Below are 54,553 nucleotides of genomic sequence, written 5' to 3' on the forward strand. Positions count from 1 at the left end.
TACATTCCGAACCCGGAAGCTAAGCCTTACAGCGCCGATGGTACTGCAGGGGGGACCCTGTGGGAGAGTAGGACGCCGCCGAACAATTCTTATAGCAAACCCCCGTACCGTAAATCGGTACGGGGGTTTTCTGCGTTTCGGCTACTGTGGCCGACATGAGCTACCAGGTTCGTTCCATACGTGCCGACGAATGGCCGGCGGCCAGGAGGCTTCGGCTCACGTCGTTGCAGGATCCCGTGGCGCATCTTGCCTTTCTGGAGACCTACGAGCAGGCCGAGGCCAGGCCGGACGCCTTCTGGCAGGAGCGGGCCGCCGGTGCGGCCGAGGGCGCGACCGGGGCCCAGCAGATCATCGCCGAGGGGCCGGACGGCGAATGGGTCGGCATGCTGACCGTGCTGATCGAGGAGGCCGGTTCGACGGACTGGGCCGGTTTCCCGGTGGAGCGGAAGCAGGGGCATGTCGTCGGCGTCTTCGTGGAGGCCGCCTGCCGGGGCATCGGGCTCACCGAAGTCCTCTTCTCCGCCGGCCTGGACTGGGCCTGGGCGCAGGGCGCGGAGCGTGTGCGGCTCATCGTGCACGAGGAGAACACCCGCGCACAGGCCTTCTACCGGAAGACCGGATTCGTGCCCAGCGGGGTGATCGTGCCGCTGAGCGCGGCCCCCGCCGAGAAGGAGCTGGAGTTCGTCATCGAACCCGGCACCGACTGACGGGTCGGACCGTCAGACCGGCAGCTCGTCGTGCGGCCAGCGGGAGCGGGCCTGTTCCCGGGAGCGGAGCAGGGCCAGGGTGCGCAGGCCGCGGTCGGCTCCGGTCGTGAGCAGGTCCGGGAGTTGGGGGAGCGGGGCCACGGCGGCGATGTCGTCCAGGACCAGGGTCAGTGGTGGGTCGAGGCGACCGGAGGATGACCGTTCGGCCATGCGCCGGCCGCGCTCGACCACGCTTGCGACGAGGGCCGTCAGCAGGGGCATCGCGCCGGGGTTGGTCCGGGGGTCCTCGATGGACTCGCCGACCACATAGAGGCTTCCCCCTTCGGCGATGAAGGAATCCAGCGCCAGGGCGTCGGGTCGATTGGGTGTGCAGGCCTCGCGGATGTTCACCGTGGACAGTGCCGCCAGCGCCCTGCCGATCAACTCCTGGGCCATGTCTCGGCGTTCGGGATGGGCCGTGAGGGCCGCCTCCAGCTCGCCCGCCGAGCCGGGCGCGGCCTTCACATGCGTACGCAGGGTACGTACGGCTTCCTGGATCTGGGTGCCCTGCGACCAGCGGTGGACGTGGCGGATGGTGCCCTTGTCGAGGGCCGCGGCGTGCAGATAGCTGCGCAGGAGGGTTTCGGCCGTGTCGCTGACGGCCTGGTCCAGCCGGGAGGTCGGGCGGACCGGCGTGAGCAACGCCGTCGCTCTCTCCGCGGCCGTCGACCTGGTCTCGCAGCCCGCCGTGGGCGACCAGTGAAGCCTGGCCGGGGTGTCGCAGCGGTGGGTGGGGTCGTAGAGGAGGGTGGGTCCCAGCTTGGCCCGTGCGTCCTTGGTGTCCTGCCAGAGTGAGGGGTTCGAGGTGACGACCAGGGTGGGGCCGTCCGCGTCCCGTACCGCCTGGGCGGCCGTCTGGTGGCGGCCTTCGCGGGGGGCCACGAGGATGCGTTCCCAACTGCCCGCCGGGTCCTGGCCGAACAGGGCTGCGGGGGTCGACAGGACCTCCGCAGCGGGCTCCTTGTGCGGGGACGCGGGTGCCGGCGGAGGCTGTTCCTCGGTGAGTTGGGGAAGCGGGCTCGCCTCCACCGGTCTGCGGGTGTCCGGCCGGTGTTCCGCTCTCGGCTGCGGGACGTCGTACGGCGGCCGTTTCCCGGGGGGTTGCGCCCGCTCGGCTCTGCGTCTCGCGCGGACCGCCCGCCAGCGGGCGAAGGTGCCCAGGACGAACACCGTGAGGACCACCAGGATCATCACCTGGCCGATGAGCAGGCCCCAGAAGAGGCCGTAGCCGGAGAGGGCGGCCGCCGGGGTTTCGGGCCAGGCGCCGGCGACGTCGTGGGGGCTGGTGGCGAGATGGCGCATGGCCAGGGGCGTACGGGTGAAGGTGACCGTGCCGGGCCAGGTGCCGTGGGTGAACCAGGCGGCGAGGCCGGTGGCCGTCCAGACCAGCACGGTCATGCCGACGAGGAACGCGAGTATGCCGATCAGCAGGCCGTCGGGGATGCCGCCCTGGGCGTCCCGGCGCTGGGTCTCCGGTCTCACGCCGCCGCTCCCTACGCCACCGTCGACTCGGAGTCGCCGAGGTGCTGTTCCATGAAGGCCGCCGCCCGCTCCTCCGCCTCCAGCTCGGCCGCGTGCAGGGCGTCGTCCAGGTCCCGGGAGGACTCGGTCATCGCCCGGTCGGTGAAGACCAGCGGGCGTTCCGTCTCCGTGACCAGGTGTTTGACGACCTGGACGTTGCCGTTGACGTCCCAGACGGCGATACCGGGGGTGAGGGTCGGGATGATCTCCACCGCCCAGCGCGGCAGGCCCAGGACCCGGCCCGTGGCTCTCGCCTCGTCGGCCTTCTGGGCGTAGATCGTCCGGGTCGACGCCATCTTCAGGATCGCCGCGGCCTCCTTGGCCGCCGCGCCGTCCACGACGTCGGAGAGGTGGTGGACGACCGCGACGAAGGACAGGCCGAGCCGTCGGCCGAACTTCAGCAGCCGCTGGAACAGCTGGGCCACGAACGGGCTGTTGATGATGTGCCAGGCCTCTTCCACCAGGAAGATGCGCTTCTTGCGGTCGGGGCGGATCCAGGTGTGCTCCAGCCACACGCCGACGATCGCCATCAGGATGGGCATGGCGATGGAGTTGCGGTCGATGTGGGAGAGGTCGAACACGATCAGCGGCGCGTCCAGGTCGATGCCGACCGTGGTCGGGCCGTCGAACATGCCGCGCAGGTCGCCGTCGACCAGCCGGTCCAGCACCAGGGCCACGTCCAGGCCCCACGCCCGGACATCGTCTATGTCGACGTTCATCGCCTCGGCCGACTCCGGCTCGGGGTGCCGTAGCTGCTCGACGATGTCGGTCAGGACGGGCTGGCGCTCCACGATCGACTCGTTGACGTAGGCGTGCGCGACCTTGAGGGCGAAGCCGGAGCGTTCGTCCAGGCCGTGGCCCATCGCCACTTCGATGATGGTCCTGAGCAGGGCGAGCTGGCCGGTCGTGGTGATCGCCGGGTCCAGGGGGTTGAGCCGGATGCCGTGGTCGAGCGCCGCCGTCGGGTCCAGCCGGATGGGAGTTATCCCCAGCTCCTGCGCGATGAGGTTCCACTCGCCGACACCGTCCTCGCCCTGGGCGTCCAGGACGACGACCTGCCGGTCGCGGAAGCGCAGCTGGCGCAGGACGTACGTCTTCTCCAGCGCGGACTTGCCGTTGCCGGACTCGCCGAGGACCAGCCAGTGCGGGGCCGGGAGCTGCTGGCCGTACAGCTGGAAGGGGTCGTAGATGTAGCCCTTGCCGGAGTAGACCTCCCGCCCGATGATCACGCCCGAGTCGCCCAGGCCGGGCGCGGCCGTCGGCAGGTAGACCGCCTGGGCCTGCCCGGTCGAGGTCCGCACGGGCTGCCGGGTCGACTCGACCTTCCCGAACAGGAAGGAGGTGAAGGCGTCGGTGAGGACGGACAGCGGATCCCGCATCAGGTCCTACCTCCGGATGCCGGTGGCGAAAGGAAGAGTGTTCACGAAGGCGCGGTGGTGCTCGCGGTCGCACCACTCCAGCTTCAGGTACGACTTTCCGGCCGACGCCCTTATCGTGCGCTTGTCGCGCGCCAGGGCCTCGGGACTGCGCGAGGAGACGGTGATGTAGCCGACCAGGTTCACTCCGGCGGCGCCGCTGGCGAGGTCCTCGCCGCGCTGGTCGAGGCGGGAGTGGGCGGCCACGTCGCGCGGGTCGACGGTGCGGTTCATCTTGGCGGCGCGGGACGCCTCGGCCTCGTCGTTGGTCTTCTCGGTGAGCATGCGCTCGATGGCGATCTCGGTGGGCTCGAGGTCCATCGTGACGGCGACCGTGCGGATCACGTCCGGGGTGTGGACGAGCAGCGGGGCGAGGAAGTTGACGCCGACGGGCGTCATCGGCCACTCCTTGACCCAGGCCGTGGCGTGGCACCAGGGGGCGCGGGTGCTGGACTCGCGAGTCTTGGCCTGGAGGTACGTCGGCTCCACCGCGTCCAGCTCGGCCGGCCAGGCGTTGCGCTTGGTCATCGCCTGGATGTGGTCGATCGGGTGGTCCGGGTCGTACATGGAGTGGATCAGCGAGGCGAGCCGGCCCTGGCCGAGCGGCTGGCGTACCCGGATGTCCGCCTCCTGGAGGCGGGAGCAGATGTCGGTGAGCTCCCGGGCCATGACGACCGCGAGGCCCGCGTCCCGGTCCACCTTGCCGCCGCCGTGCGGGCGGGCGGCGCGGGCCATGGCGTTGGCCTCGGCAGCCAGCTCGCGCGTGAAGTGCATGCAGGCGACGAGATAGGCGCGGTGCTGCTCGCTGCTGGTGGACACCATCGACTGGAGCTGGTCGTACGACTGCTGCAGCCAGGGCAGGGCCCTGTCGTCGCCGCGTACGGCGACGTCCTTGGCGTGCGCGTCGGGGTCGGCCGGGAGGGTGCGGGCGAGCATCTGGAGGCGGGTGACGAAGCCGTCGCCGTTGGCCACGTGCTTGAGCAGCGTGCCGAAGCGGTCGACCAGGGCCTCCTGGTCCTCGCTGTCGCGCAGGCCGACGCCGGGGCCCTCGATCTCGATGGCCGCGGTCACCGTACGCCGGTCGGCGTGCAGCAGGACGGCGATCTCGTCGGGGCCGAACGGGGCGGCCAGCCAGGTGATCCGGCCGATGCCGGGCGGCGGCCCGATCTCGATCTCGCGCCCGTCCAGCCGGGTGCCGGCCTCCATCACGGACGAGCGGTAGACGGTGCCCTTGCGCAGGGTGCGCTTGTAGCTGCGGTTGATCTCGAACCACCGGTAGAACGTGCGCTGTTTGTACGGCACGTAGACCGCGGCCAGGGCGAGCAGCGGGAAGCCCATGAGCAGCACGATCCGCAGGGACAGCACCGGGACGAGAAGTCCGCACATCATGCCGAGGAACGCGCCGCCGATGATGAGCGCGATCTCGCCGGACTCCCGGTTCCGGCCGACGATCGCGTTCGGCCGGGCGCGGCCGATCAGATATGTACGGCGGGGCGTGACCGGATGGGACAGATGGGACTCGGTCGTCAACGCCCTTCACCTCCCGTGCGGTTGGTACTGCTGTTGCGGGTGTTGCTGGCATGGGGCGTGTTCACCGGGCTGCCCGAGCGGGGTGCGGGTGCGGCGGAGGGGACAGATCCGCCGCCACCGTTCGAGGTGCGCGAGCTGTGCGCGGCGACACCGCCGGCGGCCGTGTTGGCCGGGCGGGGCGTGTGGGAGGACCCGCCCTGGCCGCCGTTGCTGTCGGCGCGGGTGCTGTGGGTCTTGATGCCCTGGGCGACGAGGGTCGCCGGCGAGCTGATGACGGCCGCGGCCTTGCCCTCGGCGCCCTGCATGATGCGGTTGTTGCGGGAGCTCGCGATCTCGTCGCCGAAGCCGGGGACGAAACGGTAGATCATCGCGGACGCGAAGATGGCGAGCAGGATGATCGCGAGGCCGGAGACGACCGCGGAGAAGGCGTCGGGGCCGTCCTCGGCGGACAGGGCTCCGGCGAGGCCGAGGACGATGACGATCACCGGCTTGACCAGGATGACCGCGATCATGATGCCCGCCCAGCGGCGGACGTGGCCCCACAGGTTCTTGTCGACGAGGCCGGCGTAGACGACGGTGCCTAGCAGGGCGCCGACGTAGAGCAGGGCGGCCCTGATGACGAGCTCCAGCCAGAGCACGCCCGCGGCGAGGATGCTGACCAGCGAGACCACGATCAGCATGATCGGGCCGCCGCCGATGTCCTCGCCCTTCTTCAGGGCGCCGGAGAAGTTGCCGAAGAACACGTTCGTCTGGTCGCCGGTGGTGTTGGCGAGGACCTCGCTGACGCCGTCCGTGGCGGAGACGACGGTGTAGAGGATCAGCGGGGTGAACGCGGAGGCGAGCACGGTGAGCCAGAGGAACCCGATCGCCTCCGAGATCGCCGTGGTGAGCGGCACGCCCCGGACGGCCCTCTTCGCCACGGCCAGCAGCCACAGCAGCAGGGTGAGGATCGTCGACGCCGCGAACACGACGGCGTACTGCTGGAGGAACTTCGCGTTCGTGAAGTCCACGGTCGCCGTGTCGTTCACGGCCCCGCTGAGCTTGTCGATCGTCCAGGACGCGGCGTCGGCACAGCCACGGGCGAGGGACGAGAGGGGGTCGAGGGTGGAGGTGGGGTCAACGGAGGGGGAGTTGTCGCTGCCGCCCTTGTTGTTCTCGCAGTACTTCTTGGCCTCGCCGACGATGAGATCGCAGGGGTCGTTGCTCGTCGAGGGGGCGGGCGTGGGGGTGGGTGCGGCGAAAGCCCGACCGGACAGCAGGACGGCCGAGGTCTGGACGGCCGCAACCACTCCGACGAGCTTGAGCGCACGATGCGGGCTACCGGGCATACGTGAACCCTCCGTACTCCTCGATGGTCTTGCTGATCTCGTCGGAGGTGGCGGCTCTGTCGTCGCCGGGGACCGGCGCCGGGCCGTCCGTCTGGGCGTCCGAGGCGATCTTCCAGTCGTCGCCTGACCATTGCAGGTCGAAAGTCCAGGTCTTCCACGTGGAGGTGACGGGATCCGTCGAGCTCTCCCCGGACATTCCGATGAGTCCCATGTACCAGACCGCGATCTTGGCGGTGCCGCCGCGGAATGCCTTCACCGAAGTGCCCACCGGGACGACACGTGAGACGAACGTCCGGCCTTTGGGGGAGTTGCCGTCCGCGTCGAGCCCGAGCTTGCTCAGAAAGTCGGCCGAATACGCCTCGTCCATGGGGCCCTTCAGCCTGGCGGACGCCTCGGAGGTGTAGAGGCGGTCGACGAGGGCGTGACGCTGGTCCTTGTTGAACATGCCCGTGGATCCGAGGGCCACCGAGAAGTTGGCCGCGGCCGACTGCGCTCCCTGCTCGTTCTGCGCGAACCCCGAAGGGATCCCCCCGCTGCCCGACCCCACCGGCTTCGTCCCCGTCGCCGCCGTCTCCGACGCCTCCGGGCCCTTCCCGCCCCCGCTCCCCCCGTCGGATGACGAATCGTCTCCTCCCCTGTTCGCGAAGGCGATCGCGGCGATGAGGAGGACGACGACGGCGACGACGGTGACGAGGCTGCGGGAGGAGGTGGCGCGGCGGCGGGGGCCGCCGGAGTAGGAGGTGTCCTCGGGCAGGCGGGTGCGCGTGCCCGGGTAGCCGCCGGTGTCGTGTTCGTCTCCCAGGCTCATGCGGCGTACGCCCCCTCGACGTCGTGCGGGTGCACCTCGTACCGGAACACGTAGGAGTACGACGGTAGCCGCGCTGGTTCCCGCGTGGGCGTGGTGTGGTGACTCGACATCAGGGAGAGCAACCTCAGTCGGTGGGCACGACGGACGGGTGGGTGGGGAGTGCGGGCCGGGTGTGCCCGGGGACGAGGTGCTAGACCGCCATGCCGTAGACGATCGTGAACAGCGTGCCGAGCGAACCGATGATGAAGACGCCCGTGAGGCCGGCGATGATCAGGCCCTTGCCCTGTTCCGCGCTGAACGTGTCGCGCAGGGCGGTGGCGCCGATACGTTGCTTCGCCGCGCCCCAGATGGCGATGCCGAGGCAGAGCAGGATGGCCACCGCCATCACCACCTCGATCATGATCTTCGCCTCGTTGCCCAGGCTGCCGAAGGGGCCCCAGTCCGGAGCGATCCCGCCGATGATGGTGTTGATGTCTCCCTTGTCGGCCGCAAAGAGCATGTAAGTCACCGCCCCTGGTGGGTAGTTCCGCTATCCCCTGCGGTGCGCAGAGGTCAGGCCCATTCTCGCCGACAAATGCGCTGTCGTATGTCGACTTGGCGTCATTGGTTGGCGGTTTTCGTGCGAAAGCTTGGTCACTCTGTGTATCACGGCAGGTCACGCCGGGCAATGAGGCCTGAGCGGAACCTGTCGGCGGTTCCGTCGTTGTCCCCTTTTACCGTTGTCGCCGGCCGATCGCCGTGTCCTGTGTGGCGCACCGCTCGTGACGGTCCGTCGGAGTGAAGGCTATCCCCGGCGGGGGGCGAGGCCGTGCAGCAGGTGGTGGACGAGCTCGTCGAGGGAGCCGAGGGCGTCCTCGGCCGGCAGGTGCCCGGTCGTGGTGAAGGCGGCCACGCCGTGCAGGGCGGCGCCCGCCAGGAGGGTGATGTGCTCGGGGTCGCCCGCGACGATCTCGCCGCGCTCCTGGGCGTCGGCGAACACCTGGAACAGCGGTGTCATCGCGCTCGCCACGGCCGCCGCCAGCTGCTCGGAGATGTCCGGGTCGTGCTTGCGGGCGTACATCAGCTCCAGCAGGGCCGCGTTGTCGACGGCGAACCGCAGGTAGGCGCGGGCCAGGGCGACGAGGCGGGTCTCCAGCGGCAGGGCCGGGTCGTCGGCGCGGTCGATGGCGGCCGCCATGCGCTCGAAGCCGGTGAGGGCGAGGGCGTCGAGCAGGGCCTGCTTGTCCTTGAAGTGGCGGCCCGGGGCGGCGTGGCTGACGCCGGTGGCGCGGGCGAGCTCGCGCAGCGAGAGCGCGCCGGCTCCCTTCTCCCGCAGGGTGTCCTCGGCGCTCGCGAGCAGGGCGGCGCGGAGGTCTCCGTGGTGGTAGGGCCGGCTCTCGGACATGGTCAGCATCGTAGCTCTATGTAGTCAGTGGCAGCATCGGTGCCGTCCGATCCGGTGTTGTCATTGACAGCATTGTTGTCGCTGCCTACATTTGCGCCATGTCCTCATCGCGTACGCCGGCGTCCCGGCCGGCCAAGTGGAACGCCTCCCAGCTCCCGGACCTGTCCGGCCGTACGGCCGTCGTCACGGGCGCGAACAGCGGCATCGGCCGCACCGCCGCACAGGCGCTGGCGCGCGCGGGCGCGCATGTCGTGCTCGCCGTGCGCGACCCCGAGCGCGGTCGAAAGGCGGCCGCGGAGATCGGCGGCAGCACCGAGGTCCGCCGCCTCGACCTCGCCGCGCTGGACTCCGTGCGCGCCTTCGCCGAGGACTGGCGGGACCGCCCGCTGGATCTGCTGATCAACAACGCGGGCGTGATGATGCTGCCGGAGCAGCGGACCGCGGACGGCTTCGAGATGCAGTTCGGCACGAACCATCTCGGCCACTTCGCGCTGACGAACCTGCTGCTGCCGTACGTCACCGACCGCGTGGTGACCGTCGCCTCCCTCGCCCACCGGTGGGGCGGCGCCCGCATCCGCTTCGAGGATCTCAACTGGGCCTCCGGCTACAACCCGCAGGCCGCCTACGCGCAGTCCAAGCTGGCCAACCTGCTGTTCACGCTGGAGCTCCAGCGGCGGCTGGCCGAGGCCGGCTCCCCGGTCCGCGCGCTCGCCGCGCACCCCGGCTGGTCCGCCACCAACCTCCAGAGCCACGCGGGCAACCCCGTGGCCCGGGTCGTCATGCAGCTCGGCAACGTGCTGCTCGCGCAGTCCGACACCGTCGGCGCCCTGCCCACGCTCTACGCCGCCACGCGGGACCTGCCCGGCGCCGGCTATGTCGGCCCCGACGGCTCCGGCGAGTGGCGGGGCGCGCCCACCCTGGTCAGCCGCTCCCGCGCGGCGAGCGACCCGGACGCGGCCCGTCGGCTGTGGTCGGCCTCCGAGGAACTGACGGGCGTCCGCTTCCCGATGGGCGTCGGCGCCTCCTGACCGCCGGACCCCGGACCCGCCGGGGACCGGCGCCGCACGCGCGCGTGACGTATCCCTCCTGGCCCCCTCCCCAATAGGCCGAAATAATGGCCGACTCGGTGGCCACGCCGCCGAAGTCGTCATGAACAGGCCCGAGATGGGGGAGGGTTGAGCCGTGCGCAAAGTGTGGGTGATCGGCGGCGTCGCGCTCGGCATGGGCCTGAGCTTCGTGATGCTGCTCGTGATCGGGGTGTACATCGTCGCCGGGAACGTGCTGAACGGCGTCGGGGGCGGCGGCCGTGCCCTGGCCAAGGGGTCGGTGCCGGCCGCGTACCAGGGGCTGGTGCAGCGCTGGGGCAACCTCTGCCCCGCCATCAGCCCCTCGCTGCTCGCCGCCCAGCTCTACCAGGAGAGCGGCTTCGACCCCGACGCCCGCAGCCCCGCCGCCGCGCAGGGCATCGCCCAGTTCATCCCCGGCACCTGGGCCACCCACGGCCTCGACGGCGACGGCGACGGCGACCGGGACGTCTGGGACCCCCAGGACGCGATCCCCTCGGCGGCCTCGTACGACTGCTCGCTCGCCAAGTACGTCAAGGACGTGCCCGGCGACGCCACCCGCAACATGCTCGCCGCGTACAACGCGGGGGCCTACGCGGTCATCAAGTACGGCGGCGTGCCGCCGTACGAGGAGACGCAGAACTATGTGAAGAGCATCACCACGCTCCAGGCGAGTTTCGCCGCCCCCGCCAGCCGGGTCGATCCCTCCGAGCAGGCCGCCGGGGCCATCCACTACGCGCAGAAGAAACTCGGCACCCTCTATCTGTGGGGCGGGAACGGAACGGCCGAGCAGGGCGGCCGGTTCGACTGCTCCGGGCTGACGAAGGCGGCCTACGAGAGCGTCGGGATCACGCTGCCGCGCGTGGCGAACGACCAGTACAACGCGGGGCCGCATCCGCGCCGGGACGAACTGCTGCCCGGTGACCTGGTGTTCTTCTCGGACGATCTCTCGAACTCGCGGGCCATCCGGCATGTGGGCATCTATGTCGGCGGCGGGTACATGATCGACGCGCCGCGCCCCGGCGCCGTGATCCGGTTCGACCCGGTCGACACCCCTGACTACTTCGGAGCAACCCGGGTCACCGAGGATGGCGCAAAAGCGCTGCCCACAGGCGTCTGAAGCGGACTGAACGGAGTGTGAACCCTCCGCCTGAGCTGCGGCGATGGGTCTCTCTTCGATAACGTCTGAGTGATCATTCAGTGGAGTGTGGAACGAACCTGAAGGGGCCGTGCGTTCCTGTTCACGGATCCGTTTGACGGAAACGCTCGACAGGTCCGTACACACCACGGGGGTGGCAGAGCTCGGCACGCGCGTGTGCGCGAGCGGAAGGACGACGAAGGGGCCGCGGCACCATGGCTGGACTCGCGCAATCCGGGTCGAACCCCGACGTCGAGCTGCTCTACGACATCAACGGCCTGGCCAAGGACGCCCCGCACTGGTTCGACCGGGTCGTCGAGTACGTCGGCGAGTACGGACTGCTGCTCGCCATGGTGCTGCTCGTGCTGTGGTGCTGGTGGACCGTGCGGCGGCGCGCCACCGCCGACGAGGCCCCCGTCTCCGTGGCCGCGCTGGTCTGGGCGCCGCTCGCGGCCGGCATCGCGGTTCTGGTGAACGTGCCGATAAGAGGCTTCGTGGAGCGGCCCCGGCCGTTCCTCGACCACCAGGGGCTGGAAGTCCTGGTGTCCGGCAAGACCGACTACTCCTTCGTCAGCGACCACGCCACCATCACCATGGCCATGGCCGTCGGTCTGTTCGTGGCCAACCGCCGCTTCGGCCTCGTCGGGATAGGGCTCGCTCTCCTGGAGGGCTTCTGCCGTGTCTACATGGGCGTGCACTACCCGACCGACGTCATCGGCGGCTTCGCGCTCGGCACGGCCGTGGCCCTGCTGCTCTCCCCGCTCGCCATGGCGCTGCTCACCCCGCTGACCCGCGCGATCGGGAACTCGCCGCGCGCGGGTCGGCTGATCCGGCGGCGTACGTCCCCTTCCGTCGGCGGTGACCCGGTGGTCCCCGGTGCCCGCGCCGAGTCCACCGCCGGCACGGAGAGGGACCTCGCGGCCTGAGGTCTGCCGCGAACGCCTACAGCGCCTGGGGGAAGGTGAACATCCGCTCCGGGTCGTACTGCTTCTTCAGCCGCGTGAGTTTCGGAGCCGCGTCGCCGTAGTAGGCCCTGCGCCAGTTCGTCAGGGTCGGGTCGGTGTAGTTCTGGTAGGCGGCGCCGGACGCGTAGGGGCGCATCGCGTCATGGGCGGCGGTGAGCCAGGACTGGGCCGTGGTGCCGGAGGTGCCCGCGCGCCAGGCGCCGATGTACTGGGCCAGCATCCGCGAGCGGCGGTGCACGAACGCGGTCGCCGTGGGGGAGACCCGGTTGACCGCCCCGCCCAGGGCGGTCAGTGCGATGCTGCCGGAGCCGCCGCGCACGGCCGCGATCTGAGCCATCAGGGTGCGGATGCCGTTCGAGGACAGGGAGCGGTCGAAGAAGTCGGAGCGTGCCGCGTACGTCTCGCGGCCGAGCGCGCCCTGCGGGGAGCGGCCCGGCGTGCTGCCCGGCAGATGGCACTGGGCGTCGGTGGCGAAGGACGAGCAGCCCGCGTACACCTCCATGGCCTCCTCGTAGGAGCGCCGGCGCAGCGAGACGTTCGTCGCCGAGGCGCCGATGCGGTCGGCCAGGCGGTCCACCGCGTTCTGGAGCTCGCGGTAGGTGCCGAGGGAGAACGCGGCGACGGAGACGGTCGGGGTGCCCCCGGCCGCGTTCGCCAGATGCAGCGAGGACCAGATCTCGTCGGGCTGGCCCGGCCCCCACTCCTGCCAGGCCCGTATCACCGCGGCCGCCTTCGACCAAGGCCAGGTCATATAGGCGGACACGGCCTGCGGGGCGGCGTGGGTGCGGAAGCGCAGCTCGGTGACGACGCCGAAGTTGCCGTTGCCCGCGCCGCGCAGCGCCCAGAAGAGGTCCTTGTTCTGCCGCGCGTTCGCGACGAGCTGCCGGCCGTCGGCGGTGATCAGGGTGGCCTGGGTGAGGCTGTCGCAGGTCAGGCCGTAGGCGCGGGACACCACGCCGTGGCCGCCGCCGAGGACGAGGCCGGAGACGCCGACCGTGGGGCAGGAGCCCGCCGGGATGGTCACGCCCTTCGCGGCCAGCGCCCGGTAGACGTCGATCAGCTTGGCGCCCGCGCCGATCACGGCCTCGCCGCCGCTCGAGCGGACCCGGTTCAGCTTGGAGACGTCGATGATCAGCCGGCCGTTGCCCGAGGACCAGCCCGCGTAGGAGTGCCCGCCGTTGCGGATGGCCACCTTCACGGAGTGGGCCTTCGCGTAGGCCAGGACCGTGCGGATGTCGGCCGCGTGGGCGACGTAGGCCACCGCCGAAGGTTTGAGGGAGTCGAAGCGGGTGTTGTAGAGCTGCCGGGCCGCCGCCCAGGCCCGGTCGCCCGGTCGGACCAGCGGGCCGTCGAGGTCGAGGGCGAGCGCGCCGAGGCCCGCCGCGGCCGTCATCGTCGTCGTGGTGGTGGACGATGAAGGCGACGAGGACGCAGGGGAAAACCTGGGGGACGCGGACGTGCGCCCGGAGGGTTTGGCCCCGGTGCACCCGGCGGTGGCGGCCGTGGCGAGTGCGGCGGCGACGCCGCCGATCAACGTCCGTCGCTCCATGTCCGTCTCCCCTTAACGCCGCTTCTGTGGAACGAGACGGCTTCGCGGGCCACCGGGTTCCCCCGCTGACTGAGGTTCAGGCACAGCCCCTCCCCCTGGTCTTGGAGCGTGGTGTAGCGTCGGCATCCAGTGTCCGTTTTGCCCTGATCCGGGAATCTGGCGACCCCGGGATGCCGGATCGCGCCGGGACCTCTGCGTGCTCTCCCCGTAAGCATTCCGTGACCTAACCGCACCGACCACAGGGGTTCACCCCCCGTTAACTTCCGGCCATAGGCGGCTTCACCTCTTCTGCCTAATTTCGGCCCTACCCGGTGACGAGCGCGCCTCGATCGCACTCCCGCCGGCCAGACCTCGCACGCCGCCGAATCAGGACGGCGGCTCCTGGAAGGAAATTCCGAAAGTGAAGCTTCAGCGCATGAACCGGCGGGCCCTCACCCTCGGTGCTCTCGCCGTCTCCAGCGCCCTGGCCCTCACGGCGTGCGGTTCCGACGACACGGGTGAGAAGACCAACGAGTCCGGCGCCGCCACCAGCGCTGCCGCCGCCGGTGACGTCAAGTGCGACGACGCCAAGGGCCAGCTCCTGGCCGACGGCTCGTCCGCGCAGAAGAACGCCATCGACGCGTGGGTCAAGGCCTTCACGCAGGCCTGCCCCGGTGTCCAGATCAACTACAAGGGCGGCGGCTCCGGCGCCGGTGTCACCGCGTTCACCCAGGGCCAGGTCGCCTTCGCCGGCTCCGACTCCGCGCTGAAGCCGGAAGAGGTCACGGCCTCCAAGGAGATCTGCCAGGGCGGCCAGGGCATCGACCTGCCGATGGTCGGCGGTCCGATCGCCGTCGGTTACAACGTCCCGGGTGTCGACAACCTCGTCCTGGACGCGCCGACCCTCGCGAAGATCTTCGACAGCAAGATCACCAACTGGAACGACAAGGCCATCGCGGCGCTCAACCCCGACGCGAAGCTGCCCGACCTGAAGATCCAGGCGTTCCACCGCTCCGAGGACTCCGGCACCACGGACAACCTCACCAAGTACTTCATCGCCGCCACCCCGGAGAACTGGAAGTACGAGGGCGGCAAGGCCTGGCAGGCCAAGGGCGGCCAGGCGGCCTCCGGCTCCGCGGGCGTCGCCCAGCAGGTGAAGCAGAACTCCGGCGCCATCGGCTACATGGAGCTCTCCTACGCCAAGGACATGTCCACCGTCGCCATCGACACGGGTGCCGCCGAGCCGGTCGCCCCGTCCTCGGACAGCGCCACCAAGGCCATCGCGGACGCCGAGGTCGTCGGCACGGGCCAGGACCTCGCCCTGAAGATCAACTACAACACCAAGGCCGACGGCGCCTACCCGATCACCCTGGTCACGTACGAGATCGTCTGCGACAAGGGCAACAAGGCCGACACCCTGCCCGCCACCAAGGCCTTCCTCCGCTACATCGCCAGCGAGGACGGCCAGGGCGTCCTGTCCGGCATCGACTACGCGCCGATCCCGGCCGACATCATCGCCAAGGTCCGTACGACCATCGACGGCCTGAGCTGATCCCCCGGTGCGGTCCGGTCCCCGTCCGGGGCCCGGACCGCACCGTCCGGTGCACCGCCGCCAGGGGCCGCACGACGAGTACGGCTCCACCGAGCCGCCCTCGTGAGGACGGCTCCGCAGACCGGAGAACCTGATGGACATAACCACCAAGAGCACTCAAGCGCCGCCCCCTGCCCCGCAGCCGGGCGCCAGGCAGCAGAAGCGCAACGCACGTGGCGCCACCCGTCCCGGAGACCGGATCTTCCTCGGGCTCTCCCGCGGGTCCGGCATCCTGCTGCTTGCGATCATGGCCGCGATCGCGATCTTCCTGACGTATCGCGCCTCGCTCGCCCTCAGCGACAACGAGGGCGACTTCCTGACCACGTTCGAGTGGAACACCAACCTCAACCCGCCGGTCTTCGGTATCGCCGTACTGGCGTTCGGCACGGTGGTGTCCTCGATCATCGCCATGGTCATCGCGGTCCCGATCGCGGTCGCCATCGCCCTCTTCCTCACGCACTACGCCCCGCGCAAGCTGAGCGGTCCCATCGCCTACGTGATCGACCTGCTCGCCGCCGTGCCGTCGATCGTGTACGGCCTGTGGGGTGCGCTGATCCTCGTCCCGCACATGGACGGCCTCTACGGCTGGCTGGACGACTACTTCGGCTGGACCGGCATCTTCGAGTGGCAGGGCGGCGCTCCCCGCTCCATGCTCACCGTCGGCATCCTGCTCGCGATCATGATCCTTCCGATCATCACCAACGTGAGCCGCGAGGTCTTCAAGCAGGTCCCGCAGATCCACGAAGAGGCCGCCCTGGCCCTCGGCGCCACGCGCTGGGAGGTCATCCGGATGGCCGTCCTGCCCTTCGGCCGCTCCGGCGTGATCTCCGCCTCGATGCTCGGCCTCGGCCGTGCCCTCGGCGAGACCATGGCCGTCGCGACCGTGCTCTCCCCGAGCTTCACCATCGAGGCCAGCCTGCTCAACCCGGGCGGCGGCACCTTCGCCCAGAACATCGCCAGCAAGTTCAACGAGGCGACGCCCTTCGGCCGTGACGCGCTCATCGCCTCCGGTCTGGTGCTGTTCGTCATCACCCTGCTGGTCAACGGCGCGGCCCGCGCGATCATCGCCCGCCGCAAGGAGTACTCGGGGGCCAACGCATGAGCCACGCAGCCGTCGCACCCAAGCGCACCAGCACCCTGCGCGGTGCCAGCCTGCCGAAGTGGACCCCCTGGGCGATCATCGGCGGTTCCGTCGCCCTCGGCGTGGGCATCGGCCTCGCCGCCGGCCTGGAGAGCCGTATCCAGTGGGGCCTGATCGCCGCGCTGTTCTACATCCTCGGTACGTTCGGCATCGCCGCGCGGGTCGAGGGCAAGCGCCAGGCGAAGGACCGTGTCGCCACCTCGCTGGTGTGGGTCTCCTTCGTCGTCGCCATCGTGCCCCTCGCGTCGCTGATCTGGGCGACCATCGAGCGCGGCACCAAGGTGCTCGACGTCTACTTCCTGACGCACTCGATGGGCATCGTCGCGGACAGCGAGCCCGGTGGCGGTATCTACCACGCCATCATCGGCAGCCTGGAGCAGGTCGCCCTCGCCACCGCCATCGGCGCCCCGATCGGTGTCCTCACCGCGATCTACCTCGTCGAGTACGGCCGGGGCGCGCTTGCCCGTGCCGTCACCTTCTTCGTCGACGTCATGACGGGCATCCCGTCGATCGTCGCCGGTCTGTTCATCCTCAGCCTCATGCTGATGTGGGACATGCAGCCCTTCGGCTTCGCCGGCTCGCTCGCCCTGGCCATCCTGATGATGCCGGTGGTGGTGCGCTCCACCGAGGAGATGCTGAAGCTCGTCCCGAACGAGCTGCGGGAAGCGTCCCTCGCGCTGGGAGTGCCCAAGTGGCGGACCATCCTGAAGGTCGTCCTGCCGACCGCGATCGGCGGCATCACGACCGGCATCATGCTGTCCGTCGCGCGTATCGCCGGTGAGACCGCCCCGGTGCTGCTGCTGGTGTTCGGTAACCCGTTCATCAACAACAACCCGTTCGAGGGCGCACAGGCCTCGCTGCCTCTGTACATCTACCAGCAGTACCAGCAGAGCCAGTCCGAGGCGGCGTACGACCGTGCCTGGGCGGCGTCCCTGACGCTGATCGCGTTCGTGATGATCCTGAATCTCGTGGCCCGCGGCATTGCCCGCTGGAAGGCCCCGAAGACCGGTCGCTAAGGCGACAATCTCCGGCTCCGCCGGGCGGGGCCCCCTCAGCGACCGAGCCTGAATTTCTGGAAGTGAAGTAGACATGGCCAAGCGAATCGACGTAAGCGGACTGACCGCCTACTACGGCTCCCACAAGGCGATCGAGGACATCTCGATGACCGTCGAGCCCCGCTCGGTGACGGCCTTCATCGGCCCGTCCGGGTGCGGCAAGTCGACGTTCCTGCGCACGTTGAACCGGATGCACGAGGTCACCTCCGGTGGCCGCGTCGAGGGCAAGGTGCTGCTCGACGACGAGGACCTCTACGGGACGGGTATCGACCCGGTGTCCGTGCGGCGTGAGGTCGGCATGGTGTTCCAGCGGCCGAACCCGTTCCCGACGATGTCGATCTACGACAACGTGGCGGCGGGGCTGCGGCTGAACGGCAGCTACAAGAAGAGCGAGCTGAGCGACATCGTCGAGAAGTCGCTCAAGGGCGCGAACCTCTGGAACGAGGTCAAGGACCGGCTCCAGAAGCCGGGGTCGGGGCTGTCCGGTGGTCAGCAGCAGCGGCTGTGCATCGCTCGGGCGATCGCGGTGGAGCCGAACGTTCTGCTGATGGACGAGCCGTGCTCGGCGCTCGACCCGATCTCGACGCTGGCGATCGAGGACCTGATCGGTGAGCTGAAGGAGCGCTTCACGATCGTCATCGTGACGCACAACATGCAGCAGGCGGCGCGGGTGTCGGACCGTACGGCGTTCTTCAACCTCGCGGCGGTCGGGCAGCCCGGGCGGCTGATCGAGATCGACGACACGGAGCGGATCTTCTCCAACCCGTCGGTTCAGGCGACCGAGGACTACATCTCCGGGCGGTTCGGCTGACAGACCCCTCGCGGTGCTGCATGGCGGTGCCACCGTGAGGTAGAAGAGGGCCCGCCCCCCGGCTCCCGGGGGGCGGGCCCGTTTCTTGTTGCTGTGGTCGTGCCTGTGACGGTTGGCGTCGCGCCTGCGGTTTGTGGGGTGTGCGGGGCCGGGTCGGGGGGGTCCGTCCTCGGTCCGCCGATCCGGTTTCCTACGGGGGTTCTGGTGTTTGACGGCGGTCGCTGCGGGCGGACACCCCCCGCCCCGTCCCCTCCCCGCCGTATGCGCCTGACGCCCCGGGCCGTGGCCGCTCCCCGCAGCCCGCGTCTGCCGCCGCAGGCTGCGCGCCGCCCTGGCCGCGGGCATGCGTGCCGCTAGGGGCGGCACGGGTGGGCTGGGGGTCCCCCCTCTGGGGGAGGCAACTCGTAGCGCCGAGTTGCGCACCGCCCCTGCCTCAGCCCCCACCGGGGGTACCTCCTGGCGCAGCTGCGTGCGGCCCCCTGCCGGGGGTATGGGGGCGCCCCCGGCGGTGGTTGGTGGGCCGGGGGCGTAGGGGAGAAACGTTCCCTCTGTGGGGGGTGGGGCGGGGTCAGAGGAAGGCCAGGTTGACCACGCCGAAGGCGGCCGCGGCGACCAGGGCCGCTGCCGGCATGGTGATGAACCAGCCGAGGACGATGTTCTTGGCGACACCCCAGCGCACCGCGTTCACCCGCTTCGTCGCCCCGACACCCATGATCGCCGAGGTGATGACATGGGTCGTGGAGATGGGCGCCTTGAAGAGGAAGGCCGTGGTGAACATGATCGACGCGCCGGTCGTCTCCGCGGCGAACCCCTGCGGGGGGTCGAGCTCGATGATCTTGCGGCCGAGCGTACGCATGATGCGCCAGCCACCGGCGTACGTGCCCAGGGAGAGCATGACGGCGCAGACGATCTTGACCCAGACCGGGATCGGGTCGCCGTAGTCCTCGACGTCGGCGATGACGAGGGCCATCACCACGATGCCCATGGTCTTCTGCGCGTCCTGGAGGCCGTGGCCGAGGGCCATACCGGCCGCGGAGACGGTCTGGGCGATACGGAAGCCGCGCTTGGTCTTGTGGGGGTTGGCCCGGCGGAAGATCCACATGATGGCCGTCATCACCAGGTAACCGGCCAGCAGGCCGACCAGCGGGGAGACGAACATCGGGATGATGACCTTCTCGAAGACGCCGCTCCAGTAGACGGTCGTGCCGCCCGCCAGGGCCGCGCCGACCATGCCGCCGAACAGCGCGTGCGAGGAGGACGAGGGAAGACCGAAGTACCAGGTGATGAGGTTCCAGGTGATCGCGCCGGTGAGGGCGGCGAAGAGGATGCCCATGCCCTTGGAGCCCTCGGGCGTCTGGATCAGGCCCTCGGAGACCGTCTTGGCCACGCCGGAGCCGAGGAAGGCACCCGCGAGGTTCATCACGGCGGCCATGGCGAGCGCCGCGCGGGGGGTCAGGGCCCGGGTCGAGACGGACGTCGCGATCGCGTTCGCCGAGTCGTGGAAGCCGTTGGTGTACGTGAAGAAGAGCGCGACCCCGATGGTCACGACCAGAGCGAAGGTGTCCATGGACGTGTCTCAGGACTCCTTGACCGCGATGGTCTCCACCGTGTTCGCCACGTGTTCGAATGCGTCCGCCGCCTCTTCGAGGACGTCCACGATCTGCTTGAGCTTGAGCACCTCGATGGCGTCGTACTTGCCGTTGAAGAGGTGGGCCAGCAGCTTGCGGTGGATCTGGTCGGCCTGGTTCTCCAGCCGGTTGACCTCGATCCAGTACTCGGTGAGGTTGTTCATCGTGCGCAGGTTGGGCATCGCCTCGGCCGTCAGCTCGGCCGCGCGGGCCAGGACCTCGATCTGCTGCTCGACGCCCTTGGGCAGTTCCTCGACGTTGTAGAGGACGACCAGGTCGACGGCCTCCTCCATGAAGTCCATGATGTCGTCGAGGGACGAAGCGAGGGCGTAGATGTCCTCGCGGTCGAAGGGCGTGATGAACGAGGAGTTCAGCTGATGGAAGATCGCGTGTGTGGCGTCGTCACCGGCGTGTTCCGCTGCCCGCATACGCTCCGCGATCTCAGCCCGGGCGGAGGTGTCCGCCCCGAGCAGTTCCATCAGGAGTTTCGAGCCCGTGACGATGTTGTCCGCGGACGCGGCGAACATGTCGTAGAAGCTCGTCTCCCTGGGGGTCAGACGAAAGCGCACGTGTGGTCCTCGGGGTGCTTCGGTTTCGGTCAGGCTGATGCTAGGCGCATCATTCGGCCACGGCTAACGGGCCGTCCCCCAGTGTCGCCCATCAGGCAGAGTTATCGGCAGGTGGGCGGGGCAAGCCTTGTTCGGGGTGGTGTCGGCCACAGGGCGTCATACCCACGAAATTCGGTATCATATACCCGCCGGGGGTATATACCTGAGGAGCTCGTCTTGATTGGGAGGCCGTGATGACGACCACCGAGGCCGGAGCAGAGGCGGCCGCCGAGGCCGTGGCCGACGACCACGACCACGGAGTGCACGGCTACCACAAGCAGAAGGACGAGCACCTCAAGCGGCTGCGCCGGATCGAGGGCCAGATCCGCGGCCTGCAGCGCATGGTCGACGAGGACGTCTACTGCATCGACATACTCACGCAGGTGTCCGCCTCCACCAAGGCGCTCCAGTCCTTCGCCCTCCAGCTGCTCGACGAGCACCTGCGGCACTGCGTCGCCGACGCGGCCCTCAAGGGCGGCGACGAGATCGACGCGAAGGTGGAGGAGGCCACCAAGGCCATCGCGCGGATGCTGCGCACCTGACGCGCCGGGCCGTGAGTCCGCGGGGGCGGGCGGCTGTTCTCAGCCGCCCGTGCCCTCTCTCAGTTCGGCCACCCGCAGCACCTCGTCGATGCTCTCCAGGCTGAGCCGGTCCTCGTCGGCCGCCGACGCGGCGATGATCAGCTCGCCGCACAGTTCGATCTCGGCGAGGGCCACGTGGTCCTGCACCGCCGTACCGCCGACCGGAGCCACACGCATCACCTCTCCTCCGCCGTCACCGACTCTCTAGAGTAGGGAGCCGTCCACGGCCCGCGCATGGCACGGACGGGCTAGTTCTCATACCGGTCCGGCGGCTCTCTACTCCTCCGCGATCCGTCCCGCGTAGATGTCCTCGTCGGCCGGCAGGCGTACGTCGGCCGGGGTTCCGAAGTCGTACAGCAGGGTCGTCGAGGCGACCGCGACGGTGTTCTCCCGGTGGCCGTTGACGAAGCTGAAACGGTGTCTGACCTTGCGGATCCGGCCCTCCTCGTCGAGGAACACGTCGAAGGGGACGACCGCCGTGGCGAACCCCTTCGCCGCCGCGGCGAGGGCCTCCCGGCCGCCCTCGGACGCCGATCGCGCCGCCACCTCCAGATCCGCCGTGCCCGTGTAGTGCCGGACCTCGGTGCCCGCGAGATCCGTGACGCCGACGAACCTCGCCGTACGCGTCCCGCGCAGCACCTCCGCCGCGGCGAAGGGGTCGGTCGCCCCGCCGGTGACCAGATTGCCGTCGGACAGGGTCGCGGTCTCCACGCGCACCCATTTGTCGGCCGGGACGCCCGCGCCCCGGTTCTTCATGAACAGTGCCCCGGGCGCCAGCAGCTCGGTGATGGGGCGGTGCTCGACGCGGCCCGCCGGGTCCTGCGGCAGCAGCACCTTCAGCCGGCCCAGCCGGCGGGTGTAGTCGTACACGCCCTCACCGCGGATCGTGACCCGGGTGCCGCCGGTCGCCATCTCCATCGACGTACGCGCCCGGGAGCTCTTGGCGTCCACCAGGGCGTCGGCTGCCTCGTGCAGCGTGTGCACCGGGTCCTCGGCGGCCTCGCCGCTGTCTCCGCAGCCGGAGGTGGACAGGCAGACGCAGGCCATCAGACCCGCCGCCACGACCGTTCCGCCCGCCCTGCCGTGCTGCCTCTCCGCCATCGTCTGCCGACCCCCAGCCGTAGGTCCGTCACGGGCCCCTGTCGTGACGGTTAACGACGGGTAGGGGGTGCCGTCACGCGGTCGGCGGGGTGAGCCGGGGAAGGCCATAACCCACTGTTCATCCGGTCTGGGTACCGTTGTCCGTGTGACGCAGCAGGAGCGCTTCGCGCCCACTCAGGACCACGCCGAGCACCGCACGACCACCGTCGAACAGGGGCCGTTCTGCGTGGCCCGTTGCACCTGCGGCTGGCGCGGCCCCGCCCGCCGCGCCCGCAGCCTGGCCCGCACGGACGCGGAGGGCCACGCGGCCGCTCTGTGAGTCAGCGGCCGGCGCCCTCGCTCGAGCCGATGATCCGCAGGGCGTTGGCGACCATCCGCTTCTTGCGGGCGGTCTCCGCCGCGATGTCGTCCTGGCGTCGGGCCATCGCCGCCCTCTCGTACCGCGCCTCCGCGGCCGACCAGACGCGGATCAGACCGGTCTCGTGCTTGCAGGCCATGTCCGCCCGCGCGACCTTCTTCTCCCGGGCGTCGGGGGCGGGTGCCCGGGCCGTGGGCAGATCGGTGCCCGCGTCGAGCGGGGAGTCGTACGCGTGCCCCTCGCGGGCCATGCACGCCGACCACTCGCGGACCACCGCGCGCACCGCGGGGTCCCGTTCGGCCGCGCGGAAGGCGGAGAGGTAGATGTCCATGGCGACCGGGTTGCGCTCGCTGCCGCCGTCGCCGACGACGGTGGATCGGGCCTCCTCGTAGCAGCCGCCCTCCAGGACGGGCCGGTCGCGGAACTCGCCGATCACCTCGGCCTCGCGCAGCGGCTGCGCGCCCTCGCCGCGCCGGACGTCGTCCTCGGTGACCTGGTCCGAACCGACGCCGTACAGCAGCAGGTTGTGGATCCTCCGGTCCTCGGCCGTCCTCGGCCGGTCGGTGGTGACGAGGTCGGTGCCCTTGCGGGAGTTGGCCGGCACGCGCGGGTCCACGTCCGGGGCCATGTGGTAGCCGTAGCGGCGCGCCTGCTCGTCGCTCATCACGCCGTACGACCGGTCCGGGACGGTGGCGTGCAGGCTGCGGGTGAACTCCACGCGGTAGTCGAAGCCGTAGCGGCGCATGCAGGCGGCGCGGGTGATCAGTTCCGCGCGGCCGACCGCGGCCAGCTCCGAGGGCAGCAGCCGGGCCCGGTCCACGGGGCGGCCGAGCAGCGGCTCGGCCAGCTCGACCCGGGTGACGGGGGCGGTGTGGCGGGCCGCCCGCGTGTGCGGGGTCTCGTCGCCGGGGCCGCTACAGGCGGTCAGCAGGGTCAGCACGGCCGCGGCCGCGGGGACGACTGCTCGCCCCCGCGGCCGCAGGCTCACGGGCATTCCCAGTGGTTGGAGGCGTTGTCGTTGTAGACGTTGACGAAGCGCGACACCGAGGAGCGGGCCGGGATGTAGTCGGCCGGGCCCGACCAGCCGCTGTTGTAGTAGACGCTCGCGGTGCAGTCGGTGTCGAGGTTGGTCGCGGAGGCCGCGTTGTTCTTCACGGCCTGGCCCTGACCGGCGCCGCTGGAGGTGAAGACATAGCCGGCGTGGTCGCGGGTCGGGACGTTGAAGTCGGCGTGCGAACCGGCCAGCCCCGAGTTGTAGTACAGACACAGCTCGCCGAACAGGTTCGAGCTGACACTGGTGGTGCAGCGGCCGTCGTTCTGCGCGACAGCGGGGGCGACACCGATCGCGGTGGCGATTCCGGCGGCGGCCAGGACTACGGCAGCGCTCTTCTTGAAGTGCACATTTCTGGCAACTCCTGTGTGAGTCAGTCGACTTGGATGGTCGTGCCAGTGGTGCACACACATATCAACATGCTCGGCGGTCACTTGAGCCACAGGAGCGTGGTCGTTCCCCAGGCGTTCACCCTTCCGCTACCGGCGTTCGAAGGAGCGGAGCAGCTGCTCCACGAGGTCGCCGTCGCGTGGCTGGGTCAGGCGGGCGCGGGCCGTTGCCGGGGGGAGCCAGAGGATGCGGTCCACCTCGAGGTTCGGCACGAAGCCGCCGCCGGTGGCCTCGGCCGCCCAGTAACGCACCTGCTTGGGGCGTCCGTTGGCGAAGTAGTGGAGGGTGGAGAGCTCGGCGCCCGGACGGGCGGTGTAGCCCGTCTCCTCCACGACCTCGCGCAGAGCTCCCGTGAGTGCGTCCTCGTCGCGCTTCAGCTTGCCCTTGGGATGGGACCAGTCGTCGTACTTGGGCCGGTGCACCAGGCAGATCTCCAGCTCCCCGCCGAACGGGGAGAGGCGCCAGAGCACACAGCCGGCCGCCTGGATCGGAGTGGCGCTCGTCGTCTGGGGTGTCACCCGTGATTCACCGCCCTCGTCAGCGCTCAGGACGTGCTCACCGTCTGCTTCTGCCAGGACTGCTGGAACGCGAAACGCGCCGCCTCCACCTCATGGCGCTGGTCGGCGTGCAGCACTCCGAGGGCGTACGCCGTCGCCGGGGCGATGCGCGGGGTGCGCGCCGCGTGGGCCGCGGCGGCGGCCGCCTCCGAGGCGTCCCGGTGCCGGTTCAGCGCCTGCCCGGCCGTGAGCAGCCGTACGTCCACCGGGGCGTCCCGGCCGTGTCCGTGCAGCACCTCCAGGGCGTACCGGTGCAGGCGCAGCAGCAGGCGGACCTGGTGCCAGGGGCCGTCCTGCGGATGCGGGGCCGGGTCCGGGGACAGGCCGTGGATCAGCGCCTCGGCGTTGTAGGGGCTGCCCGCGGTGACCAGCGGCAGCCCGGCGATCGCGTCGGAGAGCCGCTCCTCGGCGGCCGCCGCGTGCGTGCGCAGATCGGCGTCCCGGGCCGCCGGGGTCAGCGGCACCTCGCTGGCCAGTACGGCGACCTTGTCGGCGACCGCGTGGAAACGGCTGCTGCCGAGCGCCTGGAGCGCGGTGGAGTGCGCCCGGGTGCGGGCCAGCGTCAGCTGGCGGTCGAGCAGCGCGCCCGCCTTCGCCGCGCCCACGGTCAGGTTGCCGCGCTCCGGCGGCGGCGGCGCCCCGCCCGGGGTGCCCGCCGTCTGGGCGGGCAGCGTCGCCGAGCCGGACAGCCGGTGCAGCGCGGTCAGCAGCCGCTCCAGCCGGGCCGCGCAGGCGTGCTCGGCCGCCAGAGTGCCCGACAGCCAGGCGAGTTCGGGCCGCATGCCCTCCGACCAGTCGGCGTCCAGCAGCGGACGGTACGTGTGCAGGCTGGCGCTGATGCGGCGGGCGGAGCGGCGCAGCGAGCGCGCCGCTCCGACGGACTCCTGCGGGCCGCTGTCCCCCACGCTCGGCCGGGCCCGCGCGGGGGCGCCCCCGCCGACGCCGGTCTCCCGGTGCTGGCGCAGGGCGCGCAGGAACTCCGTGGCCTGGGACCGGAGATGGTCCGCGAGGGCCTCTCCGGTCACCGGCCGGGCCAGGGGGTCCGTCGGTTCAAGGTGTTGCTGTGCCACGCCGGCGCCTCCGGGCGTCTATGAGCATCTCCTGGACGTTCCTCAGCGGCTGGCCCTCGGCGTCCGTCGCGTGCCGGGTCCACTCGCCGTCCGAGCCCAGGTGCCAGGAGACGGTGGTGTCGGACATGCCGGTCTCCAGCAGCCGGTTGAGCGCGGCGCGGTGGGCCGGGTCGACGACCCTGACCAGGGCCTCGATACGGCGGTCGAGGTTGCGGTGCATCATGTCGGCGCTGCCGATCCACACCTCGGGCTCGCCGCCGTTGCCGAAGGCGAAGACCCGCGAGTGCTCCAGGAAACGGCCGAGCACCGAACGGACGCGGATGTTCTCCGACAGTCCGGCGACCCCGGGGCGCAGCGCGCAGATGCCACGCACCCACACGTCGACCGGCACCCCCGCCTGGGACGCCCGGTACAGCGCGTCGACGGTGGCCTCGTCGACCATCGAGTTGACCTTGATGCGGACGTACGCGGGACGTCCGGCACGGTGGTGCTGGACCTCCTTGTTGATCCGCGAGATCAGGCCGTCGCGCAGCGACTTGGGCGCGACGAGCAGCCTGCGGTAGGTCTCGCGGCGGGAGTAGCCCGAGAGCCGGTTGAACAGGTCCGACAGGTCCGCGCCGACCTGCGGGTCCGCCGTCAGCAGGCCCAGGTCCTCGTAGAGGCGGGCAGTCTTGGGGTGGTAGTTGCCGGTGCCGACGTGGCAGTAGCGGCGCAGGGTGTCGCCCTCCTGGCGGACCACCAGCGACAGCTTGCAGTGCGTCTTCAGGCCGACCAGGCCGTAGACCACGTGGCAGCCGGCCTCCTCCAGCTTGCGCGCCCACTTGATGTTGGCGTGCTCGTCGAAGCGGGCCTTGATCTCGACCAGGACCAGGACCTGCTTGCCTGCCTCGGCGGCGTCGATGAGCGCGTTGACTATCGGGGAGTCGCCGGAGGTGCGGTACAGCGTCTGCTTGATCGCGAGGACGTCGGGGTCCTCGGCCGCCTGCTCCAGGAAGGCCTGCACCGACGTGGAGAACGAGTCGTAGGGGTGGTGCAGCAGCACGTCCCGGCTGCGCAGCGCGGCGAAGATGTCCGGCGGGGAGGCCGACTCCACCTCGGCGAGGTCGCGGTGGGTGCCGGCGACGAACTTGGGGTACTTCAGCTCCGGCCGGTCCAGGCCGTGGATGCGGAACAGGCCGGTCAGGTCGAGCGGGCCGGGCAGCGGGTAGACCTCGGCCTCGCTGATCTTCAGCTCGCGCACCAGCAGGTCCAGGACCTCGCGGTCGATGGACTCCTCGACCTCCAGGCGCACCGGCGGCCCGAAGCGGCGCCGCATGAGCTCCTTCTCCAGGGCCTGGAGGAGGTTCTCGGCGTCGTCCTCCTCGACCTCCAGGTCCTCGTTGCGGGTGATGCGGAAGGCGTGGTGCTCCAGCACCTCCATGCCGGGGAACAGCTCTTCCAGATGCGCCCCGATGACGTCCTCGATGGGGACGTAGCGGCCGGGGCTGGACTCCAGGAAGCGGGAGAGCAGCGGCGGCACCTTCACACGGGCGAAGTGCTTGTGGCCGCTGACCGGGTTGCGCACCACGACGGCCAGGTTCAGCGACAGGCCCGAGATGTACGGGAAGGGGTGCGCCGGGTCGACGGCCAGCGGGGTGAGCACGGGGAAGATCTGGTGCCGGAACAGGGTGAACAGACGGGCCTGCTCCTTCTCCGTCAGCTCGCTCCAGCGGACCAGGTGGATGCCCTCCTCCGCCAGTCCGGGGGCGACGTCCTCGTGGAAGCAGGCGGCGTGCCGTGCCATGAGCTCGCGCGAGCGCGCCCAGATCATCTCCAGCACCTGGCCGGGCTGCAGGCCGGAGGCGGAGCGGGTGGCGACGCCGGTGGCGATACGGCGCTTCAGACCGGCCACCCGGACCATGAAGAACTCGTCGAGGTTGCTGGCGAAGATCGCGAGGAAGTTCGCACGCTCCAGCAGGGGCGTGTTCGGGTCCTCGGCGAGCTCCAGAACCCGCTCGTTGAACGCGAGCCAGCTGCGCTCCCGGTCCAGGAACCGGCCCTGCGGCAGCTGGACCCCGTCGTCCTGCGACTCCTCGTACGCGTCGAGATCCGCGTCGAGGTCGGGTTCCAGATCGGAGACCGTGGCCGCCACGGTGTGCGGGCGGTGCGCGGCTATGGAGCCCACGGGGGGCTGTGCGTGCTGGACCTCTGCCTGGGCGTTCTGCTGACTCATGGACCCATTCTTCCGCGCCATGAGCGATACGGGCGCGTCGGACGACGCGGGCGGGAGCGCGGCGGCGGCCCTGAACGGGTGCGGCGAGTGCTCGGGCTCGGCGGCTGGGTTCATTGGCCGAGCGTCGCAAGAGCGTCTGAACCAATGGTTACGGCGACATGGCGTACGGGATAGCGGGGAACGGATCGCGGGCGTCTGCGTACCGCCGCCCGGCGTACAGGACGCCGGGTGGAGGTACGTGCGGCCCCTCTTCGCCCCCGCGAAGCGCGTACGCCGTCCGGGCGAGGACCCGTTTGACCGGTTTCCGCCCGCCGGGTGCCGCGGGCGGCTGCCGTGGGTCCGGGGACGCCGGACGGGCGACGCCGGACGGGCGGGGTTACGGCGACGGGCCCTCGCGTGTGGTCCGGCCGAGGTCAGCTCGTGCGGCGGCGTATCAGCCAGAAGGCGGCCGCGGCCGTCGCGGCGGTCAGGGCCAGGACGATGCCGGTCTCCACGAGCTGGAGCGGCCAGAAGTGCGAGGACGGGTGGTGGTCGGCGTACTGGCCCACGATGTCGTGCCGGGCGATGCAGCCGGGCTCCTCGACGCAGGACCCGTGCACCCGCGAGCCGTCGGCTCCGAAGGCGCCCTCGTCGACCCTCATGCCGTCGTAGGAGGGGTACTCGTCGACCGGCGTCGTGATCGTCACCGACGGCCACAGATAAGGGCGGAGCGTGCCCAGGGCGAGCGTCAGGCCGAACTGGGCGAGGACCGCGCCGCCGACGGCCGGCACCGCGCGTCCGGCGACCAGTCCGGCGAGGGCGCCGACGGCCAGGCCGAGGAGCGGGTAGACGGTGGCGAGAGGGCCGTTGGCCTGGAAGGTGACCGGGTCGTGCCAGGCGTACCAGCCGAGGTCGGACAGCAGCGGCGCGTCCGACTCCCAGACGGCGCGGTGCAGCAGGGTGAGCAGCAGGGTGCCCGGGATCAGCAGGGCGGCGGGCACGGTCAGCCTGGTCACCAGCCAGCGGATGGGGGAGACGGACTGCACCCAGGCCAGCCGCGCGGTGCCGCTCTCCAGCTCGCGGCCGATCAGCACGCCGCCCGTCCAGCCCGCGACGACGGCCGGCAGGACGCCGAGCAGGGCCGCCGACAGGGACACGGCCAGTTCGTAGCGCACGTACTCGGGGCCGCCGGCGTAGTCGCAGCCCAGGTCCCAGCGGGTGCCGCAGGCCATCCCGGTGTACTGGCGCCAGGCGGCGTCGCCGCCCGGGCCGTACGCCCACAGCAGCGCGGCGGCGGCCAGGGCGAACAGCAGGATCCAGAAGCGCAGGGCCACGCGGTGCAGCCGGAGCACGGCCCACACCATGCCGCGCGGGCCGCGGCGCCGGGGCCCGGCCTCGGCGGGTGAGGGCGCCTGGGTGGGTGAGGGCGCCTGGGTGGTTGCGGTGGTGGTCATGCGGCGGCCTCCCGCGTCTCGTCGAGCAGCAGGGCGGGCGCCTCGGGGGCCCGCAGATGGGCGAGGACCAGCTCCTCCAGGGACGGCTCGGCGGTCTCCCAGCCGGTGTCGAGGGGCCCGCTCGGCCGCACCAGCGCGGTGAGCAGGCGGCCGCCGGTGCGGGACTCGACGACGGTGTGCGGGGCGAGGTCGCCGATGCGGCCCGTGACCACACGATGTGCGGCGAGCAGGTCCTCCAATGGTCCGGCCAGCCGGACGCGGCCGCCGCCGAGCAGCAGCAGGTGGTCGCAGGAGCCTTCCAGCTCTGCGACGACGTGCGAGGACATCACGACGGTGGTGCCGTGGTCGGCGACATCGGCCATCAGTGTGCCCATCAGCTGGTGCCGGGCGAGCGGGTCGAGGTCGGCCATCGGCTCGTCGAGCAGCAGCAGCTCGGGCCGCTTGCCGAGGGCCAGGGCCAGTGCCACGCGGGTGCGCTGGCCGCCGGACAGGGTGCGGATCCTGGCGCCGGGGTCGAGGTCGCCCTGGCCGACGACCGCCTCGGCGACGGCCCCGTCCCAGCGGCGCGGGTTGAGCTCGCGGCCCAGACGCAGGGTCTCGGCCACGGTGAGCTGCGGGTGCAGGGGCTTGTCCTGGGCGACGTACGCCAGGCGCTCGCGCGTGGCGGCAGGGGTGCCGTCGAGGACGGTGAGCGTGCCCTGGGTCGGGCCGAGCAGCCCGGCCGCCAGGGCGAGCAGGGTGGACTTGCCTGCGCCGTTCGGGCCGACGAGGGCGCAGATGCGGCCCGCCGGGAGGCGGAAGGCGCAGTCCTGGAGCGCGGGCCGGGCGCGGCGTCCGAACCGCCTGCCCAGCCCGGCCGCCTCGATGGCGGTGCCGGTCATCGCCTGCCCCCTCGCCCCGCGCGCGGTGCCCGAAGCGCCGGCGGTCCCCCGATGGCGTTCATTCCTTCTCCCCCTCGAAGCGCTGCTCCAGTACGGATGTGAAGAGTGCGGCCACGTCGTCGCGCTCCAGCCCGGCCGCGCGGGCCCGCCGTGCCCAGTCCTCCAGCTCGGTGCGCAGCGGGGAGTCGGCGGGGGCGGCGCCCAGGGAGCGCCGCACGAAGGTGCCGAGCCCGCGCCGGGCCTCGACCAGTCCCTCGCGTTCCAGTTCGCGGTAGGCCTTGAGCACGGTGTTCGGGTTGATGGCGGTGGCTTCCACGACCTCGCGGGCCGTGGGGAGCTTGTCGCCGGGTTCCAGCAGGCCGAGGCGCAGGGCCTGTTTGGTCTGCTGGACGATCTGGACGTAGGTGGCGACGCCGCTGCGCCGGTCGATGCGGTACTCGATCACTGTCCGGTCCCTGGTCGTCCGGCCACGTCTCGAATCACCCTTTCACTACTTGATTAGTGAAAGGGTGATGGAAGAGAGGGGGCGGTGTCAAGGTCACCGCCCCCTGGGGGTGAAGCGGGCCTCAGGCGTTGACGCCCCGACGCGAGCGCCACCGGCCTGCGTACAGGCGTCTCGGGCCTGCGCCCAGCCGTCTCGGGTCTCCGCGCAGGCGTCTCCTGCCTGCGCCCAGGCGCATTACGCCTGCGCCCGGCTTCTCACGCCTGCGCCAAGGCGCCGCACACCTCCGCCCCGTCGCCTCACGTCTCCGTCCGGTACATCAGATCCGCCTCGTGGGTCGCGAACCCCAGCCCCTCGTACACCGCCACGGCAGCCTTGTTGTCGGCGTCGACGTAGAGCATCGCGGTCGGCAGGGTCTGGGCCGCCAGGTGGTTCAGGCCGATCGTGGTGAGGGACCTGCCCAGGCCGCCGCCCTGCGCGTCGGGCGAGACACCGACGACGTACACCTCGCCGATCTGCTCCTCGGCGTGCACCTTGGTCCAGTGGAAGCCGATCAGCTCCCCGCCGCGGACCGCGAGGAAGAACCCGGCCGGGTCGAACCACGGCTCGGCCTTGCGGTCGTCCAGGTCGCGCTGGGTCAGTGAGCCCTGCTCGGGGTGGTGCGCGAAGGCGGCCGCGTTCACCGCGAGCCAGGCGGCGTCGTCCTCGCCCGGCACGAACGTACGGACCGTCACGCCCTCGGGCAGCACCGGCTCCGGCAGCTCCAGGCCGGTCAACGGTCGGCGCATCTGCCGCAGTTCGCGGAACAGGGTCAGCCCCAGCACCTGCGCGAGATGGCGGGCGGCCGGGTGGCCCCCGTGCGCCCACACCCGCAGCCGCTTGCCGGACGCGGCGAGCAGTGCGGAGCCGAGCGCGCGGCCGTGCCCGTGCCCGCGGTGCGCGGGGTGGACGACCAGCTCGGCGGCCGGCGCCTCCACCGGGTCGGTGTCCTCCAGCTGGGCGTAGCCGACGAGTTCGGCGCCCGCGGTGAGCAGCAGATGGGCCACGCCGTCACGCTCGCCGCCGCGGAGCTGGAGCCTGCCCTGTTCGGAGACCGCCTGCTGGCCGTCGTTGCGGGCGGCCTCCGCGAGCAGTGCGAGGACGGCGTCGATCTGCTCCGCGTCGAGCGCGGCGAAGGTCTCGATGGAGCGGGAGCGGCCGGGCCGTGCGAAGTCGTCGCTGGTCATGCCTACGAGGGTAAAGGCCCGCACTCGTGAAACGTCGGCAAAGGGAAACCCAGATGTAACCATGAACCCCCTGTCGCGCTACGCGCGTTGACTCTAGGCTGCGCCCGGACCGAGACATACCTTCACATGCACCACAGGGGGGCGCATGCCTGCCACACCTCAGCCGCACCACCGCAGACGCCGTACGCACCGGCTCCTCGCCGCGGCCGCCGCAGTCGCGACCGTCGGCGCCCTCGCCGCCGCGCTGCCCGGTACCGCGAACGCCGACGAGGCCCAGCGGACCGGCAAGCACCCGGGCCGTTACCAGGACGTGCAGCTGCTGTCCTTCAACGACCTGCACGGCAACCTGGAGCCGCCGGCCGGCTCCTCCGGCCGGGTCACCGAGGTCCAGCCGGACGGCACCGTGAAGACCATCAACGACGTCGGCGGCGTCGAGTACCTCGCCACGCACCTGCGCAAGGCGCGCGAGGGCCACCAGTACTCCGTGACCGCGGCCGGCGGTGACATGGTCGGCGCCTCCCCGCTGCTCTCCGGCCTGTTCCACGACGAGCCCACCATCGAGGCGCTGAACAAGCTCGACCTCGACGTCACCTCGGTCGGCAACCACGAGTTCGACGAGGGTCCGGCCGAGCTCAAGCGCCTGCAGTACGGCGGCTGCCACGCCACCGACGGCTGCTACGGGGACGAGGAGTTCCAGGGGGCCGACTTCCCCTACCTCGCCGCGAACGTCCTGAACGAGAAGACCGGCCGCCCGATCCTCAAGCCGTACTCCGTCTGGCGGAAGAACGGCGTGCGGATCGGCTTCATCGGCGTGACCCTGGAGGGCACCCCGGGTGTCGTCACCGCCGAGGGCGTGAAGGGCCTCAAGTTCAAGGACGAGGTCGAGACGATCAACAAGTACGCCAACATCCTGCAGAAGCAGGGTGTGAAGTCGATCGTCGCGCTGATCCACGAGGGCGGCGCGCCGGCCTCCGGCTCGTACAACTACAACTGTGACTCCCCGGGCGCCGGCGACGGCATCTCCGGCCCGATCGTCGACATCGCGAAGAACATCTCGCCGAAGGTCGACGCGCTGGTCACCGGCCACACCCACGCAGCCTACGTGTGCACGGTCAACGACCCGGCGGGCAACCCGCGCATGGTCACCTCGGCCGCGTCCTTCGGCCGCCTCTACACCGACACCACCCTGACCTACGACCGCTGGACGGGTGACATCGCCCGTACGTCGGTGAAGTCGGCGAACCACGTGGTCACCCGGGACGTCGCCAAGGCGGCCGACCTGACCACGCTGATCGACAAGTGGAACGTGCTCGCCGCGCCCATCGGCAACCGTGCCATCGGCTACATCTCCGCCGACATCAGCAACAGCGGCACCGAGTCCCCGCTCGGCGACCTCATCGCCGACGCCCAGCTCGCCTACGGCAAGGAGCTGGACCCGGAGACCGACCTGGCCCTGATGAACCCCGGCGGCATCCGCGCGCCCCTGACCTACGCGGCCAAGGGCTCCGAGGGCGACGGCGTCGTCACCTACGCCGAGGGCTTCACCGTCCAGCCGTTCGCCAACCTGGTCAACCTCCAGGACCTCACCGGCGCCCAGCTGATCCAGGTCCTCAAGGAGCAGGTCAGCGGCACCAACGCGGCCTCCCCGAAGATCCTCCAGATCTCCTCGGGCCTCACCTACACCCTGGACCTGACGAAGACCGGCGCCGACCGCGTCGTCACCGACTCCGTCAAGCTCAACGGTGCCCCGGTCGACCTGACCGCCACCTACCGCGTCGCCACCAACAACTTCCTCTCCGGCGGCGGCGACGGCTTCCCGACCATCGCGCTCGGCACCAACGACCTCCTCGGCGCCGACGACCTCACGGCCCTGGAGAAGTACCTCCTGGCCAACTCCACCCCCACCACGCCGCTGGCCCCGCCGGCAGCGAACCGGATCACGATCGTGAAGTGACCCGACGGTCGCGGTGACGCAGGCGGGGGACGGGCCACGGCTCGTCCCCCGCTTCGTTTCCGGCTCCCGGCCGGCGCCCCCGGCCCGGCACCCGTCCGAACGAAACCGCGCACACCCCCGTCCCGTTCATGTGAAGCGAACTGTGCTGGGTGCGTGGAGTCTGCTGGCGTTGGCGCTCGCCGGGTGTGTGGTGGGGGGTGAGGAGGTCTCGGGTGAGGGGTCCTGCGTGTACCTCGTGACGTTCGAGGGCCGTCGGTACGTGGGCAGTGCGCCGGGGGACTTCGAGGTGGGGGAGCGGCTCGGCGGCGCCGTCCGGGCGGGCTGTGACGACACGGGAGGTGATCCCGACGATCCCGGCACGCCGGACGAGCGGGTGACCGCCTATGCGATCGAGGGGGTGGACCCGGACCTGGCCATCGTGCTGGACCCCGTCGCGCCGGACGTGGTGCTGGTGGCGTCGGAGTCCGGCGCGACCCTGCCCGAGGAGCTGCGGGGCGTGGTGGGGCGGGACTGACCCCGGTCGGCGGCCAGGGCGGCCCTGACGAACCTGCGTGGCGTCGCGCCGCAAGGGGCTAGACAGCCTCCGACGGAGGCGGCGTCGGCGCCCCCGGGAGCCGTACCGTCGCCACCGTGCCGCCGCCCGGGGCCGGGGACAGGGTCACCTCGCCGCCGGAGCGGTGGACCGTGCGGGCGACGATGGACAGGCCCAGGCCCGAGCCGGGCAGGGAGCGGGCCGAGGGAGAGCGCCAGAAGCGGTCGAAGACATGGGGGAGTTCGTCCGCGGGGATGCCGGGGCCGTGGTCCCGGACCGTCAGGACGCCCTGGTGCAGGGCCACCTCGACCGTGCCCGCCTCGGGGCTGAACTTCACCGCGTTGTCGAGGATGTTGACCAGGGCCCGCTCCAGCGCCGAGGGCTCCGCGCGGACGTACCAGGGCGCCAGGTCGGCCGTGATCGTCAGCTCCGGCCCGCGCAGCCGGGCCCGGCGCAGCGCGGTCTCGACGGTGTCCTCCAGGGACACGACCTGGACCCGCTCGCCCCGCTGGCCCTCCGCCCGGGACAGCTCCTGAAGATCGCCGATCAGCGCGGCCAGCTCCGTCATCTGCGCCTTGACCGAGGCCAGCAGCGCCTTGCGGTCCGTCTCCGGCAGCGGGCGGCCGGTCTCCTCGCTGCGGGTGAGCAGCTCGATGTTGGTGCGCAGGGAGGTGAGCGGGGTGCGCAGTTCGTGGCCGGCGTCGGCGATCAGCTGCTGCTGGAGGTCCCGCGAACTGGCCAGGGCCGTGGTCATCGAGTTGAAGGAGCGGCTGAGGCGGGCGATCTCGTCCTCGTCGTCGTCCTCGACGGGGATGCGGACCGTCAGGTCCTCGGTGCGGGCCACGTGTTCCACGACCTCGGCCAGCCGGTCCACCGGCCGCAGGCCCGACCGCGCGACGGCCAGGCCCGCCGCCCCCGCCCCGACCACGCCGATGCCGGAGACGGCCAGCAGGATCCAGGCCAGGGAGCTCAGCGGCTCGGTGACCTCCGAGAGCGGCTTGGCCACCGACACGGCGACACCGCGCTGCACCGCGCGGGTCTCACGGTCGAAGACCGGCCGGGTGAGGACGCGTACGGCGGTGCCGTCGGTGGTGCGGCCCGAGTGCAGCGCCGCCTCCTTCTCACCGTCGGCCACCGCCAGGTCGACGGACTGGACCTTGACCTCCGGCGCGTCGGGGATGGCGCAGGTGGAGCCGTCGGAGTAGAGAATCGTGACGGTGGGGGAGCCCGGCGGCAGGCCGAGCTGCCGGGGCTCGGGCTGCCGGCAGTTGGCCAGCATGGTGCTGAGCAGCAGGCCGGAGACCTCCTCGCTGCGCAGCTCGTCGTCGAGCTGGTTGTACAGCTGTCCCTTCACCAGGAACCAGCACGTCACCGACACCGCCGCCACCGCGAACGCCACCGCCGCCGCCACCAGCAGCGCCAGCCGGGAGCGCAGGGGCAGGGAGCGCAGCCGCCGTACCGCCTTGTTCACTCCGCGCCGCCCTGCCGCAGCACGTACCCCACCCCGCGCACGGTGTGGACCAGGCGCGGTTCGCCGCCCGCCTCCGTCTTGCGGCGCAGATACATGACGTAGACGTCGAGGGAGTTCGACGAGGGCTCGAAGTCGAAGCCCCAGACCGCCTTCAGGATCTGCTCACGGGTCAGTACCTGGCGCGGGTGCGCCATGAACATCTCCAGCAGCGTGAACTCCGTGCGGGTCAGCTCCACGGTGCGCCCGCGCCGGGTGACCTCCCGGGTCGCCAGGTCCATGCGCAGGTCGGCGAAGGTCAGCGCCTCGTCCTGCGGGGCGTCCGCGCCCGCCACCGCCGCCGCGTACGAGCTGCGGCGCAGCAGCGCGCGGATCCGGGCGAACAGTTCGTCCAGCTCGAAGGGCTTGACGAGGTAGTCGTCCGCGCCGGCGTCCAGGCCGGTGACCCGGTCGCCGACGGTGTCGCGGGCGGTGAGCATCAGGATCGGGGTGGTGTCGCCCGCGCCCCGGATGCGGCGGGCGGCGGTCAGGCCGTCCATGCGGGGCATCTGGATGTCGAGGACGACCAGGTCCGGACGGTACGCGGTGGCCTTCTCCAGCGCGTCGATGCCGTCGACGGCGACCTGGGTGTCGTACCCCTCGAAGGCGAGGCTGCGCTGGAGGGCTTCGCGCACCGCCGGCTCGTCGTCGACGATGAGGATGCGCTGGGGGTCACGGTCGCCTTCGACGGGGCTCATGGGTGTCGGGTTCCTCTGGTTCCTCGGACGGGGACGGGGAGTGCTGCCCGCGGGGGCGTCTCGCGGCGGGCCCGGCGACTCGTGGCGGGTGCTTCGGCGGAGCCGCCCGTGGGGACCGCTCTCGATTCTCAGCCTCGCACCGGGGACCGTTCTCGATTCTCAGCCTCGCACGTTCCGTGCCGTACGGAGGCGGCCCGGCGCCGCGACCGGCCGCCGGGGTCAGTCGGTGGAGCCCGACCGCAGCGTGTCGAGGTCGGCCTTGACGGTGTTGACGGGGATCGCGAAGCCGAGGCCGACGCTCCCCGCGTCGGACGAGCCCGAACCCGAGCCCGAACCGGACGAGTACATCGCCGAGTTGATCCCGATGATGTTGCCGTTCATGTCGATCAGCGCGCCGCCGGAGTTGCCCGGGTTGAGGGACGCGTCCGTCTGGAGCGCCTTGTACGTCGTCGTGGACGAGCCGGTGTCGCCGTTGAACTCGCGGCCGCCGAACTCGAAGGGCCAGCCGCCGCCCTGCTGCTGCGGCTGCTCGCCCTCCCCGGTGGAGACGGTGACGTCGCGGTCGAGGGCGGAGACGATTCCGCTGGTCACCGTGCCGGTCAGGCCCTCCGGCGAGCCGATCGCGACGACCTGGTCGCCGACCTGGACGCCGTCGGAGTCGCCGAGGGTGGCCGCCTTGAGGCCGGAGGCGCCGGTCAGCTTGATCAGCGCGAGGTCCTTGCCGCTGTCGGTGCCGACCAGCTCGGCGGTGTACTCCTTGCCGTCGCTGGTCCTGGCCTTGATCTCGGAGGCGCCGGCGACGACATGGTTGTTGGTGACGATCTCGCCGTCATCGGTGATGATCACGCCGGAGCCGGTGGAGGCCCCGCCGTTCCCCGTCGCACTGATCTCCACGATGCTCGGGCTGACCGCCCTGGCGACCCCGGAGACCGTGCCCTTCTGGCTGGAGGGGACCACGTTGGTGCTGGTCGCGCTGGAGGAGACCGCTTCGGAGCCGCCGGTCAGCTCCTGGATGCCGTAGGCCGTGCCGCCGCCGATGGCGGCCGCGACGATCGCGACCGCGGCCAGCAGCGCGAGCGGGCCGCGGTTGCGCCTGCGCGGCCTCGGCTCGGGGACGACGGCGGCCGTCTCCGGCGCGTACGGCGGCGGGGGCGGCCACTCGGGGTTGACCGGGGCCGCGGGGTGCACGGCGGTGACCGGCTCGGCCGGGTGCGCCGGGCCCGCGAAGCCACCTGAAGGAGCGGCGGGAGGCGCGGCGGGGTACTGCCCGCCGTCGGTGCCGCCCGGATGCGGGTGCCCGCCACCCGCGTAGGGGTGCGCGCCGCCCTGGTACGTGGTCTCGTACTCGCCGTCTCGGCGGTTGCTCTCGGTCATGGTCATGAGCTTGGCGCCCGTCCATGAGAGCTCCCTGAGTGCTGCCTGAGAAGCCCGGCAGAACCTCGTATGCCCGATATAAAGACCCGGCCCGCGGGGGCGGGACTACTTGCAGCCGCAGGACCGCCGCGGCGTCAGCCGTGAGGGGAACACCTTCAGCCGCTCGCGGCGGGAGCCCGCGACGCGCAGTCCGTCGTCGAGCACGAGGTCGACCGCCGCACGGGCCATCGCCGAGCGGTCCGAGGCGACCGTGGTGAGCGGCGGGTCGGCCAGCGCCGCTTCCTTGATGTCGTCGAAGCCGGCCACGGCCAGCTCACCGGGAACGTCGATCCGCAGTTCGCGCGCCGCGCGCAGCAGGCCTATCGCCTGGTCGTCGGTGGAGCAGAAGAACGCGGGCGGACGGTCCGGCCCGGACAGCACGTCCAGGGCGATCCGGTAGGCGTCGTAGCGGTTGTACGGCGCCTCGAACAGCCGGCCCTCGGTGGACAGGCCCGCCTCGTCCATCGCGCGCTTCCAGCCCTCGACGTGGTCGGAGACCGGGTCGCCGACGGCCGGGGTGTCGGCGGTGCCGCCCATACAGGCGACGTACTCGTAGCCGTGCTCCAGCAGATGGCGGACGGCGAGCTCGGCGCCGCCGAGGTCGTCCGTGACGACGGCGACGTCGTCGATGGACTCGGGCCGCTCGTGCAGCAGCACCACCCGGGCGTCCCAGGCCTCGATCTCGGCGGCGGCCAGGTCGTTCAGCGCGTGGGAGACGAGGATGAGGCCCGATACCCGCATGCCGAGGAAGGCGCGCAGATAGTGGACCTCGCGCTCGGCCACATAGTCGGTGTTGCCGACCAGGACCATCTTTCCGCGCTCGGAGGCGGCCTGCTCGACCGCGTGCGCCATCTCCCCGAAGAAGGGCTGACGGGCGTCCGGGATGATCAGGCCTATGAGGTCGGTGCGCCGCGAGGCCATCGCCTGGGCCACCCGGTCGGGCCGGTAGCCCAGCTCCTTGATGGCGGCGAGGACACGCTCGCGCGTGGCCGGGGCGACCGGCCGGGGTCCGTTGTTGATGACGTAGCTGACGACCGCGGTGGAGGTCCCCGCCAGTCGTGCCACGTCATCCCGAGTCACCTTGGCCACGCGCGGAGTCTACGCGGATGGAACGCCTCTGGGCAGGGCGTGAAGGAGCCCGGCAGAGGTCCTGGAGTGCGGTCGTGATGCCCCGCCCGTGCGTCCCTCACGCGTCGGCCGTGACCTCGGAGGCCTCGAGGACGGCCTCGTTGTCCGCATCTTCCGCCTTTGCCCGCCCCGCCTTGGCCTTCGCCTCGTCGGAGTGACGGTCGCCCTTTTCGGGAGTAACGAATCGATAACCGACGTTCCGGACGGTCCCGATCAGCGACTCGTGCTCGGGGCCGAGCTTGGCTCGAAGCCGCCGTACGTGCACGTCCACGGTCCGGGTGCCGCCGAAGTAGTCGTAGCCCCAGACCTCCTGGAGCAGCTGGGCGCGGGTGAAGACGCGGCCCGGGTGCTGCGCGAGGTACTTCAGGAGCTCGAACTCCTTGAAGGTCAGGTCCAGGACCCGGCCCTTGAGCTTGGCGGAGTACGTCGCCTCGTCGACCGAGAGGTCGCCGTTGCGGATCTCCATCGGGGAGTCGTCGTTGACGATCTGCTGCCGGCCCATCGCCAGCCGCAGCCGGGCCTCGACCTCGGCGGGCCCTGCCGTGTCCAGCAGGACGTCGTCGATGCCCCAGTCGGCGGTGACGGCGGCCAGGCCGCCCTCCGTGACGACGAGGACGAGCGGGCAGCCGGGGCCCGTGGAGCGCAGCAGCTGGCAGAGGCTGCGGACCTGGGGCAGGTCGCGGCGGCCGTCGACGAGGATCACATCGGCGCCGGGGGTGTCGACGAGCGCGGGCCCCTCGGCCGGGGCGACCCGCACGTTGTGCAGAAGCAGGCCGAGCGCGGGCAGCACCTCCGTCGACGGCTGGAGGGCGTTGGTCAGGAGCAGCAGAGAACTCATACGTCTGGTTCCTCCTCGGTCCCTGCGAGGACGTGTGCGGTACAGAACTGCTCTGCGATCCCGGGGGCCCCGTACACCGGCGGTCACCTGAGGTTTCCCGCTTCGTATACAACGCTTCCGAAAGCACAAAAGGACCCGGGGGCTACGCTGCCCGAGTCCTCTGCCCAGCAGAATAGCCGACATGAGCGACGGTCCGGCAGGTCATGTGGCACGATCCACCGTTCGTCCGCATTCCGAGACGAGTGGAAGCACACCATTGCGGACGTATCTGCGCACGGTAGACGGAATCGCCCTCGATTCCGTATACGATCGAGGGTCCGCTGTATACGACCCCGCCGTGTCACCTGTCGTCGACCTCGCGTTCGTCGTCGCGCACGGTTTCACGGGCGATGTGGACAAGCCCCATGTCCGGCGGGTGGCCGCCGCGCTACGGCCGTACGGGGCCGTTCTCACCTTCTCCTTCCGCGGGCACGGCCGTTCGGGTGGCCGTTCCACGGTCGGCGACCGGGAGGTCCTCGATCTGGCCGCCGCGGTCGACTGCGCCCGCGGCCACGGGCACACCCGGGTGGTCACCGTCGGCTTCTCCATGGGCGGCTCCGTCGTCCTGCGGCACGCGGCCCTGCGGCCCGGCACGACCGACGCCGTGGTGTCCGTCAGCGCGCCCGCCCGCTGGTACTACCGGGGCACCGCCCCGATGCGGCGCGTGCACTGGCTGATCACCCGGCCCGAGGGCCGTCTGGTGGGCCGCTACGGCTTCCGGACCCGCATTCATCATGAGGAGTGGGATCCCGTCCCGCTGTCGCCCGTCGAGGCGGTGCCGCGGATCGCGCCGACCCCGCTGCTGATCGTCCACGGCGACCGCGACGGCTACTTCCCCCTCGACCACCCCCGGATGCTGGCCGAGGCCGCCGGGGAACACGGTGAGCTGTGGCTGGAGCCCGGCATGGGGCACGCCGAGAACGCCGCCGACGACTCCCTGCTGGCCAGGATCGGGGACTGGGGGCTGTCCCGGGCGGGCTAGCCTGGGCCTGTTCACTGCCGAACCGACTTGAGGGACGAGATGGCAAAGGTCACGGTCCGCTACTGGGCCGCCGCCAAGTCCGCGGCCGGGGTCGCCGAGGAGCCGTTCGAGGCCGCGACGCTCGCCGAGGCGCTCGAAGCGGTGCGCTCGCTCCACCCGGGCGAGCTCACCCGGGTCCTGCTGCGCTGTTCGTTCATCGTCGACGGTGATCCCGTCGGGACCCGCGCGCATGAGACGGTTCAGCTGGCCGAGGGCGGCACGGTCGAGGTGCTCCCGCCGTTCGCAGGAGGGTGACCGGAGCATGACCAACCAGCCGTACCAGGGGCCGTACGACGGCTCCCACGACCCCTATGCGCAGCAGTCAGGGCAGCAGTGGCCCGGACAGCAGCAGCCGTATCCGCAGGGTTCAGAAGAGGCGCAGTACACCCAGCAGTGGCAGGGGCAGACCTGGGAGACCCAGATGCAGGCCCCGGTCGCCCCCGTGCCGAGCACCACCGAGACCGCTTATCTGCCGCCGCAGCAGGAGCCGTGGGCCGGACCGGCCGCCGCGGCCGCCGGCCACCCCGGGCAGGGCGTCCCCGCCCACGACCCGACGGGCCGCGCCGCCGCGTCCGGCTACGGGCAGGCCGCCCCGGCGGGCGCGGAACCCGGCTATGCCGCCCCGGCGGGTGCCGAGCCCGGCCGCCATGCCGCTCCCTACTCCCCCCACTCCTCCTACGGCCAGGACGCCGGGACCGGGGCGGGGCCCGCGCAGGGCACGGCCGGGGCACCGGCAGCCTCGGGCCCGTCCGCCCCCGCGGCCGCAGCCGCACCCGCCGCCGGTGGCGCGCCCGTCGGCCCGGCCGCACCCGGCGACCCCGCCTACGGTCCGGCCACCCTGGCCGGCAACTCCCGGATCACCGACGCCCAGCGGGCCCGGCTGGAGGGCCGCTCGCCGATCATCGAGCCCGGGATGCAGCCGGCCGCGCTCACCGCGCTGCTCGGACTGCTGCTCTCGGGCGCCGCCGCCGTCGGCTCGTACGCCCTGCTGGTGCCGCTCGTCGCGCTCCAGGGCCTGACCGCCGCCGGCTGGTTCCGGCTGAACGGCATGTGGCCCGCCCGCCAGGGCATCGCGCTCGCCTTCGCCGGAGCCCTCGCCGCGGACGCGGCGCTGCTCGTGGTCGGGCGGGACGACGCGCCCGCTGCGATCCTCGGCACGCTCGGGGTGTGGGTGCTGCTCACGCTGGTGCTCCAGCTGCGCTCGCACGCCGAGCCCGACGAGCGGATGTACGGCCTGATGGCCACCGTCGTCTCGGCGGCGCTGGCGATCCTCGCGGCCGGTCACCTCGCGGCGGAGCCGGACGCGACGACGATCGGCGCGGCCGCGGTCGCGGTGGCCGTGCTCGCGAGGGCGCTGCCACTGCCGACGCCCGCCTCCGTGGTGGTGTCGCTGCTCGCGGCGGCCGGTGCGGGCATCGCGGTCGGCGGCGTGACCGGGGTGGGCGCGCAGGGCGCCCTCGTCGGCGCGGCCGCGGCCGTGTGCGCGCTGATCGGACACCGGGTCGCGAGCTACGACTACCCCTCGCGGTTCGTGCACTTCACGGCGGGCGTCGCCCTGCCGCTCGCGGCCGCCGCACCCGTGCTCTGGGTGCTGGGCCGGGGGCTCTAGAGCCCTTCCGGCGGATCTCCGCGGCGTCGCCGCAAGGGCCCCGGCCCAGGTCGGGGCGGCGAGTCCGGCGGGAGCCGCGCCTGTCACAGGTGATCGACAATCTCGCGGCTCCCACCTCCGGCGGGGTTACCGTGGCTGGCGACCGGATCGAACGCAGAGGTGGGGGAACATGCGAGCGCTGCGCATAGTGCTGATCGTCGCCGTGGTGCTGGGCGGGCTCTTCGTCGTCGCCGACCGCCTCGCCGTGCACTTCGCCGAGGGCGAGGCCGCCGACCAGCTGCGCGCCAGCGAGGGCCTCGCGCAGACGCCGGACGTGTCCATCAAGGGCTTCCCGTTCCTGACCCAGATGGCCGGCGGCGAGCTGGACGACGTCGAGGTCGGCATAGAGGACTACGAGGCGCTCACCGGCAAGGGCTCGGAGAAGATCCGGATCGCCGACCTCCAGGCGAACATGAAGGGCGTCCGTTTCTCCGGCGACTACAGCTCCGCCACCGCGGCCTCCGCCACCGGCACCGCGATCATCTCCTACGACGAGCTGCTCAAGACCGCGACGGGCAAGACCACCCAGGTCGGCCCCGGGGTCACCGCACGGGTCGTCGGTCTCTCCGACGGCGGCAACGGCAAGATCAAGTCCTCCGTCGAGGTGTCGGTCCTGGGCAACAAGCTGCCCCAGCCCGTCACCGTGCTGAGCACGGTCATGGTCGACGGCGACACCGTCAAGGTGAAGGCCGACGCGCTGCCCGAGTTCGGCGGGGTCAGCATCGCCGAGGACCGGGTCCGTGAGATCACCGACTTCGACCAGGCCATCGCCCAGCTGCCGGGCGGGATCGAGCTGGACAAGGTGGAGGCGGCGGAGGACGGCGTACGGATCATCGTCCAGGGTTCGAACGTCAGCCTCGCCGGGTAGGTAGCCGGGCGCCGGACAGGGGTCCGGTGCGTCGGACGGCTGTCCGAACGGCGTTCCGAAAGGCGAGACGGCCTCGTCCGCACCTCAGCCGCCGATGGCGCATTCCGGACCGGGAACCCTTGCGGGGACTGACTCGACAGTCATCCCATCCCGACATTCGGACGATCGCGTCTCAACATGCGACACGCCGGTGACATGTCCCGCTGTCCGTCCCTACGATCGAGCCATGAAGCGACAGGCGGATCTCACGAAGCGGCGGGCAGTAGACCTGTGCCGCGTCGCCGCCATGCTCTGTCGCACCTTCTGAGCGACACCGGCACCGCCGCCGGCCGCATTCTCCAGCCGCCCTGCCCCAGGGCACTTGTGCGCGCTGCCGCATGCCCGGCCGCGCACCCACTCTTCACGCACACCCCCGCCGCAACTGCCCCGGAGGAGAACGAGCATGAGCCGCAACGACGTCCTGGTCGACGCCGACTGGCTTCAGGAGAACCTGGACAACCCGACGATCGCCATCGTCGAGGTCGACGAGGACACCTCCGCCTACGAGAAGAACCACATCAAGAACGCCATCCGGATCGACTGGACCAAGGACCTCCAGGACCCGGTCCGCCGTGACTTCGTCGACCAGGAGGGCTTCGAGAAGCTCCTGTCGGAGAAGGGCATCGCCAACGACCACACCGTGGTCCTCTACGGCGGCAACAACAACTGGTTCGCCTCGTACGCCTACTGGTACTTCAAGCTCTACGGCCACGACAACGTCAAGCTCCTCGACGGCGGCCGCAAGAAGTGGGAGCTGGACGCCCGCGAGCTGGTCGACGGCACCGAGGTGCCCGCCCGCCCGGCGACCGAGTACCAGGCCAAGGCGCAGAACACCTCCATCCGCGCGTTCCGCGACGACGTCGTGGCCGCGATCGGCAGCCAGAACCTGGTCGACGTGCGTTCGCCCGACGAGTTCTCCGGCAAGCTGCTCGCCCCCGCGCACCTGCCGCAGGAGCAGTCGCAGCGTCCGGGCCACGTCCCGAGCGCCCGCAACATCCCGTGGTCGAAGAACGCCAACGACGACGGCACCTTCAAGTCGGACGACGACCTCAAGGCCCTCTACGAGGAGGAGCAGGTCGACCTGGCGAAGGACACCATCGCCTACTGCCGCATCGGCGAGCGCTCCGCGCTGACCTGGTTCGTGCTGCACGAGCTGCTCGGTGTGGAGAACGTCAAGAACTACGACGGTTCCTGGACCGAGTACGGCTCCCTCGTCGGCGTGCCGATCGAGCTCGGCGCCAACAAGTAAGACCACCGACCTTTACCCCTCAAGGAGTTCAACATGTGCGGAGCGAAGGCCGGCGGCCCCGACGCCTCGACGATCAAGCCCGGTGAGACCACCATCCAGGGCCAGGTGACCCGCGGCGGCGAGCCGGTGCAGGGCTATGTGCGCCTGCTCGACTCGACCGGCGAGTTCACCGCGGAGGTCCCCACCTCCGCCACGGGCCAGTTCCGCTTCTACGCGGCCGAGGGCACCTGGACCGTCCGCGCGCTGATCCCCGGCGCCACCGCGGACCGTACGGTCGTCGCCCAGCAGGGCGGCCTCGCCGAGGTCGCGATCGCCGTCTGACGGCACGGAACACCGTAGGGCCGCGGTTCCCGGGTTGGACGCCTGAGCCGCGGCCCTTCGGCATGCCCGGGAACCCGGCCGTTTCCGGCCCTCTCACGCCGGCGTGCCGGATCTACCCTGCAGTTGTGTACGCACGGCGACGGCACGTGGCCCCGTTCTGACGCGTCCCTCGCACCGCTTCGCGGGCTTCGGGGCCGCTGTGTCGGCCTCCGGCCGCCTGCTCCGGGCCGGGGTCGGGGTGTGGCGCTGATGCTCGGCTGATGATCTCCGGTGTCGGGGGCCGCGGATCTACCCTGGACCTATGTACGCACGGCGACGGCACGTGTACTTCGCCATGATGGGGGTCTGCCTGGGACTCTTCGTCCTGGCCTGGGCCGTCGTGCGGCTGTGGTCCGTGCCGGTGGCCGTGGGGATGTGCGTGGTGGCCATGGTGATCCCGCCCGTCGCCGCGATGGTGGCGAACCGGCGGGGGCCCGAGGACCGCTGGTGGGACGATCCGTCCGGGGACCCGCAGTCCGACGAGTGGTGGGACGAACTGGACGGCAGGAAGCGGCCGCGATAGGAAGACGGGTATGGCTACTGCCCGGCTGTCCACGGTGGTGCTGGACGCGCACGACGCTCATGAACTGGCCGGTTTCTACCGGCGGCTGCTCGGCTACGAGGTGCGCGCCGAGGAACCCGACTGGGTGCTCATCGGCCCCCCGCCCGGCACCGAGGGCCTCGCGCTCGCCTTCGAGACCGAACGGGAGTACGTACGCCCCGTCTGGCCCGCCCGTGCCCCTGGTGACCAGCAGATGATGCTGCACCTGGACGTCGAGGTGGACGACCTGGCGGCCGAGACCGCGCGGGCGCTGGCGGCGGGGGCCACGCTCGCGGAGTACCAGCCGCAGGACGACGTACGCGTCCTGTTCGACCCGTCGGGGCACCCGTTCTGCCTGTGGGTGCAGCCTCCCGCCCCGGATCAGTAGACGAGCGCCTGGGTGTCGTCGGCCAGCGACTCCTGGACGAACACCTGCGCCCCCGCGATCCGGACGCCCTCGATGACGTCCTTCTCCGTGATGTCCCGGCGTGCCGCGCACTGCGTGCACAGTGTGAGGCGGCCGCCCGCCAGGATCGACTCGATCAGATCCGGCAGCGGCGCCGCGTGCGGCAGTTCGAACTCCGCGGCCCGGCCCGGCAGCGCGAACCACGCCGACTCCCCGGTCAGCCACAGCGAGACGTCCACGCCGCTCGCCACGGCCACCGCCGCGACCGTGAACGCCTGCGAGCACCGCTCGGGCGCGTCCGCGCCCGCCGTCACCTTGATCACGAGCTTCTTCGCCATGCGGGCAGCGTAATGCGTCCGACTACTCCAGCAGCCGCAGGCCCGACGCCACCAGCAGGCACGCGACGCTCGCCGCCGTGAGCAGGCCGCTCCACAGGACGTCGTCGCGCCGGGGCCTGTGCCGTCCACGCCTTCGGCGTGGCCGTGGGGGAGGGCCCGCCTCGGAGGGCGGCGGGAGCGCTGGGAGCTGCGCGGGCGGCAGCGCGTACCGGGGGACCGGCTCCGGGATGATGTGCCGCCGGGGCCTGGCCCTGCCGTCCTGGCCGCTCACCGGTGGTCCCGGCGCTGGTGCTGGCGCAGCAGGACGTTCGCGTCCGTCTCCGCGCTGTGGTCGTGCGCCGCCCTCGCGGCGTGCCGCAGCCCCGCCAGTTCCTCGCAGGCCGGGCAGTCGGGCTCGGGGCGGGGTGGCGTGGCGACATCGTCCGGGTTCGGCGGGGCGGTCGTCGACCTGTTGGCCGCCCGTACGCCCGCGCTGAGCCGCTCCCTGTCCGTTGCGGGCCGCAGGGACGCCGGGTCGGCCTCCCATTCGCGGCCGCCGCCGACGGGACGCAGCAGGGCGTGCGGGCCCTGGCGGTCCCGGTACTCGCCGACCTTGTCGGTGGCGGGGTCGTAGAGGAGCGTTCCGGGTTCCATGGGACTCCTTTTTGTGGAACTTCCTTACGGAATGCGACAGTTGAACTACTCTGAGTGCATTCCTGGGTGTTACGAGGATGGCCCAGGGCGGGAGCTGATGTGGCGTTGAACGGCGTTGGTTCCACACCCGGCGCTCCAAATTCCACAAATTCCACGGCAGGGCAGGAGGGTTCGATGCCGCAGCGGCGCGCGATCACTGGCCGGAGCTATGAGCCGAGGGTGCGGTTCGCGGAGGAACTGCGCCTGCTGAGGGCGGCGAAGGGCGAGAGTCTGCGGGACCTCGGGGACCGGTTGGGCTGGGACTCGTCGACCCTCGGCAAGATGGAGAACGGGCACAGCCTGGGCAGCCCGGAGATCGTGGAGGCGCTGGACCAGCACTACGCGACGCCGGGAATGCTGCTGGCGCTGTGGGAGCTGGCGGTGGGGGACCCTACGCAGTTCAAGGAGCAGTATCGGCGGTACATGGCCTTGGAGGCGGAGGAGGCGCTGAGCCTCTGGCACTACGGTGTCAGCGTCCTGCCCGGCCTGCTCCAGACCGACGGGTACGCCCGTGAGGTGCTGTCGCTGGGCGGGGCCAAGGGTGAGGGGCTGGATCAGCAGGTCGAGGCTCGCACCAGGCGACGCAAGTTGCTGGAGGGGGCGGACGCGCCGCAGTTCCGTGCCCTCATGGCAGAAGCGGTGCTCCGCACGCCCCTCAGGGACGCGGGTGAGTGGCGGGGGCAGTTGGAGCATCTGCTTGAGGTGTCGCAGCGGCAGAACGTCACGATTCAGGTGTTGCCCTTGAGCGCTGGTTTGCATGGGCTGGTGAGCACCGACGTGATGTTTCTGCGGTTGTTGGGCGGGCGCACGGTGGCATACGCGGAGAACGCATTCCGGGGTGAACTAGTCGAGGAAAACGCGTCTGTTGAGCGACTCCACCGTGCCTACGATGTGATGCGCGACGTCGCGCTGAACCCGGCCGAGTCGCGCGAGTTCATCCTGCGGATGTTGGAGGGAATGCCGTGCGAGCCATCGACCTGAGCGGCGTGACGTGGCGCAAGAGCAGCTACAGCAACTCGGACGGCGGCAACTGCGTCGAAGTCTCCGACGACCTCCTCCGCACCGCCGCCTGGCGCAAGAGCAGCTACAGCAACCCTGACGGCGGCCAGTGCGTAGAAGTCTCCGACAGCCTCCCCCCGCTCGTCCCCGTCCGGGACAGCAAGGACACCGCCCGCACCCCCCTCGTGTTCGCCGTCGAGGCGTGGTCGGCCTTCGTGGGCGGCGTGCGGAAGGGCACCCTGGCGGGCTGACGCCCAGAACGGCGGGCGGGCGCGCGCGAGCAGCGTGTCCGTCGCGCCGAACGGCAGGCCGACCGCGAACCCGGCGAGCCACCCCTGCGCCGGGCCGCCGGACGCGTGGCGCAGGGGCGGCTCCGGCACCGAGGTCGCCGACGCCCTCGGCCGGTCAGGTCGCCGAGGGCTTCCCCGCCTGGCCGAGGGCGTTCCCTCCCACCGCGGCCCTCTCCGGAGCCGTATGCGAATCGTGATCAAAAACTCCGCAACCCCGTGCATGGACCATGAGTCTCTTGTGCGCGCGGATGCGGAATCCGCGCTTCGCGTTCCACAACAACAGGGGTCGTCTTGGAAGATCCGGAGAGGCCGCGCCGGCGGCGGGGCCGCACCGTGGCGCTCGTCGCCTCGGCGGCGGTGCTGGGCGTGGTGGCCGGGACCTGCGCGGGGTACCTCGTACAGGCCGACCGCGAGCCGACGAAGCTGCCGCCGTTGTCGCAGCCGGTGCTCGCGCAGGCGAAGGGGAAGGGCCCGGAGGCGCTGTCGGTTCTCAGCGACCACAAGCTGCTCGCTGACGGTGACCTGACCGGTCTGCTGCTGAGCAAGCCGCCCACGGCGAAGGAGGTCGACTGGCTGCCCGCCGAGGGCACGTGGATGGATGCTGCGACCTACGCGAGCCACTACGAATCCCCGAGCCGGGGCTTCGCATGGCTCATCGGGGACGAGTTCCGCCGGGCCGCCGTCGTCGGCTGGGACAACGGCTCCCATTTCGTGGAGATCCGGCTCATCCAGTACCGCCAGCGGGAGTCCGTCGCGGCCGCCGACACCGTCCTCGAGACCCAGGGCTACCTGGACGGGCTGCGGGACACCGACAGCTGGCCCATTCCCGGCACCGGCAACGGCTGGGTCTACCTCCACAACCGGCCCCAGGGCCAACCGGGAGTCGAGCCGCAGTACAACGCGCAGGCCCACGCCTGGCGCGGGGACATCGCGATGGAGATCTGGGTCTACGGGGACCGGCCCGTCCCCAAGAAGACGATCATGGATGTGGCCGAGCGCCAGATGGAGCGGCTGTGAGCGAGACCGAAGCCCCGGAGGAACTCTCCCAGGAGCAGGCCGACGCCGCCGGGCACAGGCCCGCGCGCCGAAAGCGGGCGGCTGTCGTGGCGGGCTGTGTGCTGACGGCGGCGGCGGTCCTCGCCGGGGTCGGCGCGACCGTCGTGACCGTACGGGACGCCGACCGGTCCGCCGCCTCCCCGGCCTGGAAGTTCCCGAAGCCCGAGTACGGCGAGGACACCCCGGAGGGCAAACCCCGGGACGAGAAGCCGGTCGGCGAGCAGGCGCGGGCCGCGGCGGAGCTCACCGCCCTGCTCATGCCGTACGACGCCGACGGCTACGTCCAGGGCCCCGACATCGACGAGTTCACCTCCGAGGCCGAGCTCACCGGCAACCAGGCCGAGGCCCGGCTCAGCTTCTTCCTCGAAGGTCTTCCCCGGTCCGCCCGCAAGGGGATGGAGGAGATGATCGAGAAGCGCGACATCCGGGCCAAGGTGATGCGCAGCTACGTCAGCGAGGACACGTCCCGCTTCATGCGTGACGGCTTCTTCACGGCCACCGTCGAACTCACCCGGCTCGGCAACCGGGGCGCGGTGCGCGGCTACCTCGAAGGCGTGCGTGCGCTCGCCGGGCTGGAGGAGGTCGACAAGGGGCCCGAGATCAAGGGCTACAAGGACGCCGAATGCCTGCGCGGGCCGCTCGACGAGGACGAGCAACTGGAGATGGTGCTCTGTGCCGCCACCGTCGGCGACATCGTCGTCGCCGTCACCGCGCACGGCGTGAACGCACTCGACGACGACGAGGTCACCCGGTTCGTGCGCACGCAGCTCGACCGGATCGACGCACCCGGGAAGACGATATGACCGAGCAGACGAGCGAGACGCCCGGCGCCACCGACACGGCCGACGCGCCCCAGGCGTCCGGTGTGGCCGAGAGGGCTGAGGCGGCGTCGGCGACCGAGCCGGCCGCCGACGCGGCTGAGCCGACGGACGCGGCTGAGCCGACGGACGCGGCTGAGACCGTCACCGCGACCACGGCGACCGAGACCGCCGCGACTCCGCCCCACTCCGCTGCGGACGGGGCCGCAGCACCACCGGCGGCCCCGGCCCCGGAGCCGTCGCCGGAGGCATCCGCACCCCGCGACCGGCGCGTCCTGCGCGCCGTGACCCGCTGGGTCGCCGCCGTCGCCGTCTTCGCGGCCGTCGGCACGGGCACGGCGTACGGCATCGCCTCCATGGAGCGCGGGGACCTCCCCGGCCTGGCCACCGAGTCCGACGGCCGATGGGACTATCCCGAGCTGACGCTCCCGCCGCTGCCCGCCGGGAGCCCGAGGCCCTTCGCCGAGGGCAACGAGGAGAACGCCCACTACGCCGACCTGCGAGCCCTCGTCCTGCCCGCCCCCGCCGGGGCGAAGGAGGACAAGGCGCTGCGCGGCGAGGACGGCTGGGGGGAGACGAAGGACTACCTGGCGGAGTACCCCGACGACGATCACCGGGAGGAGGTGCGGCAGAAGCTCCTCGACACCGGTCTGCGGCACATCGCCGCCCGCGGCTGGACCACGCCGGACGGCGTCAGCACCCGGATCTACCTGCTCCACTTCGCCACGGCGGAGATGGTGGACGCACAGATCGCGAGCGACACCGTCTCCTACAGCACCCCCGCCTACCTGGTGCGCGGCGTGCACGACGCCGTACACGACGAGGAGTTCCCCCAGGCGGCCGCCGTCTCCGGCATCAAGCGCGTCGCCTACACCGAGCCAGCCCCCCACGGCCCCGAGCACGTCCGGCTGGGCTACCTCTCCGCGGGCGATGTCTACGCGGTGGTCATCCAGTCGCGCAAGGGCGGCGAGGTCCCGGCCGTGCCGTTCCAGCAGACCGTGGTGCTCCAGAGCCAGCTGCTCGGCTGACGCCGTGGAGGCGCGACTCCTCCGCCGACGCCGCTGAGGCGTACCTCGCAAGGAATGGCGGGCCCCGGCCGCGTAAGCTGGGGCCCGGTCATGCGCACCCGAACCCTCCGCTCACCAAGGAGCACCCCGTGATTGCCTTCTTCGAGATCCTGCTGGTCCTCGTCTGTGTCGGCGTGCTGGCCTTCGCCGGACTGGCCGTGAAGAAGCTGTACCAGGGCCAGCGCTGACCTTTCCCCGTCCAGCCGTACGAGACTGCTGAGCTGATCATGATCGAGATCCCGTCCGACCTCCACAAGGACCTCGTGCCCCTCGCGTTCCTGCTGGGCAGGTGGGCCGGCGCCGGCGTGCACGACTTCCCCGGCTCCGAGAAGTGCAACTTCGGGCAGGAGGTGTCCTTCACGCACGACGGACGCGACTTCCTCGAGTACCACTCCCGCACCTGGGTGCTCGACAACGACGGCAACAAACTGCGTCCCCTGGAGTCCGAGACCGGCTACTGGCGTATCGACGCGGCCCGCAAGGTCGAGGTCACGATGACCCGTGACGACGGCGTCGTGGAGATCTGGTACGGCGAGATGGCCGACAAGAAGCCGCAGATCGACCTGGTCACGGACGCGGTCGCGCGGACGGTGGCCTCGCGGCCCTACTCCGGCGGCAAGCGCCTGTACGGCTACGTCAAGAGCGACCTCATGTGGGTCGGCGAGAAGCAGACCCCCGAGGTCGAGCTGCGCCCCTACATGTCCGCCCAGCTGAAGAAGGTCGTCACCCCCGAGGAGGTCGAGCGCTGGGCCAAGGCCCTGCCCGACGACCTGCCGGACGACGGGGTGGCCTTCTTCAAGTAGGCCGGTTCCGCAGTGGCCCGCCGCCCGGGTGGTTCTAGACTCGTCGGTGTGGTGAGCACCGACTGGAAGAGCGACCTCAGGCAGCGCGGCTACCGGCTGACGCCGCAGCGGCAGCTTGTCCTCGAAGCCGTGGACACCCTGGAGCACGCGACCCCCGACGACATCCTCGCGGAAGTGAGGAGAACGGCGTCGGGGGTCAACATTTCCACCGTCTACCGGACGCTGGAGCTCCTGGAGGAGCTGGGCCTCGTCTCGCACGCCCATCTGGGGCACGGTGCGCCCACGTACCACCTCGCCGACCGGCACCACCACATCCACCTGGTGTGCCGGGACTGCACCAACGTCATCGAGGCCGATCTGTCCGTCGCCGCCGACTTCACCGCCAAGCTGCGGGAGGAGTTCGGCTTCGACACCGACATGAAGCATTTCGCGATCTTCGGCCGCTGCAAGGAATGCTCTCTGAAGAGTTCAAGTACCGAGTCGTAGGCTTGAGCGCATGAAGAGCCCCCTGCTGTCCCTTCCCGGCGCGGTCCCCGCCGAGGGCGTGGACGAAGGCGTCGCCGCCCACTACGGCGACCTGTTCCGTGAGCAGCGCGCCCTCGCCGACGGCGCCGGATTCGTGGACCTCTCCCACCGCGGAGTGGTCACGGTGTCCGGCGACGACCGGCTCGCCTGGCTGCATCTGCTGCTCACCCAGCACGTCAGCGACCTCCCGGCCGGGCAGGCCACCGAGGCGCTGATCCTCTCCGCGCACGGACACATCGAACACGCGCTGTATCTCGTCGACGACGGCACCACCGTCTGGGCCCATGTCGAGCCCGGCACCCAGGAGGCGCTGATCGCCTATCTGGAGTCGATGAAGTTCTTCTACCGCGTGGAGGTCGCCGACCGGACCGGCGACATCGCCGTCGTCCATCTGCCCGCCGGGTCCATCGCCCCGGTGCCGGACGGGGCGGTCGTCCGCGAGACGCCGTTCGGGCGCGATCTCTTCCTCCCGCGCGACGGCCTGGAGGCCTACGCCGGGCAGGTCGGCTCCCCGGCCGGGATCCTCGCCCACGAGGCGCTGCGCGTGGAGCAGCAGCGGCCCCGGCTCGGCTTCGAGACCGACCACCGCACCATCCCGCACGAGCTGGGCTGGATCGGCGGCGCGGTGCACCTCCAGAAGGGGTGCTACCGGGGGCAGGAGACCGTCGCCCGGGTGCAGAACCTGGGCAAGCCGCCCCGCCGGCTGGTCTTCCTGCACCTGGACGGCAGCGAGGTGCATCTGCCGCCGCCCGGCACGGAGCTCCGGGTCGCGGACGAGGGGCCCGACGGCCGGAAGATCGGGTTCGTGACGACATCGGTCCGCCATCACGAGCTGGGTCCGGTGGCGTTGGCGCTGGTCAAGCGGAACGTGCCGGTGGACGCGCGGCTGTTGGCCGGGGAGACGGCCGCGGCTCAGGAAGTCGTCGTCGAGCCGTAGGGCTGTGCCTGGCGGATTCCCGCTCGCCCGGCGGATTCCCGCCTGTTGTGTGGCGGCTTCACATCTCCAGCAGGACCGTGAACGGGCCGTCGTTCGTCAGGGACACCCGCATCCGGGCGCCGAAGCGGCCGGTGGCCACCGTGGCGCCCAGGGCGCGGAGTTGGGCGACCACCTCGTCGACCAGCGGCTCCGCCACCTCGCCCGGGGCGGCCGCGTTCCAGGTGGGGCGGCGGCCCTTGCGGGCGTCGCCGTAGAGCGTGAACTGGCTGATGACCAGCAGCGGCGCGTCGATGTCGCTGCACGACCTCTCGTCGTGCAGCATCCGCAGCGACCAGAGTTTGCGGGCCAGTTGGGCCGCCTTCTCCTTGGTGTCCTCGTGCGTCACCCCCACGAGGACGCACAGACCCTCGCCGCTGATCTCGCCCACGGTCTCGCCGTCCACGACGACACTCGCGCCGTCCACCCGCTGTACCACTGCACGCATGCCGACCATCATGCCGTGCGGGTCGAAGGGCGTCGTACCTGGGCTTCTTTTCGTTCCTTAAGCGCCCATCTGGGGCCGTTCGGGGGCACTCGGTCACATAGCGGCCAGTTGGGGTGGCACGATGCTCCCACACGCCGGTCGAGGGGACGGTTGAGGCGTATGAGCACACCGAGCACGAGCACCGGGCGGCCGCCGGGCACGACCACCCGGCGAACGCCCACGCAGCGCACGGAGAGTCCGGTGCCGGGCGCGCTGCCCGGCGAACCCGGTCCGCCGGATCTTGCGCTGCTGAGCCTGCCCGAACTGCGGGCGCTGCGGCGGGACGCACAGCGGGACGAGGCCGATCTCAGCTATGTCCGGCGGCTGCTCCAGGGGCGGATCGACATCCTGCGCGCCGAACTGGCCCGGCCGGGGGAGGTGTCCGTGGTGGCGCGGCTGTCGGAGATCCTCACCGACGGGCCCGCCCGGCAGCGGTCGTCGGCCCGGCACGTCACGCTGGGCACCCCGCACGGCGAGGAGTACCGGCGGCTGGCCGAGGAGATGCTCGCCGAGGTCGAGCTGTCGGATCTCGCGGCCCGTACGGACCTCGAGCTGAACGCGGCGATGGGCCGGCTCGTGCGGTACGAGCGGGAGGTCTCGCGGCGGCGGGCGGGGCTCCAGGGCACGACCGACGCGTGCAGCGCGGAGATCGCGCGGCGGTACCGGGACGGTGAGGCGCAGGTGGACGATCTGCTGGTGTGACGGCCTGCCGGCGTCACGC

The 54,553-nt window shown here is 71.2% G+C and carries 58 protein-coding genes and 1 rRNA gene; 30 read left to right on the top strand and 29 right to left on the bottom strand.

Going from position 1 to position 54,553, the window contains the following annotated elements:
- Both rrf and ACZ6SQ_RS34000 read left to right on the top strand, forming a co-directional pair.
- Positions 1–84, top strand: a 5S ribosomal RNA gene (rrf, locus tag ACZ6SQ_RS33995); the annotation flags it as partial.
- A gap of 71 nt (positions 85–155) precedes the next feature.
- Complete coding sequence (locus ACZ6SQ_RS34000; protein WP_469569056.1) at positions 156–707, top strand: GNAT family N-acetyltransferase; 552 nt, start codon at positions 156–158, stop codon at positions 705–707.
- A 12-nt stretch (positions 708–719) separates the two neighbouring features.
- On the opposite strand, the gene ACZ6SQ_RS34005 is transcribed toward ACZ6SQ_RS34000, so the two are convergent.
- From ACZ6SQ_RS34005 to ACZ6SQ_RS34035, 7 genes are all read right to left on the bottom strand, one after another.
- On the bottom strand, positions 720–2,228 hold the full coding sequence (locus tag ACZ6SQ_RS34005) for a TraM recognition domain-containing protein (protein ID WP_469569058.1): 1,509 nt from the start codon (positions 2,226–2,228) through the stop codon (positions 720–722).
- A gap of 11 nt (positions 2,229–2,239) precedes the next feature.
- Positions 2,240–3,646, bottom strand: coding sequence for an ATP-binding protein (locus ACZ6SQ_RS34010; RefSeq protein ID WP_389327774.1), 1,407 nt, complete (start codon positions 3,644–3,646; stop codon positions 2,240–2,242).
- A 6-nt stretch (positions 3,647–3,652) separates the two neighbouring features.
- Positions 3,653–5,212: an SCO6880 family protein gene (locus ACZ6SQ_RS34015; protein WP_469569061.1), complete on the bottom strand. Its 1,560-nt coding sequence runs from the start codon at positions 5,210–5,212 to the stop codon at positions 3,653–3,655.
- Positions 5,209–6,540: a hypothetical protein gene (locus ACZ6SQ_RS34020; RefSeq protein ID WP_469569063.1), complete on the bottom strand. Its 1,332-nt coding sequence runs from the start codon at positions 6,538–6,540 to the stop codon at positions 5,209–5,211. Before ACZ6SQ_RS34020 ends, ACZ6SQ_RS34015 begins: the two co-directional genes overlap by 4 nt.
- A complete protein-coding gene (locus ACZ6SQ_RS34025; RefSeq protein WP_469569064.1) occupies positions 6,530–7,348 on the bottom strand; it encodes a DUF8175 domain-containg protein in 819 nt (272 codons plus the stop codon). The genes ACZ6SQ_RS34020 and ACZ6SQ_RS34025 overlap by 11 nt, the downstream gene beginning before the upstream one ends.
- A gap of 190 nt (positions 7,349–7,538) precedes the next feature.
- A complete protein-coding gene (locus ACZ6SQ_RS34030) occupies positions 7,539–7,847 on the bottom strand; it encodes a hypothetical protein (protein WP_356688907.1) in 309 nt (102 codons plus the stop codon).
- A gap of 285 nt (positions 7,848–8,132) precedes the next feature.
- The gene (locus tag ACZ6SQ_RS34035; protein WP_469569067.1) at positions 8,133–8,741 is read right to left on the bottom strand and encodes a TetR/AcrR family transcriptional regulator; all 609 of its coding nucleotides are present in this window, start codon (positions 8,739–8,741) and stop codon (positions 8,133–8,135) included.
- Between the two features lie 89 nt (positions 8,742–8,830).
- Here ACZ6SQ_RS34035 and ACZ6SQ_RS34040 point away from each other — a divergent pair, with 89 nt between their 5' ends.
- The 3 genes from ACZ6SQ_RS34040 (at position 8,831) to ACZ6SQ_RS34050 (ending at position 11,860) form a co-directional block, all read left to right on the top strand.
- A complete protein-coding gene (locus ACZ6SQ_RS34040; protein WP_469569069.1) occupies positions 8,831–9,760 on the top strand; it encodes an oxidoreductase in 930 nt (309 codons plus the stop codon).
- Positions 9,761–9,953: 193 nt separating this feature from the next.
- Positions 9,954–10,916, top strand: a complete 963-nt coding sequence (locus ACZ6SQ_RS34045; protein WP_469569157.1) for a C40 family peptidase — start codon at positions 9,954–9,956, stop codon at positions 10,914–10,916.
- Positions 10,917–11,149: 233 nt separating this feature from the next.
- Complete coding sequence (locus ACZ6SQ_RS34050; RefSeq protein ID WP_469569071.1) at positions 11,150–11,860, top strand: phosphatase PAP2 family protein; 711 nt, start codon at positions 11,150–11,152, stop codon at positions 11,858–11,860.
- A gap of 16 nt (positions 11,861–11,876) precedes the next feature.
- Here ACZ6SQ_RS34050 and ACZ6SQ_RS34055 read toward each other — a convergent pair whose 3' ends face one another.
- Positions 11,877–13,448 (bottom strand): FAD-binding oxidoreductase, encoded by a 1,572-nt coding sequence (locus ACZ6SQ_RS34055; RefSeq protein WP_469569073.1) that lies wholly within the window; start codon positions 13,446–13,448, stop codon positions 11,877–11,879.
- 400 nt (positions 13,449–13,848) lie between these two features.
- Here ACZ6SQ_RS34055 and pstS point away from each other — a divergent pair, with 400 nt between their 5' ends.
- From pstS to pstB, 4 genes are all read left to right on the top strand, one after another.
- A complete protein-coding gene (gene pstS, locus ACZ6SQ_RS34060; RefSeq protein WP_469569076.1) occupies positions 13,849–14,979 on the top strand; it encodes a phosphate ABC transporter substrate-binding protein PstS in 1,131 nt (376 codons plus the stop codon).
- Between the two features lie 133 nt (positions 14,980–15,112).
- Positions 15,113–16,120, top strand: a complete 1,008-nt coding sequence (gene pstC, locus ACZ6SQ_RS34065) for a phosphate ABC transporter permease subunit PstC (protein ID WP_469569078.1) — start codon at positions 15,113–15,115, stop codon at positions 16,118–16,120.
- Positions 16,117–17,175 carry a phosphate ABC transporter permease PstA gene (gene pstA / locus ACZ6SQ_RS34070; protein WP_469569080.1) on the top strand — a complete coding sequence of 353 codons (1,059 nt, stop codon included), beginning with the start codon at positions 16,117–16,119 and terminating at the stop codon, positions 17,173–17,175. Before pstC ends, pstA begins: the two co-directional genes overlap by 4 nt.
- Positions 17,176–17,248: 73 nt before the next feature.
- Complete coding sequence (gene pstB / locus ACZ6SQ_RS34075; protein ID WP_356688898.1) at positions 17,249–18,025, top strand: phosphate ABC transporter ATP-binding protein PstB; 777 nt, start codon at positions 17,249–17,251, stop codon at positions 18,023–18,025.
- Positions 18,026–18,593: 568 nt separating this feature from the next.
- Here pstB and ACZ6SQ_RS34080 read toward each other — a convergent pair.
- Both ACZ6SQ_RS34080 and ACZ6SQ_RS34085 read right to left on the bottom strand, forming a co-directional pair.
- A complete protein-coding gene (locus tag ACZ6SQ_RS34080; RefSeq protein ID WP_386377840.1) occupies positions 18,594–19,592 on the bottom strand; it encodes an inorganic phosphate transporter in 999 nt (332 codons plus the stop codon).
- Between the two features lie 9 nt (positions 19,593–19,601).
- On the bottom strand, positions 19,602–20,222 hold the full coding sequence (locus tag ACZ6SQ_RS34085) for a DUF47 domain-containing protein (protein WP_469569084.1): 621 nt from the start codon (positions 20,220–20,222) through the stop codon (positions 19,602–19,604).
- A 233-nt stretch (positions 20,223–20,455) separates the two neighbouring features.
- On the opposite strand from ACZ6SQ_RS34085, the gene ACZ6SQ_RS34090 reads away from it, so the two are divergent.
- Complete coding sequence (locus tag ACZ6SQ_RS34090) at positions 20,456–20,803, top strand: metal-sensitive transcriptional regulator (RefSeq protein ID WP_469569087.1); 348 nt, start codon at positions 20,456–20,458, stop codon at positions 20,801–20,803.
- 39 nt (positions 20,804–20,842) lie between these two features.
- Here ACZ6SQ_RS34090 and ACZ6SQ_RS34095 read toward each other — a convergent pair whose 3' ends face one another.
- Together ACZ6SQ_RS34095 and ACZ6SQ_RS34100 are read right to left on the bottom strand one after the other, a co-directional pair.
- Entirely contained in the window at positions 20,843–21,019 is a 177-nt protein-coding gene (locus ACZ6SQ_RS34095; RefSeq protein WP_386377837.1) for a hypothetical protein, read from the bottom strand.
- Positions 21,020–21,118: 99 nt separating this feature from the next.
- Positions 21,119–21,943: an SCO4651 family lipoprotein gene (locus ACZ6SQ_RS34100; protein WP_469569089.1), complete on the bottom strand. Its 825-nt coding sequence runs from the start codon at positions 21,941–21,943 to the stop codon at positions 21,119–21,121.
- 145 nt (positions 21,944–22,088) lie between these two features.
- Between ACZ6SQ_RS34100 and ACZ6SQ_RS34105 the strand changes: the two genes are divergently transcribed.
- Positions 22,089–22,262 (top strand): hypothetical protein, encoded by a 174-nt coding sequence (locus ACZ6SQ_RS34105; RefSeq protein ID WP_469569092.1) that lies wholly within the window; start codon positions 22,089–22,091, stop codon positions 22,260–22,262.
- Position 22,263: 1 nt separating this feature from the next.
- Here the strand turns inward: ACZ6SQ_RS34105 and ACZ6SQ_RS34110 are convergent, their stop codons facing one another.
- The 9 genes from ACZ6SQ_RS34110 to mshD form a co-directional block, all read right to left on the bottom strand.
- Positions 22,264–23,289 carry a hypothetical protein gene (locus ACZ6SQ_RS34110; RefSeq protein WP_469569094.1) on the bottom strand — a complete coding sequence of 342 codons (1,026 nt, stop codon included), beginning with the start codon at positions 23,287–23,289 and terminating at the stop codon, positions 22,264–22,266.
- A complete protein-coding gene (locus ACZ6SQ_RS34115) occupies positions 23,286–23,702 on the bottom strand; it encodes a peptidase inhibitor family I36 protein (protein ID WP_469569096.1) in 417 nt (138 codons plus the stop codon). The genes ACZ6SQ_RS34110 and ACZ6SQ_RS34115 overlap by 4 nt, the downstream gene beginning before the upstream one ends.
- Positions 23,703–23,831: 129 nt before the next feature.
- Complete coding sequence (locus ACZ6SQ_RS34120; protein ID WP_469569098.1) at positions 23,832–24,260, bottom strand: NUDIX hydrolase; 429 nt, start codon at positions 24,258–24,260, stop codon at positions 23,832–23,834.
- Positions 24,261–24,286: 26 nt separating this feature from the next.
- Positions 24,287–25,369, bottom strand: coding sequence for a CHAD domain-containing protein (locus tag ACZ6SQ_RS34125; protein ID WP_469569100.1), 1,083 nt, complete (start codon positions 25,367–25,369; stop codon positions 24,287–24,289).
- Positions 25,350–27,581: an RNA degradosome polyphosphate kinase gene (locus ACZ6SQ_RS34130; RefSeq protein ID WP_386377832.1), complete on the bottom strand. Its 2,232-nt coding sequence runs from the start codon at positions 27,579–27,581 to the stop codon at positions 25,350–25,352. The genes ACZ6SQ_RS34125 and ACZ6SQ_RS34130 overlap by 20 nt, the downstream gene beginning before the upstream one ends.
- 413 nt (positions 27,582–27,994) lie before the next feature.
- A complete protein-coding gene (locus tag ACZ6SQ_RS34135) occupies positions 27,995–29,014 on the bottom strand; it encodes an ABC transporter permease (RefSeq protein WP_469569102.1) in 1,020 nt (339 codons plus the stop codon).
- The gene (locus tag ACZ6SQ_RS34140) at positions 29,011–29,895 is read right to left on the bottom strand and encodes an ABC transporter ATP-binding protein (RefSeq protein WP_469569105.1); all 885 of its coding nucleotides are present in this window, start codon (positions 29,893–29,895) and stop codon (positions 29,011–29,013) included. Before ACZ6SQ_RS34140 ends, ACZ6SQ_RS34135 begins: the two co-directional genes overlap by 4 nt.
- Positions 29,896–29,953: 58 nt before the next feature.
- On the bottom strand, positions 29,954–30,340 hold the full coding sequence (locus ACZ6SQ_RS34145; protein ID WP_469569107.1) for a GntR family transcriptional regulator: 387 nt from the start codon (positions 30,338–30,340) through the stop codon (positions 29,954–29,956).
- 296 nt (positions 30,341–30,636) lie between these two features.
- Positions 30,637–31,563, bottom strand: a complete 927-nt coding sequence (gene mshD, locus ACZ6SQ_RS34150) for a mycothiol synthase (RefSeq protein WP_469569109.1) — start codon at positions 31,561–31,563, stop codon at positions 30,637–30,639.
- Between the two features lie 145 nt (positions 31,564–31,708).
- Between mshD and ACZ6SQ_RS34155 the strand changes: the two genes are divergently transcribed.
- Both ACZ6SQ_RS34155 and ACZ6SQ_RS34160 read left to right on the top strand, forming a co-directional pair.
- Positions 31,709–33,517 (top strand): bifunctional metallophosphatase/5'-nucleotidase, encoded by a 1,809-nt coding sequence (locus ACZ6SQ_RS34155; RefSeq protein WP_469569112.1) that lies wholly within the window; start codon positions 31,709–31,711, stop codon positions 33,515–33,517.
- Positions 33,518–33,707: 190 nt separating this feature from the next.
- Positions 33,708–34,031 carry a DUF6281 family protein gene (locus ACZ6SQ_RS34160; RefSeq protein ID WP_469569160.1) on the top strand — a complete coding sequence of 108 codons (324 nt, stop codon included), beginning with the start codon at positions 33,708–33,710 and terminating at the stop codon, positions 34,029–34,031.
- 58 nt (positions 34,032–34,089) lie between these two features.
- On the opposite strand, the gene ACZ6SQ_RS34165 is transcribed toward ACZ6SQ_RS34160, so the two are convergent.
- The 5 genes from ACZ6SQ_RS34165 to ACZ6SQ_RS34185 form a co-directional block, all read right to left on the bottom strand.
- Positions 34,090–35,520, bottom strand: coding sequence for a sensor histidine kinase (locus ACZ6SQ_RS34165; protein WP_469569114.1), 1,431 nt, complete (start codon positions 35,518–35,520; stop codon positions 34,090–34,092).
- Positions 35,517–36,254 (bottom strand): response regulator transcription factor, encoded by a 738-nt coding sequence (locus ACZ6SQ_RS34170; RefSeq protein ID WP_386377822.1) that lies wholly within the window; start codon positions 36,252–36,254, stop codon positions 35,517–35,519. The genes ACZ6SQ_RS34165 and ACZ6SQ_RS34170 overlap by 4 nt, the downstream gene beginning before the upstream one ends.
- A 219-nt stretch (positions 36,255–36,473) precedes the next feature.
- Entirely contained in the window at positions 36,474–37,628 is a 1,155-nt protein-coding gene (locus ACZ6SQ_RS34175) for a S1C family serine protease (protein WP_469569116.1), read from the bottom strand.
- Positions 37,629–37,733: 105 nt separating this feature from the next.
- A complete protein-coding gene (locus ACZ6SQ_RS34180; RefSeq protein WP_389327870.1) occupies positions 37,734–38,756 on the bottom strand; it encodes a LacI family DNA-binding transcriptional regulator in 1,023 nt (340 codons plus the stop codon).
- 97 nt (positions 38,757–38,853) lie between these two features.
- Positions 38,854–39,633: a winged helix-turn-helix transcriptional regulator gene (locus tag ACZ6SQ_RS34185; protein WP_389327873.1), complete on the bottom strand. Its 780-nt coding sequence runs from the start codon at positions 39,631–39,633 to the stop codon at positions 38,854–38,856.
- 181 nt (positions 39,634–39,814) lie between these two features.
- Between ACZ6SQ_RS34185 and ACZ6SQ_RS34190 the strand changes: the two genes are divergently transcribed.
- From ACZ6SQ_RS34190 to ACZ6SQ_RS34225, 8 genes are all read left to right on the top strand, one after another.
- Entirely contained in the window at positions 39,815–40,654 is an 840-nt protein-coding gene (locus ACZ6SQ_RS34190; protein WP_469569119.1) for an alpha/beta hydrolase, read from the top strand.
- A 39-nt stretch (positions 40,655–40,693) separates the two neighbouring features.
- Complete coding sequence (locus ACZ6SQ_RS34195; protein WP_469569121.1) at positions 40,694–40,948, top strand: MoaD/ThiS family protein; 255 nt, start codon at positions 40,694–40,696, stop codon at positions 40,946–40,948.
- Positions 40,949–40,955: 7 nt separating this feature from the next.
- On the top strand, positions 40,956–42,302 hold the full coding sequence (locus ACZ6SQ_RS34200; RefSeq protein ID WP_469569123.1) for a hypothetical protein: 1,347 nt from the start codon (positions 40,956–40,958) through the stop codon (positions 42,300–42,302).
- 169 nt (positions 42,303–42,471) lie between these two features.
- On the top strand, positions 42,472–43,209 hold the full coding sequence (locus ACZ6SQ_RS34205; protein ID WP_469569125.1) for an LmeA family phospholipid-binding protein: 738 nt from the start codon (positions 42,472–42,474) through the stop codon (positions 43,207–43,209).
- Between the two features lie 442 nt (positions 43,210–43,651).
- Entirely contained in the window at positions 43,652–44,497 is an 846-nt protein-coding gene (locus tag ACZ6SQ_RS34210; protein ID WP_469569127.1) for a sulfurtransferase, read from the top strand.
- Positions 44,498–44,530: 33 nt separating this feature from the next.
- Positions 44,531–44,818, top strand: a complete 288-nt coding sequence (locus ACZ6SQ_RS34215) for a DUF1416 domain-containing protein (RefSeq protein WP_389327891.1) — start codon at positions 44,531–44,533, stop codon at positions 44,816–44,818.
- Positions 44,819–45,119: 301 nt separating this feature from the next.
- Positions 45,120–45,380, top strand: a complete 261-nt coding sequence (locus ACZ6SQ_RS34220) for a DUF3099 domain-containing protein (protein ID WP_386377810.1) — start codon at positions 45,120–45,122, stop codon at positions 45,378–45,380.
- 10 nt (positions 45,381–45,390) lie between these two features.
- Positions 45,391–45,786: a VOC family protein gene (locus tag ACZ6SQ_RS34225; RefSeq protein ID WP_469569130.1), complete on the top strand. Its 396-nt coding sequence runs from the start codon at positions 45,391–45,393 to the stop codon at positions 45,784–45,786.
- On the opposite strand, the gene ACZ6SQ_RS34230 is transcribed toward ACZ6SQ_RS34225, so the two are convergent.
- Positions 45,780–46,142, bottom strand: a complete 363-nt coding sequence (locus ACZ6SQ_RS34230) for a DsrE family protein (protein WP_386377809.1) — start codon at positions 46,140–46,142, stop codon at positions 45,780–45,782. The genes ACZ6SQ_RS34225 and ACZ6SQ_RS34230 overlap by 7 nt on opposite strands.
- 267 nt (positions 46,143–46,409) lie before the next feature.
- Entirely contained in the window at positions 46,410–46,775 is a 366-nt protein-coding gene (locus tag ACZ6SQ_RS34235) for a hypothetical protein (protein WP_469569133.1), read from the bottom strand.
- Positions 46,776–46,949: 174 nt separating this feature from the next.
- Here ACZ6SQ_RS34235 and ACZ6SQ_RS34240 point away from each other — a divergent pair, with 174 nt between their 5' ends.
- The 8 genes from ACZ6SQ_RS34240 to ygfZ all read left to right on the top strand — a co-directional run bounded on the left by ACZ6SQ_RS34240 (position 46,950) and on the right by ygfZ (position 53,309).
- Positions 46,950–47,795 carry a helix-turn-helix domain-containing protein gene (locus tag ACZ6SQ_RS34240; protein WP_469569135.1) on the top strand — a complete coding sequence of 282 codons (846 nt, stop codon included), beginning with the start codon at positions 46,950–46,952 and terminating at the stop codon, positions 47,793–47,795.
- Positions 47,777–48,064 carry a DUF397 domain-containing protein gene (locus ACZ6SQ_RS34245; RefSeq protein ID WP_469569136.1) on the top strand — a complete coding sequence of 96 codons (288 nt, stop codon included), beginning with the start codon at positions 47,777–47,779 and terminating at the stop codon, positions 48,062–48,064. Before ACZ6SQ_RS34240 ends, ACZ6SQ_RS34245 begins: the two co-directional genes overlap by 19 nt.
- A gap of 330 nt (positions 48,065–48,394) precedes the next feature.
- Entirely contained in the window at positions 48,395–49,120 is a 726-nt protein-coding gene (locus ACZ6SQ_RS34250) for a hypothetical protein (RefSeq protein ID WP_469569138.1), read from the top strand.
- Entirely contained in the window at positions 49,117–49,962 is an 846-nt protein-coding gene (locus ACZ6SQ_RS34255) for a hypothetical protein (protein WP_469569140.1), read from the top strand. The genes ACZ6SQ_RS34250 and ACZ6SQ_RS34255 overlap by 4 nt, the downstream gene beginning before the upstream one ends.
- Positions 49,959–51,005: a hypothetical protein gene (locus ACZ6SQ_RS34260; protein WP_469569141.1), complete on the top strand. Its 1,047-nt coding sequence runs from the start codon at positions 49,959–49,961 to the stop codon at positions 51,003–51,005. The genes ACZ6SQ_RS34255 and ACZ6SQ_RS34260 overlap by 4 nt, the downstream gene beginning before the upstream one ends.
- A gap of 266 nt (positions 51,006–51,271) precedes the next feature.
- The gene (locus tag ACZ6SQ_RS34265; protein WP_469569143.1) at positions 51,272–51,847 is read left to right on the top strand and encodes a heme-binding beta-barrel domain-containing protein; all 576 of its coding nucleotides are present in this window, start codon (positions 51,272–51,274) and stop codon (positions 51,845–51,847) included.
- Between the two features lie 48 nt (positions 51,848–51,895).
- Complete coding sequence (locus ACZ6SQ_RS34270) at positions 51,896–52,333, top strand: Fur family transcriptional regulator (RefSeq protein ID WP_469569146.1); 438 nt, start codon at positions 51,896–51,898, stop codon at positions 52,331–52,333.
- A gap of 10 nt (positions 52,334–52,343) precedes the next feature.
- Entirely contained in the window at positions 52,344–53,309 is a 966-nt protein-coding gene (ygfZ, locus tag ACZ6SQ_RS34275) for a CAF17-like 4Fe-4S cluster assembly/insertion protein YgfZ (protein WP_469569148.1), read from the top strand.
- A 58-nt stretch (positions 53,310–53,367) separates the two neighbouring features.
- Here ygfZ and dtd read toward each other — a convergent pair whose 3' ends face one another.
- Positions 53,368–53,793: a D-aminoacyl-tRNA deacylase gene (gene dtd / locus ACZ6SQ_RS34280; RefSeq protein WP_469569151.1), complete on the bottom strand. Its 426-nt coding sequence runs from the start codon at positions 53,791–53,793 to the stop codon at positions 53,368–53,370.
- Between the two features lie 159 nt (positions 53,794–53,952).
- Between dtd and ACZ6SQ_RS34285 the strand changes: the two genes are divergently transcribed.
- Positions 53,953–54,534, top strand: coding sequence for an RsiG family protein (locus tag ACZ6SQ_RS34285; RefSeq protein WP_469569154.1), 582 nt, complete (start codon positions 53,953–53,955; stop codon positions 54,532–54,534).
- Positions 54,535–54,553: the final 19 nt, after the last annotated feature.

It is taken from the genome of Streptomyces sp. NPDC048600 (genome assembly GCF_055587025.1).

Bases quoted from the DNA above. Each gene is read 5' to 3' on its own strand.
- ACZ6SQ_RS34000 (WP_469569056.1), top strand. From the start codon at position 156: ATGAGCTACCAGGTTCGTTCCATACGTGCCGACGAATGGCCGGCGGCC.
- ACZ6SQ_RS34010 (WP_389327774.1), bottom strand. From the start codon at position 3,646: ATGCGGGATCCGCTGTCCGTCCTCACCGACGCCTTCACCTCCTTCCTG.
- ACZ6SQ_RS34020 (WP_469569063.1), bottom strand. From the start codon at position 6,540: ATGCCCGGTAGCCCGCATCGTGCGCTCAAGCTCGTCGGAGTGGTTGCG.
- ACZ6SQ_RS34025 (WP_469569064.1), bottom strand. From the start codon at position 7,348: ATGAGCCTGGGAGACGAACACGACACCGGCGGCTACCCGGGCACGCGC.
- ACZ6SQ_RS34030 (WP_356688907.1), bottom strand. From the start codon at position 7,847: ATGCTCTTTGCGGCCGACAAGGGAGACATCAACACCATCATCGGCGGG.
- ACZ6SQ_RS34035 (WP_469569067.1), bottom strand. From the start codon at position 8,741: ATGCTGACCATGTCCGAGAGCCGGCCCTACCACCACGGAGACCTCCGC.
- ACZ6SQ_RS34040 (WP_469569069.1), top strand. From the start codon at position 8,831: ATGTCCTCATCGCGTACGCCGGCGTCCCGGCCGGCCAAGTGGAACGCC.
- ACZ6SQ_RS34045 (WP_469569157.1), top strand. From the start codon at position 9,954: ATGGGCCTGAGCTTCGTGATGCTGCTCGTGATCGGGGTGTACATCGTC.
- ACZ6SQ_RS34050 (WP_469569071.1), top strand. From the start codon at position 11,150: ATGGCTGGACTCGCGCAATCCGGGTCGAACCCCGACGTCGAGCTGCTC.
- ACZ6SQ_RS34055 (WP_469569073.1), bottom strand. From the start codon at position 13,448: ATGGAGCGACGGACGTTGATCGGCGGCGTCGCCGCCGCACTCGCCACG.
- pstC (WP_469569078.1), top strand. From the start codon at position 15,113: ATGGACATAACCACCAAGAGCACTCAAGCGCCGCCCCCTGCCCCGCAG.
- pstA (WP_469569080.1), top strand. From the start codon at position 16,117: ATGAGCCACGCAGCCGTCGCACCCAAGCGCACCAGCACCCTGCGCGGT.
- pstB (WP_356688898.1), top strand. From the start codon at position 17,249: ATGGCCAAGCGAATCGACGTAAGCGGACTGACCGCCTACTACGGCTCC.
- ACZ6SQ_RS34080 (WP_386377840.1), bottom strand. From the start codon at position 19,592: ATGGACACCTTCGCTCTGGTCGTGACCATCGGGGTCGCGCTCTTCTTC.
- ACZ6SQ_RS34090 (WP_469569087.1), top strand. From the start codon at position 20,456: ATGACGACCACCGAGGCCGGAGCAGAGGCGGCCGCCGAGGCCGTGGCC.
- ACZ6SQ_RS34095 (WP_386377837.1), bottom strand. From the start codon at position 21,019: ATGCGTGTGGCTCCGGTCGGCGGTACGGCGGTGCAGGACCACGTGGCC.
- ACZ6SQ_RS34100 (WP_469569089.1), bottom strand. From the start codon at position 21,943: ATGGCGGAGAGGCAGCACGGCAGGGCGGGCGGAACGGTCGTGGCGGCG.
- ACZ6SQ_RS34130 (WP_386377832.1), bottom strand. From the start codon at position 27,581: ATGAGTCAGCAGAACGCCCAGGCAGAGGTCCAGCACGCACAGCCCCCC.
- ACZ6SQ_RS34135 (WP_469569102.1), bottom strand. From the start codon at position 29,014: ATGACCACCACCGCAACCACCCAGGCGCCCTCACCCACCCAGGCGCCC.
- ACZ6SQ_RS34140 (WP_469569105.1), bottom strand. From the start codon at position 29,895: ATGACCGGCACCGCCATCGAGGCGGCCGGGCTGGGCAGGCGGTTCGGA.
- mshD (WP_469569109.1), bottom strand. From the start codon at position 31,563: ATGACCAGCGACGACTTCGCACGGCCCGGCCGCTCCCGCTCCATCGAG.
- ACZ6SQ_RS34155 (WP_469569112.1), top strand. From the start codon at position 31,709: ATGCCTGCCACACCTCAGCCGCACCACCGCAGACGCCGTACGCACCGG.
- ACZ6SQ_RS34170 (WP_386377822.1), bottom strand. From the start codon at position 36,254: ATGAGCCCCGTCGAAGGCGACCGTGACCCCCAGCGCATCCTCATCGTC.
- ACZ6SQ_RS34175 (WP_469569116.1), bottom strand. From the start codon at position 37,628: ATGACCGAGAGCAACCGCCGAGACGGCGAGTACGAGACCACGTACCAG.
- ACZ6SQ_RS34185 (WP_389327873.1), bottom strand. From the start codon at position 39,633: ATGAGTTCTCTGCTGCTCCTGACCAACGCCCTCCAGCCGTCGACGGAG.
- ACZ6SQ_RS34190 (WP_469569119.1), top strand. From the start codon at position 39,815: ATGAGCGACGGTCCGGCAGGTCATGTGGCACGATCCACCGTTCGTCCG.
- ACZ6SQ_RS34195 (WP_469569121.1), top strand. From the start codon at position 40,694: ATGGCAAAGGTCACGGTCCGCTACTGGGCCGCCGCCAAGTCCGCGGCC.
- ACZ6SQ_RS34200 (WP_469569123.1), top strand. From the start codon at position 40,956: ATGACCAACCAGCCGTACCAGGGGCCGTACGACGGCTCCCACGACCCC.
- ACZ6SQ_RS34205 (WP_469569125.1), top strand. From the start codon at position 42,472: ATGCGAGCGCTGCGCATAGTGCTGATCGTCGCCGTGGTGCTGGGCGGG.
- ACZ6SQ_RS34210 (WP_469569127.1), top strand. From the start codon at position 43,652: ATGAGCCGCAACGACGTCCTGGTCGACGCCGACTGGCTTCAGGAGAAC.
- ACZ6SQ_RS34215 (WP_389327891.1), top strand. From the start codon at position 44,531: ATGTGCGGAGCGAAGGCCGGCGGCCCCGACGCCTCGACGATCAAGCCC.
- ACZ6SQ_RS34220 (WP_386377810.1), top strand. From the start codon at position 45,120: ATGTACGCACGGCGACGGCACGTGTACTTCGCCATGATGGGGGTCTGC.
- ACZ6SQ_RS34225 (WP_469569130.1), top strand. From the start codon at position 45,391: ATGGCTACTGCCCGGCTGTCCACGGTGGTGCTGGACGCGCACGACGCT.
- ACZ6SQ_RS34230 (WP_386377809.1), bottom strand. From the start codon at position 46,142: ATGGCGAAGAAGCTCGTGATCAAGGTGACGGCGGGCGCGGACGCGCCC.
- ACZ6SQ_RS34235 (WP_469569133.1), bottom strand. From the start codon at position 46,775: ATGGAACCCGGAACGCTCCTCTACGACCCCGCCACCGACAAGGTCGGC.
- ACZ6SQ_RS34240 (WP_469569135.1), top strand. From the start codon at position 46,950: ATGCCGCAGCGGCGCGCGATCACTGGCCGGAGCTATGAGCCGAGGGTG.
- ACZ6SQ_RS34260 (WP_469569141.1), top strand. From the start codon at position 49,959: ATGACCGAGCAGACGAGCGAGACGCCCGGCGCCACCGACACGGCCGAC.
- ACZ6SQ_RS34265 (WP_469569143.1), top strand. From the start codon at position 51,272: ATGATCGAGATCCCGTCCGACCTCCACAAGGACCTCGTGCCCCTCGCG.
- ygfZ (WP_469569148.1), top strand. From the start codon at position 52,344: ATGAAGAGCCCCCTGCTGTCCCTTCCCGGCGCGGTCCCCGCCGAGGGC.
- dtd (WP_469569151.1), bottom strand. From the start codon at position 53,793: ATGCGTGCAGTGGTACAGCGGGTGGACGGCGCGAGTGTCGTCGTGGAC.
- ACZ6SQ_RS34285 (WP_469569154.1), top strand. From the start codon at position 53,953: ATGAGCACACCGAGCACGAGCACCGGGCGGCCGCCGGGCACGACCACC.